This window comes from Pricia sp. (assembly GCF_041745955.1).
Classification (GTDB): domain Bacteria; phylum Bacteroidota; class Bacteroidia; order Flavobacteriales; family Flavobacteriaceae; genus Pricia.
The window spans coordinates 1-49,361 of the sequence record NZ_JBGTHY010000266.1; the positions used below are offsets into that span (position 1 = coordinate 1).

The window sequence follows — 49,361 nt, forward strand, 5'->3', positions numbered from 1 at the left end:
GTTTGCTCGGCCAATGCCAGATCCACCTCTGTGAGCCGCATACCCATTCGCAACAACAGCGAATTGCCAAACCGTTTCCATTTATCGATATCCCCTGAATACATCACTTCCCCATTTTCGGGGGGTGCGGCGTTGCTCAAGGCAGCAGTCGCGTTCTTCACCACATTGATTAGGTCTTTGTAAATCTCCTCTTGTGGGGTGTAGGCAGGCAACACTATTTGATCTGATACGCCCTTGCCGGCTTCGAAATAGGGTACATCGCCATGCTCGTCCGTAAGGATCATAAAAGCCAGAGCCTCTACCAACCGGGTCATGTTCAGGAGATTCGGGCGATTAGGGGCGTCTTCGGCCAATAGTTGTGCGGTAATATCCCCAGTATTCTTTATCACATTCTCGTACAACTTGGTCCAATGTCCCTGAGAAAATTCACGATTTTCCTGATTGTAATTGGCCCCGGTAAGAACCCCCGAATTGGGAGAAATGACCTGTTGTACGATACCCAGATCAAAGTTGAGTTGGGTACCCGAATTTGAGGTGTTTATTATGGCATTGTTCAAGAGGAAAACCGGATCTACACTTGCACTTGTCGGATCGACATCGTTGGTATTGATCTCCTCAAAATTTTTGTCACAGGAAAAAGTAATCAACATACCAGCAAAAACTATATATTTTAAGATACAATTTTTCATGAGTTTTTTTATTTAAAATTTGCAGTTTAGATTAAACCCGATACTACGGGTGGTCGGGACACCGGTAGACTCCAGTCCGGATACGTTATCCGAACTATATCCGAAGGAATCGGGATCGATATTCGGCACCCATTTTTTAATGATAAACAAATTGTTGGCGAACAAACTTAGGTTTACGCCCTTTACCATTGCATTTTCGGAGAGCAACCCTCCAAAGTCATATCCGAGGGTCAGTTGTCGAAATTTCCAAAAACCGCTATCGTAAACTATGGGTTCTATGAGCTGTTGGGACCGTATTACTTCCCAATAGGTCTGTGATTCCGTGGCCACTTGGTTGACCTCGCCGGCTGCGTTGACCCCAACCCCAACTACCCCGGTATCCCGACCGGGCAGGGTCTGTTTGTGAAGTCCGTGACGGGTGGCGTTGAAGTTGGTTCCGGAAATCATTTTGCCGCCCAGTTTAAAATCGACCAAGAAAGAGGCGTTGAAATTCTTATAGCGGAAGGTATTGGTGATACCTCCGATCCAACGCGGCAGGGCACTGCCAAAAAATACGATATCGTCGGAACGTTGCGGTCTTCCGTCATCGGCGAAAATCTGGCGTCCCTGATCGTCGAACTTGTATCCAAAACCGGCCAATTGCCCGATTTCTTCGCCAACGACCTGATACAAGAAGCCGTTAAAGGCATGGGTGCCGACCACGATACTTTCGCCGGGCACGTCAGTTAGAAGGCTTATAACCTTTGTTTTGTTATAGGACGCGTTCAGAACAAGGTCCCAACGAAAATCTTCGGTACGGACCGGCACCAAGGTCAAAAGAGCCTCTACCCCATCGCTTCGACTTTCCCCACTATTGATAAGCGTACTTATAAATCCGGAAGTATTCGAGATCTGGGCGGGAATGATTTGATCTAATGTAGTCTTGCGATACACGCTTAAATCAAGATTAACGCGGGAATCGAACATCCGAAGGTCTAAACCTATCTCTGCCTCGGTAACACGGGCAGGCTTAAGATTGGGGTTGGGCAAGGTATTGGTGTTCGCCCCTGCAACGGGCTGTAACTGCCCGTCGGAATTCGCGAACAGGTTGGCGTTGATACTATAGAACAACACATCGGAATAGGGAGGCACGTCGGTATCGCTTCCTACTTCCGCATAAGCAGCACGCAATTTGCCGAAGGTCAACCAACTTGAATCGCTCAAATTATTGGAGAATACATAACTTGCGGATACCGAAGGATAGAGTATGCTTCGGTTTGCAGCTGACAACGTAGTGAACCAATCGTTTCTAAGCGTTCCGTTCAAATATAGGGTCTCCTTAAAAGATAGATCTAAAGTGCCGTACAACGAATTTACCCCTCTTTCGGAGAAATTGTAAATGGGATCTTTAACCCTTCCGTTCTGCACCGTGTACAAATCCCTAATAATAAAGTCCGTTACGTTCACACGATTCAATTTCGAAACCCGCTTCATTTTGTTTCCGCCAACGGTCAGACCGAATCCGAAATCCTCTCCAAAATCCTTTGAGGCCGACAGTAGAAAATCGACATTCGTTTCCCGAAAACTACGTACTTCCTGAGTGTAGGTTCCATTTACGAATCCTTCGGGAGCGGGCGGTCTGGAAGCTTGACCTGTTGGAAATCCGTTATAGTCCTGGTCCCTGGACCAGTAATCCTGGCCCGCCCTTACCTGCCCGAATAACCACGGAAAGAACTTGTAGTTGAGGGATGCGTTTCCGAACACACGGTCCCTTGAAATATTGTTGAACTGCTTGGCCAGCACGAAATAGGGGTTGGTCCTGTTCCGGAATCGGGAATATACGATTTCATTGCCTTCCGCATCAAAGGCATTTTCCCTCCAAACGTCCAAAGGCATTGAATTGGCCACATTAAAGAGGGATACGGGAATCGTATTGTCCTGTTGGCCAACGTTCGGTGGATTGGTGTTGTTTTCGTTGGAATAATTGATATTCGTAGTAAATGATAGCTTTTCCGATAGATTATAGGTAGCCCCAAGGCTAGCGGTAATCCGCTTGAACTCATTGTTCGGGGTTATCCCCTTGCTGTCGAGATTGGACATAGATAGGTTGAAACCACCTTTTTCTCCCCCGCCGGACAGTGAAATGGAGTTGGTAATATCCAATCCATGTCTGTAGAATTTTTTGATCCTATCATATACGGGTTCATAGGGCAATACCAATCCATCGTACAAAACTTGCGTCATTCCAGGCTGGAACCTTTCGCCAAAAGACCATTGACCGGAAGTAGGATTCGCCGAAGTGGGCCTCACCCCATTTTCCCCTTGGCCATACTCATACTGATAGTCGGTGAAATCTAACGGGTTTTGATCGGCAACACTAATAGTATAGGCCACTCCGATCCCTTGTCCGCTACCACGGGTCTTGGTAGTAATCATGATGACCCCGTCCTTGGCCCGTGAGCCGTACAAGGCTGCTCCGGTCGCTCCTTTCAGCACGGTCATGCTTTCTATATCGTCGGGATTGATACTTGAAAACCCGTCACCGCCATCGGAGGTTACCCCTCCGCTACTGGTACCTAACTCGCCACTGCTTCCGCTACTGCCGATGTTCGTGCCGAAACTGGTATTGTCGATGGGCACCCCATTTACCACGATCAAGGGATTATTGGTACCGGAGATGGAAGACTGTCCACGGATCCGAACTTTCGATGAGCCTCCCGGTCCTGTACCCAACGCGGAAACATTGACCCCGGCGACCTTTCCCTGTAGACTGTTCATAAAGTTCGAGGATCGGTTGACATTCACTTCTTCCGCATCCACTTTGGCCACGGAATATCCCAATCTTCGGGTTTCTTGCTTGATGCCCAAGGCCGTGACCACAACTTCGTCCAGAGCTTGAGAATCTTCTTCAAGTGTAACATTGACCGTCGTTGCCTGGCCTACCGGAATTTCTTTTGAAGCAAATCCAAGGGAACTGAAAACCAAAACGGCGTTCGCACCTACGTTGATCATATAATTGCCATTGAAATCAGAGGCGGTTCCGTTCGTGGTGCTTTTTTCAACGACCGAGACTCCGGGAATAGGTGCCCCGTTGGCATCTGTGACCTTACCTGAAATTTCCTGTTGCACCGGGACGGCCTTTGTTAGGGCGTTTTCCTTTTGGTTTATATTTGCAGATCGGGTCAAAATGATCTGAGTGCCCATGAACTCGAATTTCACCGGAGTACCGGAAAAGAGGTCGGCCATAACATCGGTCACCAGTTCGTCTATGTAATTTACAGTAACTTGTCTTTTGTAATCCAGCTGATCATCATTGTACATGATCTTAAATTCGGTCTTGGATTCGATTTCCTTCAGTACCTTTTCAACGGAAACATTTTGCAGCTGTAAGGTGATTTTGGTATCCGCGGAATTTATGTTGCCCTGCGCCTGGTAAAATAAAATAGTAAAGAGACAGAGCGTGAGTTTCATTTTGAGATGGAACTTCAATGGATAGATGGCATAGCCCCCTATCTTCTTGATTGGGTTTTTCATATCTTTGTGTAAATTTAGATGGTTAACGCTAGTTTAAATCACTTTAAAACCGATCGGAAAAGACTGTAGCATTTCCAGATTTTTTTGTGTTGTTATTATTTCATAGGCCTAAAATTTTAAGGTTTTTCGATATGGATTGTATTTTCTTCAATGGTATACCGCATCGGATAATTTCTGCTGAACGCCAGTAGCACTTGTCCGATCGTCTCGGTATCGAAGCTGGCGGTAAATAGTATTTTTTCTAGTTCTTTGTAATCATTTGATATGGATACGTTATAATTTCTTTCCAATTTCTTAAGGATATCCCTGAACGGCATATGGTTGAAAATAATTTTTCCATCCATCCAACCCGTGTATATCTCGGTATCGGTTTCCTCAATTGTTATTTTCTTCCCTTGTTTTTGCCAGCTTGCCATCTGGCCGGGCTCCAATAGGCGATGATCTGAAACATTTAACTGTTCGTCATTTTCAAAGAGACCTACCGAGCCTTCGACCAAGACTGTGTTGATCTTTTCATCATCGGGATAAGCCGATACATTGAACTTTGTGCCCAGAACCTTAATATTCAAAGCATCGGTGTTTATTACAAAAGGATGCGCCGGATCTTTCGCCACATCAAAATATCCTTCTCCCTGCAAAAAGACCTCCCGATTTTTCCCGTATTTGAATTGCACGGGGTATTTTAGGGATGTTCCCGAATTGAGATGGGCTTTGGTGCCATCGGCCAATACCAGAATAAATTGTTTTCCATAGGGATCGCTAAGCGTGTTGTAAGCCAAATCTTTGGTCGTCGAAGCCCTATGGTATATCAGTTGATTGCCTTTTTGAAGGCCTATCCGATAGCCGCTTTTATTAACTATCGAAGTACTTTTTTCTTCCGAAATGAACTTTAACGTACCGTCGGACAGCTTTAGCGCAATCGCATTTTTATAGCTACCTATCCGATCAACGCCCTTCTCTTGGACCGTTATATTATAGTACCCGTATCCCAAACCCAAAAATAGAAATACAACAGCAGCGTATCGAAATACCTTACGGACATGATTTTTACGGATGTTTCGTTTGTCGCGCCGAATCCTGTTCAACAACCTATCCTTCGCCTTTTCGGAATCGTACTCGCTCATTATATATCGTGTAGGGTCATCGATTCTTGGTCTAGAATTGAAAACCGGTTTGCATCCTTCTCTTGAGAGGATATTTATTCGGAATATTATTTTTCAGTACTATCCACATAACGAAGCCCTTTATATAATGATATCTATCTGTATTACGGAGTAAATTTGTACAACCCTAATATTTTTAAGATTTTTTTAGTAAATTTAATTCCCACAAATCAAAATATTATATATTTCGTAACTATGGTATCCGAATTTAGCGACAACACCATCCTAATAAATCAGCTAAAGCAAGGGAACGAAAAAGCCTATGCCTATTTGGTCGACACCTATCACCACTGTTTGTGTGACTATGCGAACAGTTTGGTACACGACAAATATCAAGCGGAAGATATCGTGCAAAATGTATTTATCCGTACTTGGGAACGGCGTGATTACCTAAAAACAGAATTTAGGATCAAGAGCTTTCTATACCGATCCGTCCACAACGAATTTATCGACCAATACCGAAAACGGAAGTCGGTCACCGCCCTGGAAAAAAATTATGCCGAAGAAATGGAGCAATTTACGCCGAGGGACGATGTTTTTTTAGAAAGATCACTCTCTTTCGTGCAACGTGAAATTCATAACCTGCCGCCAAAATGCAAAAAAATCTTTTTAATGAGCAAGCAAGAGGGGCGTACCAACCTCGAAATTGCGGAAAACCTGGACGTATCGAAAAAGACCATTGAATACCATATGACCAAGGCCTTCAACATATTGCGTCGAAAGGCGAATATCGATTTGGGGCGATTTTCATCGTAATCCTTCGTTTCAACGTTCCGATACAATAGACTTGTACAACTCTAGGTTTTGGGATCCTTCTTTAAGTCATAAAACTCCAAAGCCGGGTTCATTGAAAATGTATCTTTCATTTCATTCGTCCCACCAAATCCGTGTTTCAAGATTATCGGGTCCTTGTCTGCTTACTGCTTCCTGCAAATTTGCCGAATTGACCGTCCTTTCGGAATCGGGATAGGTAAGTCTTCGGATAAAATCCTCGGTCTGGAGTTCACTGCCCGGATAGGGGTTTGGTGCAACAATGGGAAAACCACTTCTCCTAAAATTGGCCCAGCTTTCGGAACCGTTCAAAAAGGTTGACACCCAGTACTGATTATTGATCTGTTCGAGTTCCATTCCTGACGTTAAGGAATGTGTTGTCAGGTAAGCATCTATATCAGCCTCGGCTATCGAAGTAGCCCCTGGCCATGATGCGAACTGTTCCATATTCGCCCGGATCGCATCTTGGTAGATAGCATTGGCATCGCCGGTGGCCCATCCTCTTTCAATAGCTTCCGCCTGGAGCAACAGGGTCTGGGAATAGGTAACGTAGAAATTGGGCGCTTCGGGACTTCCAAGCCTTGATCTATCCAACTGACTGTAACCGAACAGGCTTGCCACTCCATCTGCCGCGGCCGCTGGCCCAATGTTCGTATTGTCGAAACCTTGCGGCATACCGATCTGTTGGCTCGGATCTCTATTGGCATTATCCTCGTTCTGGTCTCCGCCCGATAGTGCCCCGATATATCTAACGGCTATCGAAGCCAATCTAGGGTCGTCATTGTCTTGCAGAAAGTTTACGAACTCCTCGTCCAGATAGAAAAACGGGGCCTGGCCACCATTCAGGTTCGTTCCCAAATCATTTCTAAAGCTGGCATCGTGGCGCATCACCGCATTATCGGCATTCGAGGTCATAATACCTCCTGCAATGGCCTTGGCGGCAAATTCCTGGGCCTTGGCGGGATTTACTTTAACGAGTCGCATGGCGGCCCGTAACATCAAGGAATATCCCAATCTTTTCCATGCCGATATATTGTCGCCGATCCCTGCCCCCGCATACATGATTTCCTGGTTTACCGCATCCTTGGTCGGATCAAGGGCGGCCGAGGATGTTTCAAGCTCGTTGAGCAGGTCATCATAAATCTGCTCCTGAGGCGTATAGTCAGGAAAAGGAATCTGCTCCAAGAATCCTTTTCCCGCTTCAAAATACGGTACGTCGCCATAGGTATCGGTCAATTTTATGAATTCATGGGCGCGCCAGATACGTAGCATCGACAACAAATTCGTCCTTTCCGGGTCATCTGCAATGGAGGAAATACCATCTACAAGATTTTTTACGGTATTTCGATACCCATCGTTCCATAGGAACAGGGTTGATCCTGAGTTCACCTGATTGATATTCGCGCCGGAGCCCACACCAAGAAAAGGAGTGATCATTTGTCGTACGATCGTAACCTGATACGTCAGGTTATCACCGTAACCAGGGGCACTTTGTATGATCGCGTTGTTCAGTTGATACGTAGGATCGATAGAGGTAAGCCGTACCGGGTCGGTATTCAGTTCATCGAACCCCTCATCGCATGAGGCGAGCAAGACCAATGCCAAAAACGTGCTTGCGATATAATTTTGTATGTTTTTCATAGTCTTCGTTTTAAAATTTAATATTCACGTTAAAACCGATGTCCCTTGTAATGGGAAGTCCCGTTGCTTCAAGACCTACAAATTGATCCCCGATGATACCGTTCTGATCGGGATGGATATGCGGCACCCACTTTTTCAGCACCGCCACATTATTGGCCACAATATCGAATTTAAGGCCTTTCATGAATTTGATACGATTCAAATGCTTGGTAAAATCATAGCCTATGGATACCTGGCGCAACTGCCATGATCCCGCATTGAAAACGGACTGTTCGGAACCCAAGAAACTGCGTATCTGCTGATAAAAGGGCTGTATAGCGGCTTGGGCCGTGTTTACGCTGCCATCGGGGTTGACCCCTTCACCGACTACAAATCCGACATCCCTACCGACCAAAGTGGCCTTATCCAGACCATGGCGATAGGCATTGATGTGGGTACCGGAAATCAGTTTATGACCCAATTTATAATCGATTAAGAAAGAGGCCGTAAGATTTTTGTACTTAAAACTATTGGTAAAGCCACCGACCCATACAGGCAATGCAGTCCCGAATTCGATTTGCTCCTCGGACCTGATTGCCAATCCATTGTTCGGATCAAAAACCTGGTTGCCTTGGTCGTCCCGCAGATAACCCCAGCCATAAAGCTGGGCCATGGGCCTTCCAACCACCTGTCTAAGCTCCCCATGAAATTCGGCTTGGCCTACCGTGATGAACGTATCATCGACATTTTCACCAAGACTTAGTACTTTCGAGGTGTTATAGGATACGTTTGCAGAACTGTTCCAACTAAAATCTTCCGTTTGTATCGGGGAAACCGATAGCAAGACTTCCACACCTTCATTTTCGCTCTCGCCTACATTGATCAAGCGGTTGGTATAGCCAGAGGCGTCAGAAACCTGGGCACTGAGGATTTGATCTGCGGAAAGCTTGTGGTAATACGAGGCTTCGAACCTCAAATTGTTGAATAAGGTCAATTCAAGACCTACCTCCCTTTCCGTCACCTGCATTGGCCTTAGATCGGTATTGGGGATGGTAGCCAAACTGATACCACCGACCGGTTGATTCAAAAGTTGTAGCGGGTTGATATTATAAAAAAGGTTGTCGGAATAGGGGGCCACATCGGTATCGCTACCGACCTGGGCATAAGCTACCCTGATCTTACCGAACGAAAGCCAATTCGGCAAATTAAACGCCTGGCTGAAGACAAAACTACCGGTAACCGATGGGTAAAGAATGCTTCTGTTTGCCGGGGAAAGCGTTGAAAACCAATCGTTTCTAGCGGTACCATTCAAGTATAAAAAGCCCCCGTACGAAAGTTCGGCCGCGGCATACAGCGAATTCACCTGGTTTTCGGCAAGGCTATAGTTGGGCGATACGGTACTGGCATTGCCAATGGTATATAAGTCCCTCGTAAAAAAGTTCTCGCCTAAAATGGTATTCACATCCGATCGGCGGTATAGTTGGTTTCCGCCCACATTGACATTCACCCCGAACTCTCCAAATTGTTTGGTAGCGTTGATCAAAAAATCGGCGTTGATTTCCCTGAACCGTCGCTGGTCCTGTATATATTGCCCGTTAACAAAACCGGGGGGAGGGGAAGATTGACGCTGTGAACCCGTGGGCAGATTGTAATCGACATCACGTATATAGTAATCCTGTCCGATACGCACCTGGGCGAACAGCCAATCGGTAAAGTCGAACTTGGCGGTAACATTACCAAAGATCCGATCGCGCCGATTATTCTCGAACCGTTTTAGGGCAAAATACGGATTTGTTCTATTCGTGAACCGGGAATACGAGATTTCATCTCCATTTTCATCGCAACAATTATCTCGGAGCACATCTAAAGGCAAAGTCGACGCAAGGGTATATATTACCACCGGACTAAAGTCCTGCTCAGCAATATTGGGTGGATTCGTACGCACTTCGTTAGAATAATTGACATTGCCGGAAATCGTAAATCTTTTGAGTTTCTGGGTAAATCCCACATTAATCGTCCGCCTGACGTAATCCGATCCGGGCAATATGGCCGTGGCATCTAGATTAGCCAACGAGAAGCTTATTCCGCCATTCTCTCCACCAGAGGCTACACTGATGGTATTCATCAGCGTAGAACTATTTCGGTAATAGTCCTTTATTTTATTTCGCTGTGGCAGGTAAGGTACTACCAGTCCGTCAAAAAGAATCTGTGTACCCCCGACGGGCTCCCCGAAACTCCAAACACCGCTAACGGGAAATGGCGAATTGGGACGTTCGCCCCCTTCACCTTGGCCATATTCATATTGATAATCTGTAAAATCAAGCGGTGTTCCGTTCGTATAGTTCGAATTATAGGTAACCTCTACACCGCCATCCTCCGATTGATTTTTCGTAGTAATCATTATGACGCCATCTTTTGCCCTGGATCCATATAGTGCGGAAGCGGCCGCACCTTTTAAAATGGTCATCGTCTCTACATCATCGGGGTTGATACTACTCAACCCATCACCACTGTCCGATCGTCTGTTGCTTCCTACTTCACCCACATCGCCACGAACCCCAAAAGAGGTGTTGTTGATGGGTACACCATTGACGACTATCAAGGGTGAATTGTTGTTCCCGAAGGAGGAGATACCGCGTATCCGTATCTTGCTACTCCCCTGTGGGCCCGAACCCAAACCGGAAATATTGACTCCAGCCACCTTTCCTTGAAGGGCGTCCATAAAGTTCGGGGTCCTGTTCACGCTGAATTCTTCGGAATCTACTTTGGCCGTAGCGTAACCGAGCGTTTTTCTGTCCCTTTCGATACCAAGTGCCGTAACGACCACTTCGCTGAGGTTTTCGGCACTTTCTTGCAAAGTCGTGTTTATCGTAGACTGCCCGTTCACGACAATTTCTTTGGAAGTGAAGCCAATGTAGCTAAAAACCAGAACGGCATTATTGCCCGGCACCGTAATACTATAATTGCCATCAAAGTCCGACGTGGTGCCACTACCTGTTCCTTTTACCAGAATACTAGCACCAGGGAGCGGAGAGCCGCTATCGTCCGTTACCGTTCCGCTTACCTCAAAGTCTTGAACGGTAAATGGGGCGGTAGAAACCTCTTCGGCCTCCTCTTTGGATTTGTAGGGCGTCAGTATGATCTGCGTACCGATTATCTTAAAACTTACTTTGCCTTGGGCAAAAACTTTTTTGAGAATTTTTTCGATATCCCCTTGTTTGACGCTGATGTCTATTTTTCGTTCCAGATCCAATTCTTCACTACTATAAAAGAATTTATATTCGGTTTTAGACTCGATGGCCGTGATAACTTCTAGAACCGTAGCGTTCTTTTTGACCAGATCTATGTTTGTTTTTTCGACATGATCCGAACTTGCCTGTAATTGGAACAGTGCGGACATGAGAAACAAGAGCGCAATTTTCACTTTCCTATCGAATTTTGGCAGGAAACCGTTTTTTCCAGAAACCAATGGTTTTTGATTTTCCATAATTTTGTGAAGGTTTTAGTTGTTTTCTTTACTGAAATCTCATTCTGAAGCGGAAGGTGTTTCAGCACTTTCCGATTTTTTTGATTTTTACCCCAAACGGATGCTTTTTTTAGTTGGTTTTCTATTTTGGGGAACTGCAATTGTCTTAAAGAATGTTTTAAAACATCTCGATTTTTTTATTATGACCCTTTTTGATAAATAGTTATCGTGTTTTCCTTTATCGCATAGTTAAACTGGGTGTGCTCTTGAAATATTCTGAAAATCTGTTCTATGGTTTGTTCCGTAAATGTTCCGGTAAATCGTTTATTGTTCAGTCCTTCGATTTTGTTGTCGATGACTATGTTAAAATGTCTTTCCAACTCCTTTAAGATCAATTCGAATCGATCGTCTACAAAGAAGAGCTTCCCTTCCGTCCATGCTACATATTTTTTTACGTTCACCCGATCCACCGAAATTTTTCCATTCTGAATTAACGCTCTTTCTCCGGGAGCTACATGATGTAATTTTTCCGGTTCGTCGCCATCGGTTCTGTATACACCTACACTTCCTTCCAACAAGACCGTGGAGGTATTATTTTCATTCTTGTAACTCGACACATTGAATTCCGTACCATATACCTTAGTGTTCATGTGCTCCGTAATTACCACAAGAGGACTTTCCTTGTCCTTTGCTACCGAGAAATAGGCCTCACCGTCCAAAAAAATAGTTCTTTGCTTTCTTTTCTTAAAGCCCGTTGGATAGCGCAACTTCGAACCCGAATTCAGGAATACATGTGATCCGTCCGACAGCATTAGTTCGAATTTTTTTCCGTACGGAACTGCTAACTCATTGTAACTTATTTCGTTTCCTTCTTTGGAATCATATATCAAAAGGCTTTTTTTCTGGCTTACAATCTTGTTGCCCTCGGAGTTGGTTATGGTTTCCGTGACATTCTCGTCCAGTACCTGAACCGTTCCATCCCCCAATTTCAGTGTAATCTCGCTTCCAGATAATTGAGTGGCTTTTTCCAAAGTATTCGAATCCCAGAACTGATTGAATCCTAGCACGCTAACTATCAGACCAACACATGCAGCGGCAATCCATAACTTATACTTTTTCTTCGAATACGCTAATTTTCTGACCCCCGCACTTTCTGTTGTGGATTTCTGTTTTTGATGGATAATGTTCTGCCACATCGCATCGACCTCGCTATCCGAAAGTTCATCTCCTCCTCCTAAATCCATCATCCGGATAAAGCGGGATGCATTTTCAGTCAAATCTTTCTTTTCGGGATGTTCTGCCATCCAATTTCCCCAAAATTCCTGGGTCGCCGGATCGGGATTTAAAATCCATTTCTGGAAATATTCATCCGTTATAAAATCTTCTTCCGTATAACTGGCATACCTCATATTATATTCAATAGGTTAACGGAATAGTACTTTATATGTAGAAAGAGGTGAAAAATTAATTTTTACCCCACGAAAAATTATTTTTTTAATGAAATAGCAGAAAACTATAAAGGACATCGCATGTAACGATATCCTTTTTCATTAACTCCCAACTTATGCAAAAATCTCATTGGTACCCCATATCGATGGCATGCATTAGTGCCTTGATATACCCGAAAGCGTAGGCATGGCCTTGAAGATAGCTGCCCGGGTCTTCGTGGTGGGGAATATGGTCGGGCATGACCATGGCATCGTAGCCTACATCCCGCAATGCAATCAGAATTTCTCCGAAATCCATATCTCCATTGTCCGGATATACTTCCTGAAAATCGTTATAGCCCCCTTTGATATTGCGAAGGTGGATGTTGAATATTTGTGTGCGTTCCCCGACCCATTTGATGATGGGCAAAATTTCGGTCCTGGGGTCTTGAAGGCCTTCGGCGGTCGACCCTAGACAAAGGTTGAACCCATGTGAAGGACTATCGTATAATTGGGCAAAGCGTTTTATGCCCTCGAAGACATCGGGACTGTTCCATCGGGTTATACCTCGATACCCTACAGGCGCGGGCGGATCGGCGATATGGTTGGCTAGCTTTACACTATATTCCTCTGCCACGGGAATGACGCGATCTAAAAAATAGGTGATGCGTTCGAACATCTCGTCTATGTCTACTTTTCCCGCAATGGTAAGGCCTTCGTTTTTGGCGAGTGCTTTTTCCAAATTCCAGCTTCGGTAATAGGTGTTGCCCCGGGAAGTATCCAAAGTGTCGCCGGTTCTGAGAATAACGTGAATTATAGTGTTGTAGTTCAATACTTTAACCCCTGTTTTGCTTGCCACCGTAATCATCTGTTGTATCAACTCGATTTCACGGTCCCTCGCCGGACTTTTGCCAAGCATGATATTCGGGGTGCTAATATTCTCGATTCCCGCAGAGGATAACGGAAGGTGGTAGGCATCCAGGTTAATGCCGTATTTCTCACAGGCTTCCCGTTTTCTCATGGAGTCTTCAAGGTCCCAGCCTACGCCCTCGATGAATTTTGGCGATCCCCCATCCATGTTGAAAACACCGTATCTTGCCAAGAACTCTAAATTTTCTTTTCCTGTACCGCCGTGTTGACAGCCGACCTTGTACAAAATTGGTTTTTTCTCCTTTATCAGGGCTACGGCCTTTTCTTTCCTGCCTGAAGGCAAGGAAGGTTTTTTTCCTGTAGGAGCGGATGCTGCGGAAAGCGGCCCTAGCGAGCCAAGGGCAGCGGCGCCCAATCCGCCCTTCAATAAGGTGGAAAGTGCTTTTCTTCGGTTTTGGCCATACCTGTTGGCAGGCTGGTTTTTTAGTTGTTCCATACTATCAATTTTTGAAGTGTTTTTATCCTATTGTTTTGTGGATGGACATTACCACCTTTGGGGTTCAAATTGCCAATTGGGATCGACCTTTTTCATTTCGATCTCATCGTTGCGTTCCTTAATATTACAGTCCAAGAACTGTTCATGTAACTTTTGTAATTGTTCGCGATCCAGTTCGACGCCAAGTCCCGGACCATCGGGTATCGTAGCATAACCATCCTCAATTTTTATTTTGCCTCCTTTAATTACCTCATCAACTTGCCACGGATAATGTGTATCAAGGGCATAATCCAAGTGAGGGATCGCCGCCCCCAAATGTACCATGGCGGCCATGGAAATACCAAGGTGACTGTTCGAATGCATGGAAAATCCCCTTCCAAAAACCTGACAGATTTTATTGAGTTCCATCGAGGCCCGAAGTCCTCCCCAAAAATGATGATCGGATAAAATGATATGTTCGGAACTGAGCCTTATGCTGGACGGAATATCATCAAACGAGGTCGTACACATATTTGTAGCTAAGGGAATATTTACTTTTTGACTTAAAAGGGCCATATTTTCTTGACCACGGACTGGGTCTTCGTAATATTCCAAAACACCTTCCAACTTTTTACCGTATTTGACGGCGGTCTCCAACGACCAGATGGCATTTGGATCAAGTCGTAATGGAACGTCAGGTCCGAAGGCTTCTTGAAGTGCTAAAATGCTATCACATTCCACATCGGGAGGTAAGGCGCCCCCTTTCAATTTTATGGATTGGAATCCGAATTCCTCGCACATGGTCTTCGCTTGGGAGACAATCTGGTCGGGAGACAAGGCTTCTTCTTGCCGCGCCATTAGCCAACCCGTTGCATTGCTGTCCGTATCAAACCCCAATTCACCACCTGCGCCTTTGTATTTGTAGAACAGATAGGCGGAAAAAGGCACTTTATCCCTTGATCGTCCCCCTAACAAATCCACTACGGGTCTATCCATTTTTTTTCCTATGCAGTCCAAACAAGCGACCTCGATGGCACTGAATAGATGCACTAATAAGCGTTGGTCCCAAGGTGCCACCCCACGTCGATCTTCACTTTTACCAAATTTTTCATGGATCAATCTTTTGAGGCTATTGAGTTGAAAAACATCCTGACCGATCAGCGTCTGTTTCAGTTTTTCCAACGCCCCATATATTCTTTCGCTTCCGGGGATTTCGCTCAAGCCTATAATACCGGCGTCGGTAAAGACCTCAACAATAATTCGCAGCGCATAGGGCGCATGCAAACCCGCGGCATTCAGCAAGGGTGGATCACCTATCGCAATCTGGGTACTATGTATGTTGGTTATCTTCACTATTCTTTTTGGTGTGTTAACATCAGGTTTAAATGATCAAATTCCTGATAATCCAGCGAGCAGTACATACAGAGCGCTGTGATCTAGTTCGCCTTTTCCTTGGGCGATAAGGGCATCCATACTAGTGGCCACCTGGGCGCTACCGGGCAAGGGAACGGAGAATTCCTTTCCGGCCTGAAGGGCAATGTTCATATCCTTTCGGTGTAGCTTGACCTTAAACCCCGGTTTGAAATTATCATCGATGATTCTTTGACCATGTAGATCGAGTATGCGGCTCTGAGCGAAGCCTCCCAGTAAGGCTTCCCGCATCTTTTCGAGGTCCACATCCGCTTTTTTCGCCAAGGCGAATGCTTCCGCTACCGCTTGGATGGTCATGCCCACGATAATCTGGTTACAGGCCTTTGTGGTCTGTCCCGCTCCCGCATCACCTATCAAGACGGCGCTTTTGCCCATGACCTTGAACAGCGGAAGGATTTTATCAAAAGCGGTCTGGCTTCCACCGACCATGATCGATATGGTACCGCTTTCGGCACCCACCTGTCCACCGGATACCGGGGCATCCAAGGCTTCCACATTTTTTTCCTGAAAAGCACTGTACATTTTTTTTGCCGTGGATGGGGCAATGGTCGACATATCCACAAAAATAGATCCTGAACGTATGCCTTCAAGAACGCCATCCTTGCCCAAAACCACTTCTTCCACCTCGGGCGAATCGGGCAACATGGTAATGATTACGTCGTTATCGTAGGCCAACGCCTTACTTGAGGAATAGGTTTTTGCTCCGGTTTCGGCCACTTCCTTGGCAGCAGCGCTGCTTTCCAATATCGATACGGAATATCCTGCTTTTATTAAGTTCAGTGCCATGGGCTTTCCCATAATTCCCAATCCTACAAATCCTACTTTTTCCATTTTCTTGCTCTTTTTATGTAATTGATTTTTACCTTACTATAAATTACCAATAGTAATTGTTATACTAAAGGCCATATTTGTGCAGCGATCAAAATGACGATCAACCCTGTTATTCCCATGATGGTCAGCATCGGGGAAAAGGTCTTCAAAACCTCCTTTTCGGTCAGGTTGCTCATTTTGCACACTATCCAGAAGCCGCTATCGTTCATCCAAGGAAATATTTTTGAACCGCAGGCAATGGCCAGCCCCACATAGAGCATATGGTATCCAAGGTCCATGGTGTCGGACATACCTGCAAGAATACCGGATGCCGTGATCATGGCTACCGTGGCAGAACCTTGGGCGGTGCGTACCACTACGGCTATCAAGAATGCCAACGGAATGATTGCCATTTGATAGCCCTGGGTCAACGCCCCGATCCTGTCACTTATCCCCGTCTGTTGAAGCATTCCCCCAAAGGCACCCCCTGCAGCTGTGATCAATATAATGACCCCTCCGCTCATTAAAGCGGTCTGTACCGCTTTTTTCATGGCCGATGTGTCGTCTTTTTTTTGAAGGACCAGCAGTACCAAAGCTGATAATCCACCGCAGATAAGTGCGGTGTTCTTCTCCCCGAAAAAATTGATCAATGTAATCAGAAAGTTGTTCGTACTTCCGTAGTCCATAAACGTATCCATTACGGCTTTAACCGTTATAAAAACAAGGGGGATCAAGACCGGAAGCGTAGAAAGCCAAAGCGAAGGTAAGTGCGAGTCTTCCTGTAAGGACAAGGCCCTGATATCCTTTAAAGGGGCGTCGGGGGAATCGCGAAGGGGAACCGGCCATTTCCGGTTGGCCCAAACGGCATACATATATCCGGCAGCAATCGTAAAAAGTCCTACCAAAGTACCGCCCAGCATCATCATTCCAATGGGAATGTTCATTTCACTTACCAAAAACAAGGGGCCAGGTGTGGGAGGAACGAGCGAATTGGCCATCGCCGCCCCAGCCGTCACCGCAAGTACCAACAGCAGATAATTTTTGCCCAATTTATTGGCCATCGCCTTTGCCAGCGGTATCATCAGATAAAAGACAGTATCGAAAAAAACGGGAATTCCCAAGAAAAAACTACCTCCCAAAAATGATATGGGAGCATTTTTTTCCCCTGTCCACTTGATAAGCGAACGTATAATTTTTTCAGCGGCGCCACTCTCCAACATACATTTGCCGATAATGGCCGCCATGGCAATGAGTATTCCGATTTTGCCACAAGTGTCGCCGAATGCTATCGCGATTCTTTTTCCGACGTGCCAATGGGACATTTGCACTGCGGTTTCGCTTGAAACTCCCTTGCCGAGGGCAAAAACTTCGACCGCCGAGGCCGGCGTCAGTATGGCGACCACGAAAGCGGCGATCATCAAGGCCAAAAATGCATGGAGCCTTAGCCCTATGATTCCACCGACCACTATGATAATACCTATCAATAATATAAATAGCGGGTCGGTCAAAAAATTGTCCATAAGATCGGTACTGAGATTAACTTCTTTTTGAGTTCAAGGCTTTGGCCATTTGTTTTGCTCCCTGCGCCACAAAAGTCGCATCGGAGCCACAGGCGATGAATCGAATTCCCATATCATAGTAGGTTTTATAATCCGCTGGGTCGAACAATAGAATACCCGTGGCTTTTCCCGCCTTGGTAGCGGCGGCAACGATAGCCTTTAGCGCATCTAGATAGCGAGGGTGGTCTAGCTGACCGAATATCCCCAAGGACATGGTAAGATCCGAAGGGCCGACGAACAGAACATCGACACCGTCTAAAGCGGCGATCTCATCAAGATGGTCCAAGGCTTCGGTAGTTTCGATTTGAATTATTCCCAGAATGTTGTCTTTAGAATCTTGTCGATACGTATCGAAGTCCTTTCCAAAACCAGTTGCCCGAACCATTTTGGCCACTCCCCTCCTTCCATCGGGGAAATAGAACATCCCGTCGACCGCAATTTTTGCATCCGCCGCAGTCTCCGCCTGTGGACACATGATGCCCTCGGCCCCCATATCGAGCGCCCTCTGGATTCGGCGTTTATCATTACTCTCGACCCTAATGATCACTCCAGTAGCACTTGCCTGTAATGCCTGGACCTGAGAAAGCGCATCTTTCTCGCTACCCGCACCATGCTCCAAATCTATCAAGACCCAGTCGAAACCAGATTGTCCCACGATCTCGGCGGTAAGAGGACTACCTAAATTCAACCAGCAACCGTTCAGCGCTTCCCCGTTTTGTACTCTTTTTTTCAAACCTTTCATATGGCGGTTAATTTGGCAGCAAAAAGTATCTCTTTAAACTAAGAGGAACAAATCTGATTTTTACCCCATGGAAATAGAATAATTTTCGATAAAAAAATTATGAGATCATTAACATTTATTGGATTTTATCCTATATTTATACAAAATTAACAACTTATACAACCAAAAAACCAATAATTGTGGACTTAAATTTTGTTATTCATCAAAACTTCACTCCAAAAAGAACGATCGAAGAACTCAAGGTCAAATCGCCAACCGCAAAGATTTTAGATGATAGCCAATTGTGGCATGAATTTCAAGCCGGCGATGAAATCGCTTTTTCAAGTATTTATCGCCTTCACGCCCCTTTATTGTATAGCTATGGCATGAAATTGGTTAAAGACAAAGAGTTGATTAAGGACTGCATTCAAGATCTTTACATAGAATTGTGGAATACCAAACACAGGTTGGGATCGGTAAAAAATATTAAATCATATCTACATAAATCAATCCGTAGGAAGTTAATTGCCACAGCGATAAAAAACCGCAAAAAGCTAGGCCGGTCAATAAAATTTCCTGATTACAAAATAATTCCAGCTCCTTCCGAGGAATTCAAATTAATCGAAGAACAGATTAACGATGAAAAACAGGATAAACTAAAAGAAGCCTTAAATCATCTCACGCAAAAGCAACGAGAGATAATCCATTTAAAATTTTTTTCTCGATTAGATTACTCGGAGATATCCGAGACCATGGGTATTAGCATGAAAGGAACCTATAAATTGATGGGGAGGTCTATAAACTATCTTCGAAATTATATGTCGTAAACGGCCATGGCATACCCATAAAAAATGTGCAAAAATCCAAGTCACTATCGAAATAGGAAATGACCAAAGCGAGTTCATCACTCTAACAACGCATCCCGAAGAATCCCCAACATCAACGATGAACCCTCATCCAAATCCCCATACTTCTAGCGCTCCTCGACCATGGCGGATTTCATCTCGGAAATTATAGTTTCGTATCCCGGTTCGCCGATGGCGTTATGCAATTCCTTGGAATCTTCCTTGAGGTCATAGAACTCCCATGCCGGTTCGGTGCTTTCTTCCGAGGCACCTTTTTGTCGTCGGATAGGATAAAAAGGATGTTGGGTTTTTCGTTTATACTCGTTTTTTGCGCTTGGGAATCTCGTATACCAATAAAGAAACAGATACCCAGTGGTAGCAAAAATTGCATTGGTTTGGTCATAACAAAATTTTAAATGAAGCTACAATATATCAAAGAAATAGTAAGACTTTTTTATCTTCACCCTCAAAATCTATAAAAAATGACTAATATGCAAAGTCTTCTCCCCTTCTTTATCCTTTTTTGTCTTACGACTGTGAACACCGGATACACCCAAAACGAGGACGAAAAGGCAATACAGGCCCTGATGGCCGAACAAGAGAAAGCTTGGTCGAACTATGATCTAAAAGGATTTATGGAGGGCTATTGGCAGTCAGATTCGCTAACCTATTACAGCGGCGGACGGGTAACCAAAGGATGGCAAACTACTTTAGATAACTACAAAAAGGGATATCCTACCCAAAAAGATACAGGAACGCTAAACTTCAAAATTGACGCCATCACTCAAATTACCGAGGATGCCTATTACGTGATGGGCCAGTATTTTTTGACCCTCGAGGCCGGGGACAGAAATGGTACGTTTATGATTATTTTTAAGAGAATAGAAGGGAAATGGAAAATTGTGGCGGATTCTTCGTGCTGATCTTTAATTTTGGCGTTCGGAACTCCTGGCGGAAAAGGGGGTTGGCATTCGGCACCCGTCGCTGATTGGGGGCGGGAACTCGCTTCAGACTATCGTCGGCGAAGGAAGCGCAACTACTGATCCTCTTTGGGTAGCTTCGGAGCTTCGTAATATTTTATCTTTCTGGTCTTATACGTATTATCGGGTGTAATGATTTCTTTTACCCAATTGTTGTTTTCCGTACCGTCGAATTGATAAATATATTCTTTGGTAATCATCAAATTACCTCTATTGGTCTCGGTTTTGGCCAAAATTCCGTTTTCGCCGTAGGTATAGCTGATTTGTTCTTGTGAAATCCATTTTTCAGTAGGAGTATCGAAAAGGGAATCGGTTTTTGAAATCAATTTTTTGTCATTGTTATACACTTCTTGCGATTTTGTGTTCAGCACCCCGTCAAAATATTTCTCAACGGTCTTCAGCGTTAACAATGTGCCGTTTTCCGATTCTTCGTTCCAACTTCGCACAACTTCCAACGGTTTTTCATTCAGGGTTTGGGTAACCGTATTTTTTCCGTCAATGGTATCATGGCTGATTATATTTTCATCTGTACCGTCGGTATCAGTACGGGTCATTTTAATCAGTTGCCCTTTCGCATTGTAGCGATATACATTCTGTTCCAGCAATTGCTTATTCGTATACGAAACAATTTTCTCTGTGACCTTTCGATTTGCGCTAGTATCGATTGCATAAAAATTGGCAAGAGATGTGGCCTTATCAAAGGCATTGTCCCGATAATTTTCAACTCTTTTTTCTATAAGTTCTTTGTTTTGGTACTTATAATAGGTGGTTTCATAGTCGAATTCGTTGAACCGGGTGATTGATTTTGTCAAACGACCGGTGGTATCAAAATAGTATTCTTCCTTCCCATAGTCCGTTATTACCAGACAGGATTTTACATTTCCGTTCAGATTGAAATCGGAGATTTTAAAAGTTTTAATTTCCTGGGATAGAACAAGGGAAGGCAATGCTATGGGTAGGAATAAAAATAGAATGGTATACTTTTTTGACATGGCACAAAATTAGGATTTATTAGGGCAACTGGAAACAAAAGCTGTACCAAAATTATGGAGCAGTTACTGTGGTCGTTGAGGGTTCCACGGATGGCAAAAAAAAAGCACCCCGAAATGGGATGCTTAAAATAGTAAGATCAAAAGTAATTATTCGGGCATTACTACCGCATCAATAGCATGAATCACTCCGTTCGATGCTGCTACGTCGGCTTGGGCAACCGTGGCCGTACCTCCTTTGGCATCGGTAAGAACTACACTGTCTCCATCTAGGGATAAGGTCAATTTATTTCCTTGCACGGTTTCCACCATATATTTTCCTCCATTCTCCTTAATAGCTTTGACAACATCTGCCGCCATAACTTTACCGGATACCACATGATACGTCAGAATAGAAGTTAACGTCATCTTGTTCTCAGGCTTCAGTAAGCTTTCGACAGTGCCTTCGGGCAATGCTTCAAAGGCTGCATTGGTTGGGGCAAATACGGTAAAAGGACCGTCAGAACTTAATGTTGCTACCAAGTCCGCTGCTTTAACAGCTGCTACCAAAGTGCTGAAATTTTCATTTCCTGCGGCTACACCTACAATGTTAGGGGTTTTCTGCACCATTACTTTCACCAGTTTCGGAGTTGGATCTAGGCTCGTTGTGGCCGTCGCGAAAGCTGACCCAGCTGTTAAAACGATTGCCACGGTACTTACAAATAAACTTTTCATTTTCATAATTTTTAATTGTTCAGGTCTAATGTATGACAGTTTATCGGGTTTAAGAATTTATTATGTTCAAAGTTTTGTTAAAAACATTAAACAAAATATATGATACCAAAAAGATGCGTTTTTTCTCTACCTGCGTAGGGTAAATAAAGGATTGTAGAGGTGAATCTATTGTATCTGTCCCTGCCATTAAAAAAGCCCGTCAGGTTTTGAAAACATGACGGGCTTAATCGGTATACGACCTACAAGGTTCTTTCGACCTTTTAGGTTCAAGAAACGCCTTTTATTTCACCTCTTCGAAGTCGACATCCTCTACGTTGTCGCCTTCTTTGGCATCTTTGCTAGCCTCGGCTGTATCCTGTCCATTAGTGGAAGGTTCACCGGTTTGCTGCGTATCGGCCTGGGCTTTGTACATTTCTTCGGAAGCTACTTTCCAGGCTTCGTTGATTTTATCCAAAGCGGGAGTGATTTGCGCTAGGTCCTTACTGGCGTGTGCTTTTTTCAATTCCTCCAAAGCTTCTTCGATCGGCTTTTTCTTATCATCGGAAAGTTTATCCCCAAATTCCTTTAACTGCTTCTCGGTCTGGAAAATCATGCTGTCGGCTTCGTTGAGCTTATCGGCCGTTTCTTTCGCTTGTTTATCGGATTCCGCATTGGCTTCGGCCTCGGCCTTCATCTTCTTAATTTCCTCATCGGTCAATCCGGATGACGCTTCGATTCGAATGTCCTGGGACTTGTTGGTCGCCTTATCGGTCGCGGAAACCTTGATGATACCGTTCGCATCGATATCAAAGGTCACCTCGATCTGTGGCGTACCTCTTTGAGCGGGCGGAATGCCATCTAAATGGAAGCGTCCTATTGTCTTATTGTCCGTCGCCATAGGTCGCTCTCCCTGTAAGACATGGATTTCGACCGAGGGCTGGTTATCGGCTGCGGTGGAGAATACCTGTGATTTCTTGGTAGGAATCGTGGTGTTTGCCTCGATCAACTTGGTCATTACGCTTCCCATAGTTTCAATGCCCAAGGATAGCGGTGTAACATCCAACAACAATACATCTTTCACGTCACCGGTCAAAACCCCACCTTGAATCGCGGCACCGACGGCTACTACTTCATCGGGATTCACCCCTTTTGACGGTTTTTTTCCGAAGAATTTTTCGACGGCTTCCTGTACGGCGGGTATCCTAGTGGAACCACCGACCAAAATAACCTGATCGATATCGCTCTTTGAGAGTCCCGCTGCCTTCAATGCATTTTGGCAGGGATCGATGGTACGTTTTACCAAATCTTCTATCAACTGCTCGAATTTTGAGCGGGTCAATGTGCGCACCAAATGCTTAGGTCCTGAAGCGGTAGCCGTAACATACGGTAAGTTGATCTCGGTCTGCGAGGAAGAAGACAATTCTATCTTCGCTTTTTCCGCGGCTTCGCGCAATCGCTGTAAGGCCATGGCATCTTTACGCAAATCGATATCTTCGTCTTTCTTAAATTCCTCGGCCAACCAATCGATTACTTTTTGATCGACATCGTCACCTCCCAAGTGGGTATCACCTTCTGTAGCGAGTACTTCGAAAACACCGTCGCCCAATTCGAGAACGGAAACATCATGTGTGCCACCACCGAAATCGAATACGACCACTTTCTGGTCCACATCCTTCTTATCGAGACCGTATGCCAATGATGCGGCGGTCGGTTCGTTGATGATCCGCTCTACGGTCAATCCTGCGATCTCACCGGCCTCTTTAGTAGCCTGACGCTGTGAATCGTTAAAATATGCGGGAACGGTAATGACCGCTCGGGTAACCGCCTGTCCCAAATAATCCTCGGCCGTTTTCTTCATTTTCTGAAGAATCATGGCAGAAAGTTCCTGCGGGGTATACATACGTCCGTCGATATCGACCCTTGGCGTATTGTTATCGCCCTTCACCACTTTATACGGTACACGTTCCGCTTCCTTTTGGGATTCGGAATATTTGTTGCCCATAAAACGCTTGATAGAATAAATCGTTTTTTCGGGATTCGTCACCGCCTGTCTTTTCGCAGGATCGCCCACCTTGATTTCTCCACCTTCGACAAAGGCAATGACAGATGGGGTAGTCCGCTTTCCTTCCGCATTCGGGATTACCACCGGCTCATTACCTTCCATCACGGCAACGCAGGAGTTGGTCGTACCCAAATCTATTCCTATAATCTTACTCATGCTGTATATATTAAATTAGTATCTATTTTCGATTTCGATTACTAATTGTCAAACAATATGCCAAGGGAATAAAACTGACAGGATGTCATTTAGAGAGCTGAGGGCCCTCAAATTCCAATAAATCAAATTCCAAATCCCAAAATATAACGTTACGACAATCGATGGTCTCTTGACCCCTTTGGAATTTGGTGCTTTGAAATTTGGAATTTTTCCATTCTTTAATTATCCTATCTTTACCTATACTAATACTAAAAATGCTAATCAAAGAATGGAATGCATCAGTATTTTCGACATGCTTAAAATCGGTATCGGCCCGTCTAGCTCACATACTTTGGGACCATGGCGGGCTGCGGAACGGTGGATTTCAGAGCTGAAGACTGCCGGGCTTTTTACCGAGGTCGAAAAAATTCAGGTCCATATCTATGGCTCATTATCCTTAACGGGAAAGGGTCATGCGACGGATTATGCGGTGATGTTGGGTTTATCGGGTGTCGATCCGGTGGAAATTCCCATTGAGGATATCCATAGTATCGTTAAGGATATAAAGGAAGGCCATGTATTAAATTTTGGGAATATCCGAAAAGTTGCCTTCGACCCCAAAGAGGATATCCTTTTCCACCGGAAATTTTTGGAGTTCCATGCCAACGGACTCCAATTCGAGGCGACCTTGACATCGGGGAAAAAGAAATCGAATACCTACTATTCCATCGGCGGCGGATTCGTAGTCGTCAAAGCCCGCAAAAACGCCAAAAGCAAACAAGCGACTTTCGATACGTTTCCCTTTCCCGTGCAGAACGGAAAGGAACTGCTGGCCTACTGTACCGGCAAAAATATTTCCATTTCAGAACTGGTACTGGAAAACGAACGTTCACTCCGAAGCGATTCCGAAATCGATGCCCACATCCAAAAGATTTGGAATACCATGTTGGAATGCATGTACCTCGGATGCCATACGGAAGGTAAACTGCCAGGCGGATTAAACGTACAGCGAAGGGCCTACCAGCTGAATAGAGGAATGCTGGGCGATGCCAACAAATATGCCACACCCGGGGAATGGTTACAAATCATTCGAAGCACGGAAGTGAAATTCCGCCAAATCTTAAAATGGGTCAGTTGTTTTGCCCTTGCAGTAAACGAGGTCAATGCCTCTTTGGGAAGGGTCGTGACCGCGCCGACCAACGGCAGTGCCGGAGTTATTCCTTCCGTTCTCATGTACTATCTGGTCATCGAAAACCATGAAGCGGACTTCAAGCACATCAAACAATTCTTGTTGGTAGCCGGTGAAATAGGAAGCATCTTTAAAAAGGGAGCCACCATTTCTGCGGCCATGGGCGGTTGCCAGGCGGAAATAGGAGTATCCTCCGCCATGGCGGCCGGCGCCTTGACCGAGCTTTTAGGCGGCTCACCGGAGCAAGTGCTAATGGCAGCCGAAATTGCTATGGAACACCATCTCGGACTTACCTGTGATCCTATCGGTGGCCTTGTTCAGATTCCCTGTATCGAACGCAACTCCATGGGGGCAATCAAAGCCATAAATGCCGCCGAACTGGCCCTCGGCTCCGACCCAAAGGACGCTAAAGTTTCGTTGGATAAAGTAGTTGAAACCATGTGGGCCACAGCAAAGGATATGAGCTCAAAATATAAGGAGACTTCGGAAGGCGGATTGGCCGTGGGCATTAATATGAGTGATTGTTAGCCCTACTCCACCCTCGGCGTAACCACAAACTTTCGAAAAGAAACAGATCCGTGATCCCCTTGTATCATAAACGCTCCGGGTTCGCCCTCTTTGCTATCGATGGCGCCACCGGTAATACCGGGAATATTCTGTTCGCTGATAATCGTCTTCCCGTTGGCAACTATGGTTACCCTGCGGCCTACCAAGGTAATGTCATAGGTCTGCCACTCGCTGGCCGGATTGGCCGCCATTTCGTTGGGCGTCAAAAATCCGTATACGCCTCCGAAAAGCACATTGCTAGGCTCGCTGCCATGATCATCGGTTATCTGCACCTCGTAGCGACCGCGAAGATAGATGCCGCTATTGCTTCCCTCCGGCACTTTAAACTCCACATGCAATTTGAAGTCCTCGAACTTCTGCTCGGAAACAAGATTCGAACCTGATTCGGGACTCTTTAAAATTCCATCTTCAACGATCCACTGGTTCTTTTCGCCACTGGCCTTCCATCCGGAAACGTCCTTGCCGTTAAAAAGTTGAATCGGTTTGCCCCATTTAGGGTTTTCGGTATAGGAGAGTTTTGGTGCCCGAGTGGCGGTCCAATTGTAGGTCTTTCCATCTGTGTAGACCATAGTTCCTTCTAGACCGTCCCCTTTCACTTTACCTTCGAACTCCAAATCGGAAACGGCATCTTCCCATTGGGGAGGTATGCTGAAACTAAATATGCCGTCATTTTCCTTCACTTCCGATATAGGCCGTGCGCTACCGTTGGCATAGACAAAACGGCCGACTAAAGTCTTAATTCCCGAATGTTTGATTTCCAGCCAAGATGGGAGTGCCGCACCGTCTTGCTGAATCACCATATCCCATTTTCCCTTAAGAGGATTGGCTTCCTGTGCCTGAACGTATGATTGTCCTGCGGCAAGCACAGTGAGTATTGCAACGAGTAATTTTAAGGTGTTCTTCATTTTTGGATTTTTAATTGAAGCGATAAATATAAGGAATCATGCACAAGACTATTTTGAAAATAGAGGATTATTTTCTGAGGATTATAAAAATTTCGAGGATTTGCCCGATTACGGATAAAATGTTTCGCCATCCTATAAATTTTAATACCTTTAAATGCTTCATTGTTTCACACAAATCAAAAACATCATGAAAAATAAAAAGGATGCCTTATCGAATACCACCCGCCGATCATTTATTAAAAAAGGAGCTTTAGCTTCTTCTATATTTATCGTTCCCAGACATGTACTTGGGGGTGTCGGTTATATGGCACCGAGCGATCGACTGAACCTCGCTGCGATAGGCGCGGGCGGAAAAGGGGCCAGCGATATTAGGAACGCTTCCGTAGACGGCCGTGAAAAAGTGGTTGCCCTTTGCGATGTCGATTTTGCAGGTTCGGCCAAAGCTTCCGTCGAGCGTTTTCCCAAAGCCAAAAGGTATGCGGATTACCGGGAAATGCTGGACAAGGAAAAAGGCATTGATGCGGTCACTATTTCCACGCCCGATCACGTTCACGCCCCGGCAGCATCCTACGCCATGCAACTAGGGAAACATGTTTATGTACAGAAACCCATGACCCACAACATTCGTGAGGCCCGAACCCTCACCCAAATGGCGCGGGACCATAAAATTGTCAGCCAAATGGGGAACCAAGGCGGCTCAAACGGACTTTTGAACATTGTTCAAAAATGGATCGACGACGGTAAGATAGGTACCATATCGAAGGTACAGGTATGGACGAACCGCCCGGTCTGGCCCCAAGGTGGTGCCATGCCCGCCCCCGACCCTAGCCTTAAACCCGATGCGTTGGACTGGAGTCTTTGGTTGGGGCCAGCGGAAAAAAAGCCGTACATCCCCAATTTGCATCCGTTCAGTTGGAGGGGATGGTGGGATTATGGTACGGGCGCCTTGGGCGATGTCGGTTGCCATTTGATCGATATCCCCTTTCGAACGCTGAACCTCAAATATCCCACCGGAGCGGAATGTAGCGTGGGATCGGTCTTTTCGCAAATGTGGACTCCCAATTACCATCCCGAAGGCTGCCCTGCATCCTCTTTTATCACCTTGAATTTTGATGCCACGGAAAAGACGAAAGCCCCTATCGAAATGACATGGAGCGATGGTGGTATACGTCCCTCGCACCCTGATATCATTCCCGCTAATAGCGATATCGGAGGGAAGGACAGCCAGAACGGCGTCATGATCATCGGCGAAAAGGGCATTATCACCACCAATATCAACGACAGTTCCCCCTTAATGCCCAAACTGTACCTAAATGATGGCACGACGGAATTCGGCCCCGAGACCGAACCGAACCTCGAACCGGAATACGGTCATCAACGCAAATGGGTCAATGCCTGCAAGGCCGGTTTCGACAGCGAACTTCACAGAGGCCTGACCTCTTCGTTCGATTATGCCGGCCCGATGACGGAAACCGTGTTGATGGGCAACCTGGCCATCCGTAGCTACATGTTACGCAGAGAAAACGCGCAAGGCAATATGGAATTCTTCGGAAGAAAAAAATTGCTATGGGACGGCGAAAATATGAGGATCACCAACCTGGAGGAAGCGAACCAGTTCGTAGGGCGTCAATACCGCCAGGGTTGGGAGGTGTAGAAACAAAATCCTTACATTTATCCCCAAACAACCAAATAGAAAATAGATGTCCACCGCAAAAAAAGAATACAAACGGATAACCGTAAAATCCCTCGTGGATATGAAAAAGAACGGAGAGAAAATCTCCATGCTCACGGCTTACGATTATTCCATGGCCAAAATTGTGGATTCGGCCAATGTCGATGTTATTTTGGTAGGTGACTCCGCCAGTAATGTGATGGCGGGCCATGAAACCACCTTACCTATAACACTGGACCAGATGATTTACCATGCCACCTCGGTCATACGTGCGGTGGACAGGGCATTGGTGGTGGTCGATATTCCCTTTGGCAGTTATCAGAGCGATCCAAAGGAAGCCTTGCGGTCGGCCATACGCATAATGAAGGAAAGCGGGGCACATGCGGTCAAACTCGAAGGCGGCATTGAAATTAAGGAGTCCGTAAAACGAATTCTCAATGCAGGTATTCCCGTGATGGGCCACCTGGGACTAACGCCACAAAGTATTTATAAGTTCGGCACTTACACGGTTCGCGCCAAAGAAAATCAGGAAGCCGATAAGCTGATGGAAGACGCCCATCTCCTCGAAAAACTGGGGTGTTTTGGCATCGTTTTGGAAAAAATACCAGCCTCCCTAACTAAAAAGGTTTCCGAGAGTCTAACCATACCCACCATCGGCATCGGCGGCGGTAAACATGCGGACGGACAGGTTTTGGTTATACACGATCTTCTGGGGATGACCTACGAGTTCCATCCCCGTTTCTTAAGGCGCTATATGAATTTGTATGAGGAGATGGGTGATGCCATTTCAAAATATGTGACCGATGTGAAAAGTCGGGATTTTCCGAGTGATGAGGAACAGTACTAGGTTTTGATATTTTTGTTGATTAGGGTTTGGTGTTAAAAAATTGAAGCTATTGTGGTCGATAAGATACTTTCAAATCCGAAAAATCTTCAGGTGCTCTATGAAGATAACCATTTGATCGTCATAAATAAAAGACCGGGTGATATCGTGCAAGGCGACAAGACCGGCGATATGCCGCTAAGCGAAGTCGTTAAGTTGTATATCAAAGAAAAGTACGACAAGCCCGGCAACGTTTATCTCGGGGTTGCCCACCGATTGGACCGCCCCACATCGGGAATCGTAGTATTCGCCAAAACCTCGAAGGCCCTGCCGCGCCTGAACAAATTGTTTGCCGAAAAAAAAACGACAAAAACCTATTGGGCGGTCATAAAGAATCCCCCTGAAAAAGAAAGTGACACGCTAGTACATTGGCTCAAACGCAACCCGAAACAGAACAAGTCATACACTAATCACAAAGAGGATTCTGATAGCAAAAAGGCCATTCTCGAATATCGAATGGTCAGAAAGCTCGACAACTATTTCCTACTCGAAATCGACCTCAAAACAGGCCGCCACCATCAGATACGCGCACAACTTTCCGCCATCGGATGTCCCATCAAAGGCGACCTAAAATATGGATTCGACCGGAGCAACAAGGACGCCAGCATCCACTTACATGCGCGAAGCCTTAGCTTGATACATCCCGTAAAAAAGGAATTGCTTGCATTGACCGCTCCCCCGCCTCGAGATCCGGTTTGGGATGCCTGTTTGTAAATGTCTCTTCAAAAAATCAACGGTACGACCGTACGCTCTCCACAACTACAGAGGCTAAAATCAAGATTCCACCCAAAACGGTAGTCCAATCAGGTATTTCCGACAACAGCAACGCCCCGATCAAAATACCATAAACGGGCTGTATACTACTAAGAATACTGACTGTCGTGACGGAAAAATATTTGAAACAATTGATGAACATCGTGTGTCCCAAGACCGTAGTAATCAATGCCACTCCCAAAAGCCCTTCCCACTGTTGCCCAATCGCGTTTAGGTCGTACAAAAAATAAGCAGGCACGAGCAGTAGGCTAACGATGACCATTTGATAGGTCATCAACAGCGAACCTTGATACTTGTCTACCTTCGTTTTCAATATCAGGTTGCGAATGGCGTAACATAGGGCGGACAACAACCCAAATCCAATGGCTACCGTATTTTGGTTTCCAAAACTAAAATCCGGCACTAGAAAATATAGACCGAACAATACCAAAATTCCCAGTAGCAAATGGATTTTCTGAAAGCGGGTCTTCAAAAATAGCGGCTCCAAAAACGAAGTGAATACGGGATAGGTGAACAAAGAAAGCATTCCGATGGCGACGTTCGATAGCTGTAAGGCATGAAAATATGCCAGCCAATGGCCGGCCATAAGCAATCCGCTTAAAACAATAGGCCAACTGTCGGTACTTCGAACGCCAAACGAAATGCCCTTAAACCTACAGTAAAGCACCAGTAATAACAGAGCTAATAGAGCCCGTATCGCAATGGTCAAAGGCACGGGCAAAATAATAAACTTGCCAAAAGGCCCTGATGTGCTTAAAAGGAGCATGGCCAGATTGATTTCCAGAAAGTTTTTGGAGGTAAAGGTGGTCGGTCGGTTCAAAAAGCAATTATTTTTCTGGCAAGAGATTGATTATTCGCTAAACGATATTTGGCGTGTAGCGACTTGCGCTTTGCGTTTGGGGTTTGGGGCTTGGGGCTTGGGTTTGGCGTCAAATAAAGGCAAATAAAACTTTTGGCTTCATTGGTGGCCAGCATTACATAATACCCAATTTGCAGTTTCACCGTTTCACCGCCATCGCCTTTTCCCGAATGATTTCCGCGACCGCCCGGTTCTCCAAATGGCTCTCCAACCACGAAATAATATCCAAATACAAAAAGGCCCGTTTTTCATAGGGATGGTCCTCATACTTTTTCAGTTCCGTGTGCAGTTTTTGGAATTCGTTTTTCAGTTCATGGGGGTAGATTCCCCCTAAATTCCGCAAGAACTTGATCATTTCCTTCTGAACGGCATGCAGGTCGTTCATTTTTAAAAGGAATTTGTAGGTACTCTTCAACTGTATTTCAAGATGGTAATCCATTCCCGCCTCATAATGCGCGACCAAACTCAAGACCCGCGAAAAACACATAAGGTCCTCTCGCATTTTTAGGTTTCGGTTGTTGATGATTTTTTTCAGGTACTGTATACACGTCTTGTTGTCGCCAATACCGAAATAAAGACAGGCAATCTTATAGTACAACAACATGATGTGATGGGCATCGATGCGGTCTTTGTGCTTATTGATTCCGTATTCGACAATCTTGACCAGGTACAATCCCTTTTTGAAAGTGCCTTCCAAGAAATGGAGATTCAGCTTATTGGCGTTCACATAGAGAAATACCAAGGAAGCAACATTGTCGTTTTTCGGGAAATCCTTTCCCCCTACTACCTTTTCCAAACGTTCAAGCGTTTGTTTGAATTGGGATGCGTATTTCACATAAAACAAAGACTCTAGCAAATAATGATTCCCCTTGATAAAAAAAACGGGATTCAAATAGATCTGTTCCTTTTGTTCATAGAAAAGATCCACCCACTTGGTGGCGTATTTATAGGTGGATAAAAAATCCTGAGTCAAAAAACTATACCAAAGATGCGCTTTATAGAGCCATAATTTTTCCCGAAAACCCAAGTCCTCGATCTGATATTTGGGCAAATGGCTTTCAAAATAATTCTTAACCCTCACATAATCATCATCGCTGCGCACATAGCCGACCTTCAGCATCAGACCGTACAATTGCAGCGATAGATTCGACAATTTGCTGGTCATGACATTTTGGGCGGACAGCTCTTTGGCCTGAACGGCAAGTTCATCGGCCCGGTCGGGAATACTTCTTGTAATAAACTGAGTCTCGATAATCTTCTCGAGCTCGACGATTTCATAAGCGATATTCTTTTCCTGGTTCTCGATGGCGGTCGTCTTGGCCTTGTCCAGAATTTTAAGGCTTTGCCGGTAAAGTCCTTTTTGATATAGGATCGTCGCAAAATCCAGCTGCTCACGAATCTGCAATCGGATAGTTTGGTTGACGGGGTTCAACCGCAAACTGACCAATATCTGTTTGTAAAGATGGGCCTTGAGGTTCGACAGTTGGGCCTTTTTGACGATTCCGCTTTCCAAGATGGTTTTCTCGTCGTATTTCTTGATCTTGTCCATCAGATTGAACAGCGCCAAGAATTTGGCATCCGTATTTACCCCCAACCGGCCGACATACAATTTGAATTGACGCTTTTCCGATTTCGAAAGGGACTTCACCAAAACGAACAAGGCATCCCTATGGGCATTTGTCATCGTAATAATTATAGTTTATATAGCTGTTATTCAATGGCTTATACAGTACTAAAACGCACTTGGCGTTGTACTAATGATTTTATTCGGTAGTTCAACTGACCATTTACCCTTATATTCGTAACCATCGATTATGAACGTGTCTGGATTTTGTATTGACAACCGAATACATTCGCATTTGGTAGGTAGAAGTGAAAATGCAAACGATTTCAACATAAGCTAGCTAAAGTACAAAATATAATGGGTAAAGATATAGTACAGATTTTTGATACCACATTGCGTGACGGCGAACAGGTGCCCGGATGTAAACTGGATGCGGACCAAAAGCTGGTCATTGCCGAACGTTTGGATGATTTGGGTGTGGATATTATCGAAGCGGGGTTTCCCATATCTAGTCCCGGTGACTTTACATCCGTCGAAGCGATTTCCAAATTGGTAAAAAATGCAACGGTATGCGGACTCACACGCGCCGTTAAAAAGGACATCGAAGTAGCTGCGGAAGCCTTGAAGTTCGCCAAAAAACCACGGATTCATACGGGAATCGGTACTTCCGACTCCCATATAAAATTCAAGTTCAATTCCAATCGCGAGGCCATTATCGAACGAGCCGTAAACGCCGTTAAATATGCCAAGACTTTTGTTGAGGATGTAGAGTTTTATGCCGAGGATGCCGGCCGTACCGATAACGAATTCCTGGCCAAGGTCTGTGAGGCGGTCATAAAAGCGGGAGCCACGGTACTGAACATTCCGGATACTACGGGATACTGCCTTCCAGAGGAATACGGCGCCAAAATGAAATACCTGAAGGAAAACGTAACGGGCATAGATAAGGCCATACTTTCTTGCCATTGCCACAATGACCTGGGCCTGGCCACCGCCAACTCCATCGCAGGGGTAATGAACGGGGCAAGACAGATCGAATGCACGATTAACGGTATCGGTGAACGGGCCGGAAATACCTCTTTAGAAGAGGTCGTAATGATCATGCGCCAGCACCCCGACCTAAATCTCGACACAAATATCAACAGTAAATTACTATACGATACCAGCCAGATGGTGTCCCGGAAAATGGGAATGGTGGTTCAGCCCAACAAGGCCATCGTCGGGGCGAACGCCTTTGCGCATAGTTCAGGCATTCATCAAGACGGGGTCATCAAGAATAGGGAAACCTATGAAATTATGGATCCCGAAGATGTCGGTGTCAATGAATCTTCGATAGTACTGACCGCAAGAAGTGGCCGAGCGGCATTGGCCTACCGGGCAAAAATTGTTGGCTATGAGCTGACCAAACGCCAATTGGATGAAGTTTATCAGGAATTTCTAAAGTTCGCCGACGTGAAAAAGGAAATCTCCGATGCCGATATTCCCGGAATCATTGAAGCCTGCAACTTGGGAATCGAGAGCGTATCATAACAATTTCATGTCTTTTGACACATCAAAGTGGTTTACCACTAGTTATTTGAACTTGGGTTATGGTGTTATTAAGTTATTGGGTTATTTTTACAGTAGTGGAGGAACTGCATTCATCAACGCTGAAAACGCAATACCTTCACAACCGAATAACGCAGTAATCCAATTTCATGCAGCTAAAAATAGCCCTTCTTGGTGGAGATGGTATCGGACCCGAGGTACTGGCCCAATCGGTCAAATGTCTTCGGGCCGTAGAAGAAACCTTCAACCACCGTTTTATATATGACGAGGCACCAGTCGGTGCCATTGCCATGACCAGTACGGGCAAACCCCTGCCCGACGAAACCCTCAAATTATGCCGGGAGTCCGACGCTATCCTATTCGGTGCCATCGGTGCCTTGGAGTATGACAACAATCCCGAAGCCAAAATACGGCCGGAACAGGGGCTACTTAAACTACGAAAGGAATTGGGACTTTTTGCAAGCATCCGGCCGATAAGGACCTTTCCCACCCTTATTGGCAATTCCCCTTTAAAGGAAAAAATAATCGGCAATACCAATCTGGTCATTTTTCGGGAACTTACGGGAGGTATCTATTTCGGCAAGAAAACGATTAGTGCCGATGGTACCGTTGCCTCGGATCTTTGTGAATATTCGGAGCAAGAAATAAGCCGTATCGCCCATTTGGCATTCAAAGCGGCAAAAAAACGAAGAAAAAAATTGACCCTAGTCGATAAGGCGAATGTGTTGGAATCTTCACGACTGTGGCGAAAAACGGTTACGGAAATCGGTGAAAGCTATTCCGATATCGAACTACAATGCCTTTTTATAGACAATGCGGCCGTGCAGATGATGCTAAAGCCCGACCAATTCGATGTTATATTGACCGATAATATGTTCGGTGACATCCTATCGGATCTGGGTAGTGTGATCATCGGCTCTACGGGCCTACTGCCCTCGGCCTCCGTTGGTACCGATAATGCCATGTTCGAACCTTTTCACGGTTCGTATCCGCAGGCCAAAGGCAAAAATATTGCCAATCCTATAGCCTCCATCCTAAGCACCGCCATGATGTTGCAGCATTTTGGGATGGACGAAGAAGCCAATGCGGTTATGACGGCCGTACACAAATCTTTCGTGAAAAAAGTGGTGACTCCCGATGTGCTGGGCAGCAGTAAGTACGGTACGGAATATGTGGGTGATTATATTACTGAAAATATCGTTGATTCCGATGAAAATTTTAATCTGAACGAGGAGAATATCTGGCTGGGGAAATCGACTATTATTTAGAAATTACAAGGGCCAAATTCCAAATTCCAAACCCATTATTTTATCTTTGTCGCTTCTGAACCCGGTTCTATCTTTTTGATCCGAGTCCCTTAATTCCAAACCATGCAGATTTCATACAATTGGTTGAAACAATTCATAAAATTGGATTGGCCATCCCATCAAACCGCCGAACTTTTGACCGATCTCGGACTTGAAGTGGAGGGAATTACCCTATTTGAGTCCGTTAAAGGCGGATTAAAAGGGATTGTCATCGGCCATGTGCTATCCTGTGAAAAACATCCTAATGCCGATACATTAAAGCTGACTTCCGTCGATATCGGCGCCGAGTTCCCCGTGCAGATCGTATGCGGCGCGCCCAATGTAGCCAAAGGTCAAAAAGTTCCTGTGGCTACTATGGGCACTACATTGTACACTCCGGAAGGAGAAGCCTGGCAAATAAAAAAAGGTAAGATACGCGGTGAGGAGAGCCATGGTATGATCTGCGCCGAAGATGAGCTCGGGATTGGGGCAGGCCATGACGGCATCATGGTACTTGACGACCGCCTGACCCCCGGTACACCGTGCTCCGAAGTTTTCGAGGTTGAACAGGACGAAGTTTTTGAAATCGGACTAACCCCGAACCGTGCCGATGCCATGAGCCATTTTGGTGTGGCAAGGGATCTGAAAGCCGGACTGAGACAGCGGGAAATCGATAAAGAACTGATAACCCCATCCGTAAGCCAATTTGGTATTGACAACCGGTCTTTAAAAGTACAGGTAAACGTTGACGACAGTAAGGCCGCACCACGGTATTGCGGGGTCACCATTAGTAACCTAAAGATCGAACCATCGCCCGATTGGTTACAAAACCGACTGCGCGCTATCGGCTCAAACCCTATAAACAACGTTGTAGACGTTACCAATTATGTTTTACATGAGTTGGGCCAGCCTCTACATGCGTTTGACGCCGAAAGAATACATGAGCATAAAATAATCGTAAAGACCTTACCTGCAGGCACCAAATTCATGACCTTGGACGGTGAAGAACGCAGTTTGCACGAAGATGACCTGATGATCTGCGATGCTGAAAAGCCCATGTGTATCGCAGGTGTCTTTGGCGGTATCAACACCGGGGTTACCGAGAAGACCAAGGCCATCTTTTTAGAAAGTGCCTATTTCGATCCGGTATCGGTACGAAAAACCGCAAAAAGACATGGCCTCAGTACCGACGCCTCTTTTCGTTTTGAGCGGGGCATCGATATCGAGAATGTAGAATATGCCCTAAAACGCGCAGCCCTACTGATCAAAGAACTTGCCGGTGGCGACATTACTTCCGATATCGTTGATTTTTATCCGAAGCGGATCGACGAACAGCAGGTGTTCCTTACTTTTCGAAAGACCTACTCCCTTATCGGCCAAGAAATTCCGCAGGACACTATCAAATCCATCCTAGCTTCCTTGGATATACGGGTAAAAAGCGTGACCGAGGCCGGCCTTGGGCTATCTATTCCCTCCTACCGTGTCGATGTGCGGCGCGAGGTCGACGTTATTGAGGAAATTCTGCGTGTTTACGGCTATAATAATATCGATTTCAAGCACAAATTGAACGCCTCGATTGCCCCGACCCTTAAGTTCGAGGATTATAAATTACAACATACCATCGGTAATTTTTTGGCTGCTCAGGGATTTTTCGAGATTATGGCCAATAGTTTAACTTCCCCCGAGTACTCCGACCTTTTGGGCGACAGTTTTGGGAAGGGTGCCGTTACCATGCTCAATCCGCTCGGTACGGAACTCTCCGTCATGCGCCAGTCGCTGCTATTTTCAGGATTGGAAGCTATTTCGTATAACATTAATAGGAGAAAGAAGGACCTGAAATTTTTCGAGTTCGGAAAAACGTACCACCAAACGGATAAATCACGTATAGAAAACAAACGCCTGGGCCTTTTTTTAACAGGCAATCGTTATGGGGACAGTTGGGCAGTAGCAGAAAAAAGGACGGATTTTTTCTACATGAAGTCCATTGTCACAAACGTTCTTCACCGATTGGGCATACCGGAAATCATCTTGACACCCACGGAAAATTCGGTTTTTTCTGAGGGGATAGCGTTAAACGTCGACTCAAAGGAATTGGTTTCGTTGGGCACGGTACGACAGTCCATCCTAAAAAAAATGGATATCAAACAGGAAACTTTATATGCTGAATTCAATTGGGACCAGGTGATCGTATTGGTTAAAAAAAATGACATCATTTATAAGGAAATTCCAAAATACCCGGAAGTAAAACGCGATTTCGCGTTGCTTTTGGACGAAAGCATCACTTTTCAGCAAGTATATGCACTCGGTAGACGCACGGAGATAAATCGGTTGAAACATATCACTCTTTTCGATGTGTATACCGGGGACAAACTACCCGAGGGCAAAAAATCATACGCCGTGAGCTTCACTTTGCAAGACTCCCAAAGCACACTGACCGAAAAGCAAATTGACAAAATTATGGACAAGCTGCAACGCAGCTACCAAGAGGAACTTGGAGCGGAATTACGGTGAAATTGAAGGTAGTTGGCCATGAAACCTGCAGCCTGCAACCTGCAACCTGCAACCTGCCGGTAAGAAAACTAAAGTTTTCATTTCCTACCGTCAGTTAAAATAAAAGGTCGGAACAGTTCCTCAAAGTTTTTTTGGCCTAATTACGGCATCGATTTCGTGAATTATTCCGTTGCGCTGGTTAGAGTCGGCTACCACAATGGTGGCCGTATTCCCGAAACTATCGCTCAAAATAATATCGATTCCCTTCATAGTAGCTGTTATACTATCGCCTTGAAGGGTAGTGAAGGTGGTTTTCCCCTTACCCCTGCTTAAAGCCTTTAAAATTTTTGAAGCGGATAATTTGCCGGCAACGATATGATACGTCAGCAAAGCCTTAAGCTCTTTTTTGTGATCAGGATGCATTAGATCATCATTAGAAGAACGTGAAAATTTCTCAAAGGCATGGTCGGAGGGCGCAAAAACCGTGAACGGACCGGAATGGTCAAGTAATTCCTCGAGATCGGTTGCTTTCATCACCGCCAATAGGGTCCGATACTTCTCGGAAACCGCGGCAGTGCGTAGTATGGACAATTTATGTATTTGTAAGGTCGGAACCCGTTTCGCAGATTGAGCAGAAAACTCTTGTGATGAAACTGAGAAAACAGTGAACAAAAATACGAATAAAGAGGCAGTAATGATGCTAGTCATGGGCAATTACGGACTTGATAGATTACTAGGCGATAGACTACTAGACGATAAACGGATGAATTTCTTCGACAAGGTACAACGAAATGCTTCCTTCTTTTGAAAACTAAAAGAAGGCCACATCCTAATTAACAAAATATTAACTTTTGTGCTTCCGAAGAAAATCCGGTTTAGCGATGAATTGCTTAAATTTGGAAGAAAAGAAAAAGAAATGCTTTTAAAAAGAACCAACATCGAAGAGAAACTAATCCGTCTAAAAAACGATGAAAAAGTTTCGCAGGCCATTTTGGAGGAAGTCCAAAAAATTTTGACTGCCGATTCCGAATGTCAAAAACGTATCGAAAAGAATATTAGCGGACGGCAGGATAACACGGTAAACGCATTCGATTTCGACCTTTTGGAAACCGACCGTATCTATCATCTTGATCAGATCAAAAAAACGTGTATCGATTACAGGTTACGTTTTTTGAATTCCAAATATTTCAAGGGCGAGATTCCGCCTGAGGCCATATCGAAAATCAAACGACTTGAACAAGAACACAACATCGAAGTCAAAGGCTTTAAAATCATCGCCCCTTCAAAGTTGTTCAAATTGGAGGACAAGGACGACCCCTTGCTATTTGTGCCCATAGGAAACGACTATTTTTATCTGATACACAAATGGGGCAACGATTTGCACCCGTTGCGAAAGTGGCTGATGTGGCCTTTCAAAGGTATAGTTAACCTTACCTTAGTAACCTTGTTGGTAAGTTATTTGGTCACAACCCTCGTACCTGAAGGCCTTTTCTCCAAAAACAGTTCTACCGCAGAATTTTGGATTATTTTCTTCTTTATGTTCAAATGTATTGCCTCGGTGGTTATTTTCTATGGCTTTGCCCTAGGCAAGAACTTTAATCCCGCTATTTGGAACAGCAAGTATTTTAATGCGTGATGGTCGGTGCTCGGTGCTCGGTGCTTAAAGTATATTGAAAAAATAAAAAAGGCATCCCATTATTTTAATGCGGGATGCCTTTTTTAGTATTGGTTAGATGTGCTACTATCAATCGATATATATGGCGTAAGGTACTCCATCCAAATCAAGGTTTCCTGCCAATTTAGGTTCGGGCTTGGTTTTGATCCTTAGCAGCCCCCCTTTATTGCCTTCCCCGATTTTTTTATATCCTACCAAAAGCAAATTATTGGCTTCGTCATAATGAACCACGGTGGTGTTCTCTATTTCGAATTCAAAGTTGAGCTGCGTTTTCGATAGAAAATTCTCATAGGCGTAAAGAACGGTCAAGTTTTCGTCGAAATCGTATATCGCAGGCACTAGGGAATAGTCGCTGTGTATACCGGCCAACATGGCATAGTACATTTTTCCGCTTCTATCGAAGTGCTTAAATTCGGAGTTGATAAAATTAGGCGCTTTCCCGGAAGGGTAATTGGTATAAGCTAATGCCAATGTACTGCTATTATAGGTACTATGGAGTTCGTCATAACCAATAATAATGTTCCCATCGGGATTTTTGAATATACTTTTGGCATCAAAACCTAGGTTGTCCTCGAATATCTCTTTGTTGGATTTGGCATCCAAAACCGTCAATTGGTATTCGTCGGTGATTTTTTCGTCGAGACTAAAAATGAACAATCTGTTATTGGAAAAGGCAAGGCCTACGGGATTGAATTTGAGCATCACATCTTCAAAAACGCCTCCCGCTCCCGTCACATCGATGGCTCTAACCATAAACGCTGTACTTTCGGCACTGACTTCCTTTTCATAGGCCACATATACGGTATTGCCGCCTTGAACGATGGCCTTTGCAGTTAGGGTGCAAGCACCCAAGTCGCTAAATACCGCTACGCTTTTGGTAGTAGCCTTGCTAAAATCGTGAATGGTAATCTCACCGCTACATGCCGATTTCTTGTGGTACATGGTCAAGACCTTGCCTTCTTCCGAAATTAATAGCGGTTTAGCTATTTTTGGGAAACCACTGTCGCCGTCATTAAGGCTAAGTGTCTCGGCATCGCCATTCAAGAGCTTGCCGGTGAGCATGCCATGGAAATTTACAAGTAAGGTGTAGTCGGCTTCGACGCTTGGTTCGATTTTGCCGCCATCGTCGTCGATAGGTCCATCGGATTTACTGCAACCAATGACGAACAATGCCATTAAGGCATAGATTAGAGTGTAGGTTTTCATCATGTCAAGATTTGGGGTCTAACAAAATGAACTTATCGAGTTCATGTTACGCAGGGACGGCGTACATTTTATCGCGCTGCTCCCGCAATGCCTTGTCAGACATATATTCTTCAAACGTCAAATACCTGTCAATATTGCCTTTAGGGGTCAATTCGATGATTCGATCGGCAACAGTATGTGCAAATTCGTGGTCATGGGTCGTGAAAAGGACGGTGCCCTTGAAATTTTTTAAAGAATTGTTGAAAGCGGTGATGCTCTCTAAATCCAAGTGGTTCGTGGGTTCGTCGAGCATCAGCACATTGGCACGTAGCATCATCATACGGCTCAGCATACAGCGCACCTTTTCCCCACCCGACAAAACCGTACATTTTTTAAGGGCTTCCTCACCGCTGAAAAGCATTTTTCCCAAAAATCCGCGGATGTAGACTTCTTCGCGTTCCTCTTCGGTCTTGGCCCACTGGCGCAGCCAATCGACCAAATTGATATTTTCCTGAAAAAAATCGGAGTTGTCGGCGGGAAGGTAGGATTGGTTCGTGGTTATGCCCCACTGAAAAGAACCGGCATTGGCTTTTTTGTTTCCGTTGATGACCTCGTAAAAGGCCGACGTGGCCCTAGAATCCCTTGAAATGATGGCCACCTTATCTCCCTTGGCTAGGTTTACGTTTACGTTTTCGAAAAGCGGCTCACCATCTTCTGTGGAAGCAGCAAGTTTGTCAACGTTCAATATTTGGTCGCCCGCTTCCCGCTCCCGGTCAAAGATGATGGCCGGGTATCTTCTGCTCGAGGGCTTGATATCCTCTATTTTTAATTTCGATAGCATCTTCTTGCGCGAGGTCGCCTGTTTGCTCTTGGCGACATTGGCACTGAACCGGGCGATGAATTCTTGTAGTTCCTTGGCTTTTTCCTCCGCTTTTTTGTTCTGTTGTGCGCGCTGACGGGCCGCCAGCTGGCTACTTTCGTACCAAAAGGTGTAATTACCGGAATAGAGGTTCATTTTTCCGAAATCGATATCGGCGATACTGGTACATACGGAATCCAGAAAATGGCGGTCGTGGGAAACTACGATTACCGTATTCTCATAATTGGCCAGAAAATTTTCCAACCAGTTGATAGTCTCATAATCCAGATCATTGGTAGGTTCGTCCATGATGAGCACATCCGGGTTTCCAAAAAGAGCCTGGGCCAATAGTACACGTACCTTTAATTTAGAGTCCACTTCGGCCATGCTCGTATGGTGCAGTTCTTCGGGTATGCCCAAGTTGGATAGTAAGGCTGCCGCATCGCTGTCGGCGTTCCAACCGTTCATTTCTTCGAACTCCACTTGCAGCTCCCCAATTTTATCGGCATTTTCGTCCGTATAATCGGCGTAGAGGGCATCGATTTGCTGTTTGATGGAAAACAAAGGCTTGTTGCCCATCACCACCGTTTCCAAAACGGTCGAGGCGTCGTAGGCATTGTGGTCCTGTTCAAGAATGGACATCCGTTTTCCGGGTTCGAGGTTAACGCGGCCCGAGGTGGGATCGATTTGTCCGGAAAGAATCCTAAGAAAAGTGGACTTCCCTGCCCCATTGGCTCCAATTACCCCATAACAGTTCCCCTGCGTAAAGGTCACGTTTACTTCATCGAACAGAATCCTTTTTCCGAATTGGACGGATAAATTTGATACCGACAGCATATTTTATCTTTTAAAAATCCGTGCAAAAATACGGAATTTCCACCGTGTAAACCAATGAACGAATAAGGACCATTATACGGATATCATTAACCCTTTCCATTTTATTTTTAACTCGCTATTAACAGCGTGGGGCATAAGGGTTGCGTAATTTTGAGTAGAACTTGTGTCAATATACAAGTACATAAACGTATATGAGCAAACCTTTTTTTTATTTTTTTCTGTGCGTGCTGGTAGGATGCGGTAATGGAGAAAAAAATCCACAAAACGCCTATTTTGCGGGGGAAATCGTTAACCCTACGAGTGAATATGTCGTATTGTTCAAGGGCGACGTTGCCCTTGACTCCGCAAAACTGGACGAGCAGAACAGATTTGCCTTCAGTATTGATTCCATCGCCGAGGGGCTGTACCACTTCAACCATGAGCCCGAACTGCAATATGTCTATCTTGAAAAAGGAGATAGCCTAATGATTCGGCTAAACACCCTGTATTTTGACGAGTCCCTTATTTTTTCGGGAAAAGGGGAAGAAATAAATAATTTTTTGCTGGATCTTTTTTTAGCGAACGAAGAGGAAGCCAGCCTGGTACAAACCTTTTACCGATTGAATGCCGATGATTTTGTGGATAAAATCGATTCCCTAAAACAGATACGGCTCGATGCACTTACCGAACTTAACAAAGAACACGCCCTTTCAGAAAAGAAGGAAAAAATCGGTAGGGCAAGTGTGGTCTATAATTATAACACCTATAAAGAGGAATATCCCTTCAAACATATAAAGTTTACAGGGGAAAACGTAATCGGCAAATTACCCGAAAATTTTTACGATTATCGCAAAGATCTAACCTTTGATGACAAGGACCTCACCTACCTCCGCCCCTATTACCAATTTATGAACAACCATATGGGCAATCTTTCGTATATGTCCTGTTCTCACGAATGCGCCATCAAAAAAGGTACGGTGCGCAACCCCCTACATTTCAATACCCATAAACTACAACTGATCGACAGTCTGGTCGAAGAGAAAGAATTGAGGGATAATCTTTTCAGATATGTTGCCTTCAACTATTTGTTAAACGTCAATGATCCAGAAGAAAATAATGAGAAATTTATCGATCTTTTTCATAAACTTTCGGACAACAACCGACATATGCAAGAAATAGATGCGCTCTACGAAGGCATCAAAAACATTCAGCCCTACAAGGAAATTCCCAATGTAGCCGTTTCCGATTCGGATGGGAATACGATTTTTTTACACGATATAGCCGGGAATAAGAAAACCGTTTTTTATTTTTGGTCGGGTACCAATCGGGATCACTTTGAACATATAAAACGAAGAGTTGCCAAGCTCAGCGCAGAAAAGCCGGAATACCGATTTGTAGGCATCAACATCAAAACCCCGGAACCTGTTTGGAAAGGCCTATTGGAAATCTCCGATCTAGACAAAGAAATGCAGTACCACGCTACGGATTTTGACGCGCTCACTAAATCGTTGGTTATCGACCGGCTCAACAAATGCATCATTACCGATAACGGACGGATCGTTGATGCCTTCGCGGATGTCTACAGGCCGTTATAAATCATCAATTCTTAATTGCCTTTCTTATAATCCGCCAAGAATTTCTCAAGGCCGCTATCGGTCAATGGATGCTTTAGCAATCCTTTGATTGAATCCAAACTACCTGTCATGACATCGGCACCAATTTTAGCACAATTGATAATGTGCATCGTATGGCGAATCGAAGCGGCGAGAATTTGGGTTTCGTAACCGTAATTATCGTAAATATGACGAATCTCGGCGATAAGGTTCAGACCGTCTGTTGAAATATCATCAAGTCTACCGATAAATGGGGAAACGTATGTAGCTCCTGCCTTAGCTGCAAGTAATGCCTGACCTGCCGAGAAAACGAGCGTGCAGTTGGTGCGGATACCGTTATCCGAAAAATGTTTCAGGGCCTTTACCCCGTCCGCGATCATCGGCACTTTTACCACTATTTGATCATGAAGTTCGGCGAGCTGCTCCCCTTCCTTTACAATTTCATCAAAATCGGTGGCGATCACCTCAGCGGATACATCTCCGTCCACAATTTCACAAATATCCACATAGTGCTTCAAGATTTTATCCCTTCCGGTAATACCTTCCTTGGCCATTAAGGAGGGATTGGTTGTTACACCGTCCAAAACCCCAAACTCTTGTGCCTCACGTATTTCGTCTAAATTCGCCGTGTCTATAAAAAATTTCATTCTTTACTTTTTTAAAAGGATTAATATCATTTGAAAGGATTGTATACCGACAATCGCCTTATAATTATAAGATTCTCGTAAAATTACAATTTATAATGGTTTAGCAAGAGTTTCTCGTAAATTTTATCGGGCAATATCCTTTTTAGGAACAGCGATAATTTTTGCATGGAATCCCCGACCTTATAATGCACTTTGGGTTTTGCCGTATTGATAATTTCAAGGACTTTTTTGGCCACTGAAATGGGGTCGTCTGCGGTATCGACATCCTCGTTGATCATTTTCAATGTTTTAGCATACGTATTGCTGTAGGGCGATCGACCCCCAATTGGCGCATGATAGCGATTAGCCGCAATGTTCGTCGCAAAATCGCCGGGGGCCAGGGTGGTTATTTGTATCCCGAAATCCTTTACTTCCATACGCAGTGCCTCCGAAACCACATCCATCGCCCCTTTTGTTGCGGAATAGATGCCTCTATAGGGCAATCCCATGGCACCCGCAATGGAAGTGATGTTGATGATGAGGCCTGATTTTTGAAGTCGCATCTGGGGAAGAACGGCTTTGGCCAAATGCAAAGGTCCGTTAAAATTGACGTCGAAAGCCTTCAGGATTTCTTGATGCGGCGTTTCTTCGATCGGGCCTGTAATACCTACGCCTGCATTATTGACCAACACATCTAGCCTAGCCTCTTTATCGAGTACCCGTTGCACGGCCGATCGTATACTTGCAGGATCGGTGACCTCAAGTTCCAACAGCTCAAAACTTTCAAAATCGAGGTATTTGGATAAATTTCTTGTAGTACCGTAAACCTTAAATCCCTTGGATTGTAGATAAAGACCGATGGACTTGCCGATACCCGAAGAACCTCCCGTTATGAGAACGACTTTCTGTTGCATAAAAAAACGGCAAGCTACCTACATCGCACCGCTACGACCGTATACCCTTGCTGCGTTCCCGCCCTGGGGGATTCTACAGGAGCTGGTCGTGTAGGACTTGCCGCCTGCAAATATACGATCTTTTGATACTTTTGCAATGGTTTTGAATAGATTTTCATTGCTATATAATTCTTGGTAATTCCCTATTTTTGTCCTTTATAAACCTAGTAAGCCACACATACCTATATATACTCCGAAATGAATTGCTTAAAATACTTTTCTTGCAGCATACTACTTACCCTCTTCATGGCCTGTGGGGGCGACAACTCCCCAACATCCCTTTTTGAGATCGAACTGCCTAACAACCAGAAGAGTTTTGCGCAGAACGAAAGCATTAGCATCGGCGTTAAAAATAAAAAGGAAAAAACCCTTGGCGAGATCACCTATTCCATTGATGGGAAAGAACTTCCGATGAGCGACGGTACCATTTCTTTGGACGTTCCCCATTTGGGCAATAAAATTTTGAAAGCAAAGGTGAACTACGATGATACTTTCGCAGAAATATCAAAGGACATAAAAATTTTAGCGCCCAAGGCCCCGGAAATATATACGTACGAAATCATCAATGAATACCCGCATGATGCCCGAGCCTATACGCAAGGCCTTGAATTCCATAACGATACCCTATATGAAAGTACCGGAAAAAAGGGAAGGTCTTCATTACGCAAAATAGATTTTAAAACGGGAAAAGTGCTACAAAAAGTAGATCTTGATGATATCTATTTTGGGGAAGGTCTAACCATTCTTAACGATAAAATCTACATGCTGACCTGGCAAAGTGGAATCGGTTTTGTCTACAACCTTAAAGATTTGAAAAAGACGGACAGTTTTCAATATGGACAAAGCAAGGAAGGCTGGGGCCTTGCCAATGACGGCCAAAGGCTGTTTAAAAGTGACGGTACCGAAAAAATCTGGTTCCTGAATCCCGATACCCTTGTCGAAGAAGATTATATCGAGACGGTCACTAATACTTCTATCAATGACAATGCCAACGAACTCGAATATATCGACGGAAAAATATACGCCAACGTCTACCAAAAATCCGGGGTAATGATCATCGATGCCGAGAGCGGCGCCATCGAGGGCGTCGTTAATTTTGGGGGCTTAAGCAGCAAGGTAACCCATCACGATAGTTGGAGCGATACCGATAATGTTTTAAATGGGATTGCATACCATCCCGAACGAAAAACGTTCTTCGTAACAGGAAAGGAATGGGACAAGCTCTTTGAGGTGAAAATCCAAAAGAAATGAGCGAGGCCTATGAAAAGACCATTGTGGTACAAGAGGATGACCTCGACGAACTGAACCATGTAAACAACGTGCGCTACGTACAATGGATACAGGACATTTCGAAGGAACATTGGATAACTACCGCACCCCAACCTCTGCGGGAAGGGGTTATCTGGGTAGTCATGCACCACGATATTGCCTATAAAAATTCCGCACAGCTGGGCGATGTAATCAATGTAAGCACCTTCATTGAAAAAAGCCGTGGGGCCACTTCCGTCCGAATCGTAGAAATGCACGATGCGGCTACCGATACGCTGCTGGTCCGTTCAAGTACCAAGTGGTGTTTGTTCAATGAAAAATCCCTGAAGCCTATCCGGATTTCCGAAGAAATCAAGCAGGTTTTTGGGTAATCAAGTTTGACAGGTTAGAAAAATCAAAGTTCGATCACTACTTCGTAGCTGTTCAAGATAAAAGGTTTATTTGAAAACTAAGACTTCTAAAACGAATAATACCTCTTGAACTAAGAGACTTTTTTCTCCAAACGTCAATGGTTTTTCATAGAAAATTTTAGTACTATACCATCTTCAGACATGGTTGACAACACTTTCCTGTTTTTGAATCCCGGCATTCATCCCTTTTGCACATTTAAATTGCCTCTCTTTTTCATCCTTGTAACGTCAGACTTCCCTTTACTTATTTTATTTCCATCCAATTTCGCCTCCGCCCAACAAAAACATGCCTCGAAATTACCATTCATCGAATAAACCCTATAAAAAACGCATGTGTATGCAAGTTTTTTCCTTCAAATACGTTCATTGTCAATAAATTATAATAAAAACCCCAAATATTGTGGGGAATAACTTGGTTGCTATGTATCTTACTATCATTAATTTGCACTCAAATTATAGTGCTTTGGAATATACTTATACCATACTGGATTCCGATGCGACCTCCAATCTGCAGCTGCAGCACTATCTGGGGGAGTATGGCGATTTCACTTGTGCCGCGTTGGCCAAGGACAGTACCGAAGGTATCAATTCCATCCTAAAATTTTCTCCCGATGTCGTATTCATCAATCTCAACGAAAACGCCCAGGAATATTTTCTTATGGTGATGGAACTCCATCAATATGTTAGTAACCTACCTGTTATTATAGGTATTTCTAAAAGTAAGAATTACGCGTACGATGCCATAAAAAATGGATTCTTCGATTATTGGTTGATGCCCTACAACGAATTCGATATTCGGAAATCGTTATTGCGACTCAAGAAACAGGTACCGGCAAAAGCCGAACCGGATACCCTCTGCCTGAAATCGTACAGCGACTTTCAGTATATCAACACGAATGACATTCTCTACTTACAGGCCGATAACAATGCGACGGAATTTGTAATGAAAGACGGTACCATTAACAACGCATTTAAAACCTTAAAGTCCTTCGAAAACCAATTGCCCAAAAATTTCGTACGTATACACCAGAGCTATATCATGAATACGGATTATATCTCGCGTATCAGTTATGGCAAATCCATTTGCACCTTGAAACATAATAAGATGCAGTTGCCCTTCTCAAAATCGTACCGTGCGAATATCGACGGATTGAAGACGATACTCTCAAAAAACACGATTTCTTCCCTTAATTAGAGTAATTCTAATAGAACCGGTTCGTTTACTCACAGAACAGGTACGTTCACTCGCATCTTATTTTCTTACTGTCCATCCCGGGGTTATTGGTATTAGTTTAGCAGTATCAAAAAACAATAACCCCCTAAAACTAATTAATTATGAAAAAAGTAGTAAGTATTTTCGCAGTATTGGTAATGAGTGTTGGTCTTTTCACTTCTTGTGAGTCTGAAACGAACGTAGAGGATAATGATGCATTGTATGATGTAGAGGTTCAGGCTTCTGATAGAGCTTATAACGAAACTACACGAAGAACCTAGTAATCAAGAATACATATTTTTCAGCTATATTAGCCTTAAATTTTTTTTAAGGCTTTTTTTTAATTTTATAGCCTATTGAATGATTTCGCGAAACCCCACAAATTCAAATATCCTTTGGTATCTATGCCTCTTTTTGGTATTTATCTGGTCCTGTAATTCAGAACGAGGTAATAGCGATGTAGAAATTGATAATTCGAAATTGGATTCCTTATATACTATGATAAAAGAAGGAAGAAATACCGAATTATCGTTGGAAGAAAGAAAAAACAGGCTCTCAAAAGTACTTACAAAAGCCTCTAGTATCGATAACGATTCCGCAAAAACAAAAGTATTTTCCCAGTTATCATTAGCCTATCTGATGTTAAACGACTCCTTAAACTTTAGGAAAAGCAACTTTGAGACCATTGCATTGGCAAGCAGGGTCGGAGATAGCGTAAGTCTCGCCGAGGCGCACTGGGACTTAGCGGAGTTCTATAAAATAGAAACAATAGCGGATAGTGCTTAC

General features: G+C 44.6%; 38 protein-coding genes, 1 other RNA gene and 1 pseudogene. 17 read left to right on the forward strand and 23 right to left on the reverse strand.

What is annotated here, in order from left to right; all coding sequences use genetic code 11:
• The 3 genes from ACEW8S_RS09690 to ACEW8S_RS09700 all read right to left on the reverse strand — a co-directional run.
• The coding region (locus tag ACEW8S_RS09690; RefSeq protein WP_373517952.1) for a SusD/RagB family nutrient-binding outer membrane lipoprotein at positions 1 to 689 on the reverse strand (689 nt) is incomplete at its 3' end.
• A 12-nt stretch (positions 690 to 701) separates the two neighbouring features.
• Complete coding sequence (locus ACEW8S_RS09695) at positions 702 to 4,202, reverse strand: SusC/RagA family TonB-linked outer membrane protein (protein WP_373517953.1); 3,501 nt, start codon at positions 4,200 to 4,202, stop codon at positions 702 to 704.
• Between the two features lie 116 nt (positions 4,203 to 4,318).
• Positions 4,319 to 5,326 (reverse strand): FecR family protein, encoded by a 1,008-nt coding sequence (locus ACEW8S_RS09700; protein ID WP_373517954.1) that lies wholly within the window; start codon positions 5,324 to 5,326, stop codon positions 4,319 to 4,321.
• Positions 5,327 to 5,560: 234 nt separating this feature from the next.
• Between ACEW8S_RS09700 and ACEW8S_RS09705 the strand changes: the two genes are divergently transcribed.
• Positions 5,561 to 6,121 carry an RNA polymerase sigma factor gene (locus ACEW8S_RS09705; RefSeq protein ID WP_373517955.1) on the forward strand — a complete coding sequence of 187 codons (561 nt, stop codon included), beginning with the start codon at positions 5,561 to 5,563 and terminating at the stop codon, positions 6,119 to 6,121.
• Between the two features lie 111 nt (positions 6,122 to 6,232).
• On the opposite strand, the gene ACEW8S_RS09710 is transcribed toward ACEW8S_RS09705, so the two are convergent.
• The 8 genes and pseudogenes from ACEW8S_RS09710 to ACEW8S_RS09745 form a co-directional block, all read right to left on the reverse strand.
• Positions 6,233 to 7,777: a SusD/RagB family nutrient-binding outer membrane lipoprotein gene (locus tag ACEW8S_RS09710; RefSeq protein WP_373517956.1), complete on the reverse strand. Its 1,545-nt coding sequence runs from the start codon at positions 7,775 to 7,777 to the stop codon at positions 6,233 to 6,235.
• Between the two features lie 10 nt (positions 7,778 to 7,787).
• Positions 7,788 to 11,243 carry a SusC/RagA family TonB-linked outer membrane protein gene (locus ACEW8S_RS09715; protein ID WP_373517957.1) on the reverse strand — a complete coding sequence of 1,152 codons (3,456 nt, stop codon included), beginning with the start codon at positions 11,241 to 11,243 and terminating at the stop codon, positions 7,788 to 7,790.
• 179 nt (positions 11,244 to 11,422) lie between these two features.
• The gene (locus ACEW8S_RS09720; RefSeq protein ID WP_373517958.1) at positions 11,423 to 12,631 is read right to left on the reverse strand and encodes a FecR family protein; all 1,209 of its coding nucleotides are present in this window, start codon (positions 12,629 to 12,631) and stop codon (positions 11,423 to 11,425) included.
• Positions 12,632 to 12,797: 166 nt separating this feature from the next.
• Complete coding sequence (locus tag ACEW8S_RS09725) at positions 12,798 to 14,015, reverse strand: mannonate dehydratase (RefSeq protein ID WP_373517959.1); 1,218 nt, start codon at positions 14,013 to 14,015, stop codon at positions 12,798 to 12,800.
• Between the two features lie 48 nt (positions 14,016 to 14,063).
• Entirely contained in the window at positions 14,064 to 15,347 is a 1,284-nt protein-coding gene (locus tag ACEW8S_RS09730) for an enolase C-terminal domain-like protein (RefSeq protein WP_373517960.1), read from the reverse strand.
• A 36-nt stretch (positions 15,348 to 15,383) separates the two neighbouring features.
• Positions 15,384 to 16,268 (reverse strand): annotated as a pseudogene (locus ACEW8S_RS09735) (2-hydroxy-3-oxopropionate reductase); the annotation flags it as partial.
• A gap of 47 nt (positions 16,269 to 16,315) precedes the next feature.
• A complete protein-coding gene (locus tag ACEW8S_RS09740; RefSeq protein ID WP_373517961.1) occupies positions 16,316 to 17,755 on the reverse strand; it encodes a GntP family permease in 1,440 nt (479 codons plus the stop codon).
• A gap of 16 nt (positions 17,756 to 17,771) precedes the next feature.
• On the reverse strand, positions 17,772 to 18,536 hold the full coding sequence (locus ACEW8S_RS09745; RefSeq protein WP_373517962.1) for an HpcH/HpaI aldolase/citrate lyase family protein: 765 nt from the start codon (positions 18,534 to 18,536) through the stop codon (positions 17,772 to 17,774).
• A gap of 179 nt (positions 18,537 to 18,715) precedes the next feature.
• Here ACEW8S_RS09745 and ACEW8S_RS09750 point away from each other — a divergent pair, with 179 nt between their 5' ends.
• Positions 18,716 to 19,342, forward strand: coding sequence for an RNA polymerase sigma factor (locus ACEW8S_RS09750; RefSeq protein ID WP_373517963.1), 627 nt, complete (start codon positions 18,716 to 18,718; stop codon positions 19,340 to 19,342).
• 509 nt (positions 19,343 to 19,851) lie between these two features.
• Positions 19,852 to 20,283: a DUF4440 domain-containing protein gene (locus ACEW8S_RS09755; RefSeq protein WP_373517964.1), complete on the forward strand. Its 432-nt coding sequence runs from the start codon at positions 19,852 to 19,854 to the stop codon at positions 20,281 to 20,283.
• Between the two features lie 113 nt (positions 20,284 to 20,396).
• Here ACEW8S_RS09755 and ACEW8S_RS09760 read toward each other — a convergent pair whose 3' ends face one another.
• The 3 genes from ACEW8S_RS09760 to dnaK all read right to left on the reverse strand — a co-directional run bounded on the left by ACEW8S_RS09760 (position 20,397) and on the right by dnaK (position 24,240).
• On the reverse strand, positions 20,397 to 21,332 hold the full coding sequence (locus ACEW8S_RS09760) for a hypothetical protein (RefSeq protein WP_373517965.1): 936 nt from the start codon (positions 21,330 to 21,332) through the stop codon (positions 20,397 to 20,399).
• 147 nt (positions 21,333 to 21,479) lie between these two features.
• The gene (locus ACEW8S_RS09765) at positions 21,480 to 21,938 is read right to left on the reverse strand and encodes a fasciclin domain-containing protein (RefSeq protein ID WP_373517989.1); all 459 of its coding nucleotides are present in this window, start codon (positions 21,936 to 21,938) and stop codon (positions 21,480 to 21,482) included.
• Positions 21,939 to 22,323: 385 nt separating this feature from the next.
• On the reverse strand, positions 22,324 to 24,240 hold the full coding sequence (gene dnaK, locus ACEW8S_RS09770) for a molecular chaperone DnaK (protein WP_373517966.1): 1,917 nt from the start codon (positions 24,238 to 24,240) through the stop codon (positions 22,324 to 22,326).
• 268 nt (positions 24,241 to 24,508) lie between these two features.
• On the opposite strand from dnaK, the gene ACEW8S_RS09775 reads away from it, so the two are divergent.
• The gene (locus ACEW8S_RS09775) at positions 24,509 to 25,936 is read left to right on the forward strand and encodes an L-serine ammonia-lyase (RefSeq protein WP_373517967.1); all 1,428 of its coding nucleotides are present in this window, start codon (positions 24,509 to 24,511) and stop codon (positions 25,934 to 25,936) included.
• A gap of 2 nt (positions 25,937 to 25,938) precedes the next feature.
• Here ACEW8S_RS09775 and ACEW8S_RS09780 read toward each other — a convergent pair whose 3' ends face one another.
• Positions 25,939 to 26,880 (reverse strand): DUF1080 domain-containing protein, encoded by a 942-nt coding sequence (locus ACEW8S_RS09780; protein ID WP_373517968.1) that lies wholly within the window; start codon positions 26,878 to 26,880, stop codon positions 25,939 to 25,941.
• A 187-nt stretch (positions 26,881 to 27,067) separates the two neighbouring features.
• Between ACEW8S_RS09780 and ACEW8S_RS09785 the strand changes: the two genes are divergently transcribed.
• Genes ACEW8S_RS09785 through ACEW8S_RS09795 form a run of 3 tightly spaced genes read left to right on the forward strand, consistent with a single transcriptional unit; the run spans position 27,068 to position 30,149 of the window.
• On the forward strand, positions 27,068 to 28,534 hold the full coding sequence (locus ACEW8S_RS09785) for a Gfo/Idh/MocA family protein (RefSeq protein ID WP_373517969.1): 1,467 nt from the start codon (positions 27,068 to 27,070) through the stop codon (positions 28,532 to 28,534).
• Positions 28,535 to 28,580: 46 nt separating this feature from the next.
• Positions 28,581 to 29,399: a 3-methyl-2-oxobutanoate hydroxymethyltransferase gene (gene panB / locus ACEW8S_RS09790; protein WP_373517970.1), complete on the forward strand. Its 819-nt coding sequence runs from the start codon at positions 28,581 to 28,583 to the stop codon at positions 29,397 to 29,399.
• A 51-nt stretch (positions 29,400 to 29,450) separates the two neighbouring features.
• Entirely contained in the window at positions 29,451 to 30,149 is a 699-nt protein-coding gene (locus tag ACEW8S_RS09795; protein ID WP_373517971.1) for an RluA family pseudouridine synthase, read from the forward strand.
• Between the two features lie 16 nt (positions 30,150 to 30,165).
• Here the strand turns inward: ACEW8S_RS09795 and ACEW8S_RS09800 are convergent, their stop codons facing one another.
• Both ACEW8S_RS09800 and ACEW8S_RS09805 read right to left on the reverse strand, forming a co-directional pair.
• The gene (locus ACEW8S_RS09800) at positions 30,166 to 31,029 is read right to left on the reverse strand and encodes a DMT family transporter (RefSeq protein WP_373517972.1); all 864 of its coding nucleotides are present in this window, start codon (positions 31,027 to 31,029) and stop codon (positions 30,166 to 30,168) included.
• Positions 31,030 to 31,207: 178 nt separating this feature from the next.
• Complete coding sequence (locus ACEW8S_RS09805; protein WP_373517973.1) at positions 31,208 to 32,752, reverse strand: hypothetical protein; 1,545 nt, start codon at positions 32,750 to 32,752, stop codon at positions 31,208 to 31,210.
• Between the two features lie 237 nt (positions 32,753 to 32,989).
• On the opposite strand from ACEW8S_RS09805, the gene ACEW8S_RS09810 reads away from it, so the two are divergent.
• The 3 genes from ACEW8S_RS09810 (at position 32,990) to pheT (ending at position 37,977) form a co-directional block, all read left to right on the forward strand.
• Complete coding sequence (locus ACEW8S_RS09810) at positions 32,990 to 34,162, forward strand: 2-isopropylmalate synthase (protein ID WP_373517974.1); 1,173 nt, start codon at positions 32,990 to 32,992, stop codon at positions 34,160 to 34,162.
• 167 nt (positions 34,163 to 34,329) lie between these two features.
• Positions 34,330 to 35,448 carry a 3-isopropylmalate dehydrogenase gene (gene leuB / locus ACEW8S_RS09815; protein WP_373517975.1) on the forward strand — a complete coding sequence of 373 codons (1,119 nt, stop codon included), beginning with the start codon at positions 34,330 to 34,332 and terminating at the stop codon, positions 35,446 to 35,448.
• Between the two features lie 102 nt (positions 35,449 to 35,550).
• Positions 35,551 to 37,977, forward strand: a complete 2,427-nt coding sequence (gene pheT / locus ACEW8S_RS09820) for a phenylalanine--tRNA ligase subunit beta (protein ID WP_373517976.1) — start codon at positions 35,551 to 35,553, stop codon at positions 37,975 to 37,977.
• A 120-nt stretch (positions 37,978 to 38,097) separates the two neighbouring features.
• Here pheT and ACEW8S_RS09825 read toward each other — a convergent pair whose 3' ends face one another.
• Positions 38,098 to 38,547 (reverse strand): fasciclin domain-containing protein, encoded by a 450-nt coding sequence (locus tag ACEW8S_RS09825; RefSeq protein ID WP_373517977.1) that lies wholly within the window; start codon positions 38,545 to 38,547, stop codon positions 38,098 to 38,100.
• 325 nt (positions 38,548 to 38,872) lie between these two features.
• Between ACEW8S_RS09825 and ACEW8S_RS09830 the strand changes: the two genes are divergently transcribed.
• Positions 38,873 to 39,592, forward strand: coding sequence for a hypothetical protein (locus ACEW8S_RS09830; RefSeq protein WP_373517978.1), 720 nt, complete (start codon positions 38,873 to 38,875; stop codon positions 39,590 to 39,592).
• 108 nt (positions 39,593 to 39,700) lie between these two features.
• Here the strand turns inward: ACEW8S_RS09830 and ACEW8S_RS09835 are convergent, their stop codons facing one another.
• Together ACEW8S_RS09835 and ACEW8S_RS09840 are read right to left on the reverse strand one after the other, a co-directional pair.
• The gene (locus ACEW8S_RS09835) at positions 39,701 to 40,840 is read right to left on the reverse strand and encodes a hypothetical protein (RefSeq protein ID WP_373517979.1); all 1,140 of its coding nucleotides are present in this window, start codon (positions 40,838 to 40,840) and stop codon (positions 39,701 to 39,703) included.
• 43 nt (positions 40,841 to 40,883) lie between these two features.
• On the reverse strand, positions 40,884 to 42,512 hold the full coding sequence (locus tag ACEW8S_RS09840; protein ID WP_373517980.1) for an ABC-F family ATP-binding cassette domain-containing protein: 1,629 nt from the start codon (positions 42,510 to 42,512) through the stop codon (positions 40,884 to 40,886).
• Positions 42,513 to 42,703: 191 nt separating this feature from the next.
• Between ACEW8S_RS09840 and ACEW8S_RS09845 the strand changes: the two genes are divergently transcribed.
• Complete coding sequence (locus ACEW8S_RS09845) at positions 42,704 to 44,086, forward strand: TlpA family protein disulfide reductase (RefSeq protein ID WP_373517981.1); 1,383 nt, start codon at positions 42,704 to 42,706, stop codon at positions 44,084 to 44,086.
• A gap of 11 nt (positions 44,087 to 44,097) precedes the next feature.
• Here ACEW8S_RS09845 and fsa read toward each other — a convergent pair whose 3' ends face one another.
• From fsa to ffs, 3 genes are all read right to left on the reverse strand, one after another.
• On the reverse strand, positions 44,098 to 44,751 hold the full coding sequence (fsa, locus tag ACEW8S_RS09850) for a fructose-6-phosphate aldolase (protein WP_373517982.1): 654 nt from the start codon (positions 44,749 to 44,751) through the stop codon (positions 44,098 to 44,100).
• Between the two features lie 83 nt (positions 44,752 to 44,834).
• Positions 44,835 to 45,644: an SDR family oxidoreductase gene (locus ACEW8S_RS09855; RefSeq protein ID WP_373517983.1), complete on the reverse strand. Its 810-nt coding sequence runs from the start codon at positions 45,642 to 45,644 to the stop codon at positions 44,835 to 44,837.
• A 4-nt stretch (positions 45,645 to 45,648) separates the two neighbouring features.
• An RNA gene (gene ffs, locus ACEW8S_RS09860) (signal recognition particle sRNA small type) lies at positions 45,649 to 45,747 on the reverse strand.
• A 134-nt stretch (positions 45,748 to 45,881) separates the two neighbouring features.
• Between ffs and ACEW8S_RS09865 the strand changes: the two genes are divergently transcribed.
• From ACEW8S_RS09865 to ACEW8S_RS09885, 5 genes are all read left to right on the forward strand, one after another.
• Positions 45,882 to 46,934 (forward strand): glutaminyl-peptide cyclotransferase, encoded by a 1,053-nt coding sequence (locus ACEW8S_RS09865; protein ID WP_373517984.1) that lies wholly within the window; start codon positions 45,882 to 45,884, stop codon positions 46,932 to 46,934.
• On the forward strand, positions 46,931 to 47,323 hold the full coding sequence (locus ACEW8S_RS09870; RefSeq protein WP_373517985.1) for an acyl-CoA thioesterase: 393 nt from the start codon (positions 46,931 to 46,933) through the stop codon (positions 47,321 to 47,323). The genes ACEW8S_RS09865 and ACEW8S_RS09870 overlap by 4 nt, the downstream gene beginning before the upstream one ends.
• A gap of 502 nt (positions 47,324 to 47,825) precedes the next feature.
• Positions 47,826 to 48,557: a LytR/AlgR family response regulator transcription factor gene (locus ACEW8S_RS09875; RefSeq protein WP_373517986.1), complete on the forward strand. Its 732-nt coding sequence runs from the start codon at positions 47,826 to 47,828 to the stop codon at positions 48,555 to 48,557.
• A gap of 140 nt (positions 48,558 to 48,697) precedes the next feature.
• A complete protein-coding gene (locus ACEW8S_RS09880; protein ID WP_373517987.1) occupies positions 48,698 to 48,856 on the forward strand; it encodes a hypothetical protein in 159 nt (52 codons plus the stop codon).
• Between the two features lie 217 nt (positions 48,857 to 49,073).
• Positions 49,074 to 49,361 (forward strand): hypothetical protein (locus ACEW8S_RS09885; protein ID WP_373517988.1); only part of this gene is annotated, 288 nt, incomplete at its 3' end.

What these genes read in the sequence shown, in the direction of transcription:
- ACEW8S_RS09725 (WP_373517959.1), bottom strand. Translation starts at nt 14,015, where the DNA reads ATGGAACAACTAAAAAACCAGCCTGCCAACAGGTATGGCCAAAACCGA.
- ACEW8S_RS09830 (WP_373517978.1), top strand. Translation starts at nt 38,873, where the DNA reads ATGCTTTTAAAAAGAACCAACATCGAAGAGAAACTAATCCGTCTAAAA.
- ACEW8S_RS09705 (WP_373517955.1), top strand. Translation starts at nt 5,561, where the DNA reads ATGGTATCCGAATTTAGCGACAACACCATCCTAATAAATCAGCTAAAG.
- ACEW8S_RS09880 (WP_373517987.1), top strand. Translation starts at nt 48,698, where the DNA reads ATGAAAAAAGTAGTAAGTATTTTCGCAGTATTGGTAATGAGTGTTGGT.
- ACEW8S_RS09785 (WP_373517969.1), top strand. Translation starts at nt 27,068, where the DNA reads ATGAAAAATAAAAAGGATGCCTTATCGAATACCACCCGCCGATCATTT.
- ACEW8S_RS09845 (WP_373517981.1), top strand. Translation starts at nt 42,704, where the DNA reads ATGAGCAAACCTTTTTTTTATTTTTTTCTGTGCGTGCTGGTAGGATGC.
- ACEW8S_RS09780 (WP_373517968.1), bottom strand. Translation starts at nt 26,880, where the DNA reads ATGAAGAACACCTTAAAATTACTCGTTGCAATACTCACTGTGCTTGCC.
- ACEW8S_RS09760 (WP_373517965.1), bottom strand. Translation starts at nt 21,332, where the DNA reads ATGTCAAAAAAGTATACCATTCTATTTTTATTCCTACCCATAGCATTG.
- dnaK (WP_373517966.1), bottom strand. Translation starts at nt 24,240, where the DNA reads ATGAGTAAGATTATAGGAATAGATTTGGGTACGACCAACTCCTGCGTT.
- ACEW8S_RS09710 (WP_373517956.1), bottom strand. Translation starts at nt 7,777, where the DNA reads ATGAAAAACATACAAAATTATATCGCAAGCACGTTTTTGGCATTGGTC.
- pheT (WP_373517976.1), top strand. Translation starts at nt 35,551, where the DNA reads ATGCAGATTTCATACAATTGGTTGAAACAATTCATAAAATTGGATTGG.
- fsa (WP_373517982.1), bottom strand. Translation starts at nt 44,751, where the DNA reads ATGAAATTTTTTATAGACACGGCGAATTTAGACGAAATACGTGAGGCA.
- ACEW8S_RS09700 (WP_373517954.1), bottom strand. Translation starts at nt 5,326, where the DNA reads ATGAGCGAGTACGATTCCGAAAAGGCGAAGGATAGGTTGTTGAACAGG.
- ACEW8S_RS09810 (WP_373517974.1), top strand. Translation starts at nt 32,990, where the DNA reads ATGGGTAAAGATATAGTACAGATTTTTGATACCACATTGCGTGACGGC.
- ACEW8S_RS09870 (WP_373517985.1), top strand. Translation starts at nt 46,931, where the DNA reads ATGAGCGAGGCCTATGAAAAGACCATTGTGGTACAAGAGGATGACCTC.
- ACEW8S_RS09720 (WP_373517958.1), bottom strand. Translation starts at nt 12,631, where the DNA reads ATGAGGTATGCCAGTTATACGGAAGAAGATTTTATAACGGATGAATAT.
- ACEW8S_RS09740 (WP_373517961.1), bottom strand. Translation starts at nt 17,755, where the DNA reads ATGGACAATTTTTTGACCGACCCGCTATTTATATTATTGATAGGTATT.
- ACEW8S_RS09715 (WP_373517957.1), bottom strand. Translation starts at nt 11,243, where the DNA reads ATGGAAAATCAAAAACCATTGGTTTCTGGAAAAAACGGTTTCCTGCCA.
- ACEW8S_RS09745 (WP_373517962.1), bottom strand. Translation starts at nt 18,536, where the DNA reads ATGAAAGGTTTGAAAAAAAGAGTACAAAACGGGGAAGCGCTGAACGGT.
- ACEW8S_RS09755 (WP_373517964.1), top strand. Translation starts at nt 19,852, where the DNA reads ATGCAAAGTCTTCTCCCCTTCTTTATCCTTTTTTGTCTTACGACTGTG.
- ACEW8S_RS09855 (WP_373517983.1), bottom strand. Translation starts at nt 45,644, where the DNA reads ATGCAACAGAAAGTCGTTCTCATAACGGGAGGTTCTTCGGGTATCGGC.
- ACEW8S_RS09835 (WP_373517979.1), bottom strand. Translation starts at nt 40,840, where the DNA reads ATGATGAAAACCTACACTCTAATCTATGCCTTAATGGCATTGTTCGTC.
- ACEW8S_RS09840 (WP_373517980.1), bottom strand. Translation starts at nt 42,512, where the DNA reads ATGCTGTCGGTATCAAATTTATCCGTCCAATTCGGAAAAAGGATTCTG.
- panB (WP_373517970.1), top strand. Translation starts at nt 28,581, where the DNA reads ATGTCCACCGCAAAAAAAGAATACAAACGGATAACCGTAAAATCCCTC.
- ACEW8S_RS09695 (WP_373517953.1), bottom strand. Translation starts at nt 4,202, where the DNA reads ATGAAAAACCCAATCAAGAAGATAGGGGGCTATGCCATCTATCCATTG.
- ACEW8S_RS09775 (WP_373517967.1), top strand. Translation starts at nt 24,509, where the DNA reads ATGGAATGCATCAGTATTTTCGACATGCTTAAAATCGGTATCGGCCCG.
- ACEW8S_RS09805 (WP_373517973.1), bottom strand. Translation starts at nt 32,752, where the DNA reads ATGACAAATGCCCATAGGGATGCCTTGTTCGTTTTGGTGAAGTCCCTT.
- leuB (WP_373517975.1), top strand. Translation starts at nt 34,330, where the DNA reads ATGCAGCTAAAAATAGCCCTTCTTGGTGGAGATGGTATCGGACCCGAG.
- ACEW8S_RS09865 (WP_373517984.1), top strand. Translation starts at nt 45,882, where the DNA reads ATGAATTGCTTAAAATACTTTTCTTGCAGCATACTACTTACCCTCTTC.
- ACEW8S_RS09765 (WP_373517989.1), bottom strand. Translation starts at nt 21,938, where the DNA reads ATGGTGCAGAAAACCCCTAACATTGTAGGTGTAGCCGCAGGAAATGAA.